Origin of the sequence: Pseudomonas syringae KCTC 12500 (assembly GCF_000507185.2) — a bacterium.
Taxonomy (GTDB): Bacteria; Pseudomonadota; Gammaproteobacteria; order Pseudomonadales; family Pseudomonadaceae; genus Aquipseudomonas; species Aquipseudomonas syringae.
This window is the reverse complement of record NZ_AYTM02000002.1, coordinates 2,821,999-2,879,669: the sequence shown is the minus strand read 5'-3', so window position 1 is coordinate 2,879,669 and position 57,671 is coordinate 2,821,999. Positions and strand designations below refer to the sequence as shown.

Here is a 57,671-nt window from a genome sequence, read left to right as displayed (position 1 = left end):
CGATTGCCTTCACTGTGGCCCGGCGTGTCGGGGTGTCGATTCTGATGGTCGGCCTGCCGATGGTCGCCGGTCTGTCGGTCGTGCATGCGCTGGTGCCGCCGCACCCTGCTGCGATGCTCGCCGTGCAGGCGTATCAGGCGTCGGTGGGGCAAACGCTGTTCTACGCCATCCTGATCGGCATCCCTACAGCGATCATCGCCGGCCCGGTGTATGCCAAATTCATTGCCCCGCGCATCCACTTGCCGGCTGAAAACCCGCTGGCCAAGCAGTTTCTCGACCGCGAACCACGCCAGACGCTGCCCAGCTTCGGCCTGACCATGGCCACGATTCTGCTGCCGGTGGTGCTGATGCTGCTGGGTGGCTGGGCCAACCTGATCAGTACACCGGGCAGCGCGTTCAACAGCTTTCTGCTGTTCATCGGCAACTCGGTGATTGCCCTGCTGCTGGCCACCCTGCTGAGTTTCTGGACGCTGGGCATCGCGCAGGGCTTCAACCGCGACTCGATCCTGAAATTCACCAACGAGTGCCTGGCACCGACCGCGAGCATTACATTGCTGGTAGGTGCCGGTGGCGGTTTGAACCGCATTCTGATCGACAGCGGCGTGACCAATGAGATCGTGGGTCTGGCGCAGGACTTTCATCTGTCGCCCCTGCTGATGGGCTGGTTGTTCGCGGCACTGATGCGGGTTGCGACGGGGTCGGCAACGGTGGCGATGACCACGGCATCGGGCATCGTCGCACCTGTCGCGCTGGGGCTGGGTTACCCGCACCCCGAACTGCTGGTGCTGGCGACGGGCGCAGGCTCGGTGATCTTTTCCCACGTCAACGACGGTGGTTTCTGGCTTATCAAGGAGTATTTCAACATGACCGTCGCGCAAACATTCAAGACCTGGACGGTATTGGAGACGCTGATTTCGGTCGTCGCTTTCGCCCTGACGCTGGGCCTGGCGCAGGTGATTTGAGTGGACATTCTGTACCAGATACGTGCCCGTCAGGATTCCCTCAGCGCGGGAGAAGGACGAATTGCCAGGCTGTTGCTCAGCGATATCGCCTTCGCGGCCAGTGCCAGTCTGGATGAGCTGGCCAGCCGCGCCGAAGTCAGCAGTGCGACGCTGTCACGCTTCGCGCGCAGTATCGGTTGCCGGGATCTGCGCGACTTGCGCCTGCAACTGGCCCAGGCCAGCGGCGTCGGCAGCCGCTTTCTGCATCCAGAACCGGCGCCGGAGCAGTCGGCGTTTTTCACCCGGATCGTCGACGATATCGAAGCCACCCTGCGCCAGCACCTGGCCGGCTTTGAAGCAACGCGCTTTGCCGCCGCCATCGCCTGTGTCGCCGATGCGCGCATGATTCACACATTCGGCACGGGCGGCTGCTCCAGCCTGTGCAGCGAGGAACTGCAAACCCGGCTGGTCCGCCTGGGTTACCCGGTGGCCGCCTGCCGCGACCCGGTGATGATGCGCATGGTCGCCGCCACGCTTGGTCCGCAACACAGCCTGATTGTCTGCTCGCTCAGCGGACGCACACCGGAACTGCTCGACGCCGTAACTCTGGCGCGCAGCTACGGTGCCCGCGTGCTGGCCATTACGCTGCCTGATTCACCACTGGCACAACTGGCCGAGGTCGTGCTGCCGTTACAAATTGCTGAAACCAATTTCATCTATAAACCCACCGCAGCGCGTTACGGCATGCTGCTAACCATCGATGTGCTGGCCACCGAACTGGCGTTGGCGAGCCCTGAAGACAATCAGGAGCGACTGCGCCGGATCAAGCTTGCGCTGGATGAATACCGTGGCGGCGAAGATGGCCTGCCGCTGGGAGACTGAACCATGCTTTATGACCTGATCATTCGCGACGCACTGGTCATCGACGGCAGTGACACACCGGGAGTGCGCGCCGATGTGGCAATCAGCGAAGGACGCATCCAGCGCATTGGCAGTCTGAGCGATGCCAGTGCTCGGGAAGAAGTCGATGCGGCCGGTCGCGTACTGGCCCCCGGGTTTATCGATGTGCACACCCACGACGATACGGTGGTCATCCGCAAACCCGAGATGCTGCCGAAAATCAGCCAGGGCGTGACGACCGTCATCGTCGGCAACTGCGGGATCAGCGCGTCGCCGGTTTCGCTAACGGGCAATCCTCCCGACCCCATGAACCTGCTGGGCGACGCGGCTGCGTTCGTCTATCCACGCTTCACCGACTACCGCGCCGCCGTCGACAACGCCCGGCCCGCCGTCAACGTGGCGGCCCTGATCGGCCATACCGCCTTGCGTAGCAACCACATGGATGACTTGTTACGCAGCGCCAGTCCGGAAGAAATTGCCGCCATGCGCGTGCAGTTGCGTGACAGCCTGGAAGCGGGCGCGCTGGGGTTATCGACCGGCCTTGCCTACGCCTCTGCGTTCTCGGCCGAAACCAGCGAGGTCAAACAACTGGCGGAAGAGCTCAGCGCGTTCGGCGCGATTTACACCACCCACCTGCGCAGCGAATTCGAGCCGGTGCTGGAGGCCATGGCGGAAGCATTCGATATAGGCCGCCATGCGCGCTCACCGGTCATCATCTCGCACATGAAATGCGCTGGTGCCGGCAACTGGGGACGCAGCCCGCAACTGCTGGCAGCCCTGGAAAAAGCCGCGCAGGACCATCCGGTAGGTTGCGACTGCTATCCCTATGCGGCCAGCTCTTCGACGCTGGACCTCAAACAAGTTACAGACGCGTTCCGCATCACCATCACCTGGTCTACGCCGCACCCGGATCAGGGCGGCAGGGATCTGCAGGAGATTGCCGCCGACTGGGGGCTGTCATTGCTGGACGCCGCACGCAAGTTGCAGCCTGCAGGCGCGGTGTACTACGGCATGGATGAGGGCGACGTCGAGCGCATCATGTCTCACCCGCTGGCGATGATCGGCTCCGATGGTCTTCCGGAAGACCCGTTTCCCCATCCGCGCCTGTGGGGCGCGTTCCCCAGAGTGCTCGGGCATTTCAGCCGCGACAAGGGTCTGTTTGCGTTGCACACCGCCGTACACAAAATGACCGGGCTGTCGGCCGCGCGCTTCGCCTTGCGTGAGCGCGGTCTTATTCGCGAGGGTTACTGGGCGGATCTGGTGCTGTTCAACCCGCAAACCGTACGCGACGTTGCAGATTTCAAAGACCCTCAGCGAGCGGCGCAAGGCATCGACGGTGTCTGGGTCAACGGCCGCTTGAGCTATGCCGACGGCAAACCGCATGGCGAGCGACAGGGCCGATTCCTGCCCCGCAGCGGTTCGCTGCGCGAAGGCTTTGCGGATGCGAAAGCGCCGACGTAGTCGTCGGCGCTGAAAAGGGAAGGATGACCCTGGTGCGTACAGGGTTACCAGAGGTAGGGAAACAGGAACTCGATCGAGTGCCGGGATAGGTTCAGGGCTACCGGCTTGCGGCCGTCCAACGTTATCAAGCCCTCTTTGGCCATCTGGCTCAACAGACTGCGTGTGGTGCGCTCGCCGACGCCCAAGCGGGCCTGAATATCAGCGCGCTGCTGATCGCCCTGGTAGAGCAACGCCTTATAGACATCTCGGGCCTCTATACGGAGCTCAGGAAGAGTCTCGCCCTTGCTGTCCGAAAGCGCGCGACGGCTGCGCATCTCGAAATAAACGTCGATCCGCTCGCCAAGCCTTTCCGGTTCAAGCTGCGCGCTGAAGTATTGCACCTGATCCAGGGCAGTCTCCGTGAAGAAACGGGTCCAGCGCAACAGGCCACTATCCGAAAGCTCACCCCGCCCGTCCAGCTCACCTTTGCGCGGGTGGTCGGCGGCGCCAAGCATCTCGTAGTAGGCGGTGACGTTGCGGGCAAATCCACGGCTCATGGACCACAGACCATACCCACCAAAGCCAGCTGCCTTGAGGTACTGATCCGTGAACAGGCGGCCGGTGCGACCGTTGCCATCCATAAATGGGTGAATCCACATCAGCCTGTGGTGCGACGCTGCAGCCGCAAAGAAGCCCGAAAGGCCGTGAATCCAGTCCAGGCGGTACATTCGCTCAAAATCGTTGAGGTATGTGGGCATCTGCTCGACGGTTGGAGGGATGTGCTTGCCGACGCGAACCCCCAGATGCCGGAATTCGCCGGGGACCATACGCACGGTATCGCCCTTCTCATTGAGTTGAATATCCAGCATATCTTCGGGCACGCCAACATAGAACTCGCGGTGCATGCGTGAGATAGCGCTCTTCGTGCACACGTCGACCTGATTGATAGGCTCATCGGTAAGTCGACGCTGGGCTTCAATGTGACGCTTGATCTCCTGCAGGTCCTTTGCACCCTTGAACTCCTGAGGCGCATCCTCGGCACGCAGAATGTCGGCGGGAATCGTGGAGTTACCCTCGATCTTGTTGCTGTAGTAAGAATTCACCACCCGAAGCAGATTCATCATCGGCAAGCGCAGCGGGCCCGGAATTTTCGCGTGGAGGGCCGCATCGAGCCGCATGATCTGGACGACCTGATCCTGCAACTCATCGGGCGCTTTGTCTTGGGGAATGTACGGTGTGAATGCCATTTGCCGGTTTTAAACCCCACCTAATGCCCCTACTTATAGGGGCTGGGTAATTTTTAACCGGCTATTTTTGCCGGCTTGCTTGCCGGCAATTTATCACTCCTTGTCCCTAAGAGCACTACCGTCGTCCGATGACCAGCGATCAGCCCTGAGAATCAGCAAGAGGAATAGTCTTTTCTATTTCCTCTCCCATAGGTTCAGCTCTCAAAAACCAACATCGTCAGCCCAGCAACTACTGGTGATACTGCGCCGACAACTCGTGTACCGCGTTGATGAACGCACCGGCATTGGCCGGGTCGACTTCAGGGGTGATGCCGTGGCCGAGGTTGAAGACGTGGCCGGTGCCACTGCCGTAGCTGGCAAGGATGCGCGCGACTTCCTGGCGGATGGCTTCCGGGCGCGCGTACAGCACGGTCGGGTCCATGTTCCCTTGCAGCGAAACCTTGCTGCCGACACGCTGACGCGCTTCGCCGATGTCGCAAGTCCAGTCCAGCCCGAGGGTGTCTGCACCGATGTCGGCAATGCTTTCCAGCCACAGGCCGCCGCCTTTGGTGAACACGATCACTGGCACCTTGCGCCCGTCGTTTTCGCGAATCAGGCCGTTGACGATCTTGCGCATGTAGGCCAGCGAGAACTCCTGATACGCCGCCGAAGACAGGCTGCCGCCCCAGCTGTCGAAGATCTGCACGGCCTGCGCACCGGCCAGGATCTGGCCATTGAGGTAGGACGTCACTGACTGCGCCAGCTTGTCGAGCAGCAGGTGCATGGCTTGCGGGTTGTCGTAAAGCATGGCCTTGGATTTGCGGAAGTCCTTCGACGAACCGCCCTCGACCATGTAGGTCGCCAACGTCCACGGGCTGCCAGCGAAACCGATCAGCGGTACACGACCGTTGAGTTCGCGGCGAATGGTGCTGACCGCATCCATCACGTAACCCAGATCCTGCTGTGCATCAGGGATCGGCAACGCTTCGATGTCGGCCAGCGTGCTGACGGTTTTCCTGAAGCGCGGACCTTCGCCGGTTTCAAAGTACAGCCCCTGGCCCATCGCATCGGGAATGGTCAGGATGTCGGAAAACAGAATCGCTGCGTCCAGCGGGTAGCGATCCAGCGGCTGCATGGTGACTTCACAGGCGAACTGCGGGTTCTTGCACAGGCTCATGAAGTCCCCGGCACTGGCGCGGCTGGCGCGGTACTCCGGCAGGTAACGACCTGCCTGACGCATCATCCATACCGGCGTGACGTCTACGGGTTGCTTGAGCAAAGCGCGAAGGAAACGGTCGTTCTTCAGGGCAGTCATGTCGGCATCCGCAATAAAAGTGCCGGCATTTTCTCAGAGCTCGACGCAAAAGGCACGGCGGGAGCCGTGCCTTTTGTCTATCGAGGCGATTTGCTGTCGTTATACAGGGTCATGCGCCTTCAGAACCGGCCGATTTCTCTCACATGTTCTTATGGTTGACGATATCGAAAGGCTCAAGCATGCCTTTTTCCACCCGCTTGAGCCCCAGACGCCAATCCCCTCTCCCAGTGCTATCGCCAATGGAAGTCAGGTCCAGGAAATAAAACTTTCCGTTTTTATCCAGTTTATTTTTTGCAGTGGGCTTCCATTTATGCAGGTGAGCAGCGCCATCAAGAACGTACTTCTCAACAGCATTCTTGACTGAGGCTTCCAGATCCTTGGCCTGTATATGCTCATACGCCGCTTTGAACTCGGCAGTGTCGAAAAAATCATTCATGTGTATTTTGTACCTGAGCTTTCCAGCGCTCTTGCCCGGCGTACCGGCACCGCCTGCTGATTCCATGGGCAGTTTGGTTATGCGGTGTCTGCCACCGCCGCGCAAACCGGTCGACGCATGCACCCAGACACCTTGATCGTCAAGCTGGATCGGCAGTTGGTAGTAAGCATCTGGCCGCCGCGAATCGATAACCCGCCACGCTGCCGAGTCGGAGTCATATGTGACGGCATAGGCTTTTTCCTGTTGCACGGCATAAAAGCGGCTCGGCACACCCTCTTGAGCTTTCTCATGGATGCCCCGGTAAATCCCGTCGTCACGCATTTTCAAACCGACAGGCGTTTTGGATACGGCTGTTTTCGGGTCGAGCACAGAGCGGCCTGTCTTTGCCGCAGAAGACGTCCTGACCCGCCGTCCTTTTGACAGCGTCAGTGCATCGGCCAACAACAGCGCCGCCTGAACGAAATACAACGGAGCGATACCCTGTTCGCTGGACTTCTTCCCAACGCCCTGCCAGATGGCGTAAAAACTGCGAAGGGCAGCGATCGGCAACTGCACTTTGAAAGGCGTGAAGATGAGGACGATGTCGCCAACGACTTTGGTGATTTCCCAGGCACTTTCCCAGTAGGTTTCCCAGTTGGTATTGGTCTGTTCATCGACGGCAGAAATCACCCGAGCGACTTCAGACTCATAGACCGCCTCGAGAAAATTCCCGGTACACGGCTGCAGATCCATGAACAGCGTGTCACGGCCAGCGGTCAGCACATGCCTGACATCGGCCTGGGCGGCCAAAGGTGCCTTGCCCACCAGATAGTCCAGAAAATCGGGCTCAAGCAGGATCCGCTGCCGAAACTCCTGCGAATTGCTCATCTCCCGAAAGCATATTCCGTCAGGAGCCTGCGGGGTAAAGACCATCAGCGTGGCGACGCTGGAGCGCGACTCTGTGCCGATCACCAATACACCACTCAATGAAACACCATTGATGAGTAACTGGCTGACCTGAATGCGATGCCCCTCCACCATTGCGCGATCATCACTGTCAGTTGGATGATCAAGCACCGCGGCAACCCATTTGTAGCCTCTGTTCGCCAGCTCGGGAGGAAGCCCGCCATCGCCCAGAAAGTCGCCCGCCATCTTCGCCTCGATCGCGTCGAGGCGCATTTGTGCGCGCATGACGCGTGCATAACGCTCACAGTGCCATTGTCCTGCCGCCGACGTGGACAGAACCGTGCTGAGGTATCTGGAGTAACTCTCACCAATGTTCAGATCACGAATCAGGCCAAACAGATAACCAGCGTTGAGGAAACGGACCAATTGCCCTTGATCGTCAAACGCGCGACTGGTGAGTAGAAAGTTGATATTGGTGAAGGCAATGTTTTCCAGCGACAGATCTGTAAGGCTGCGCTCTTGAGTTTCGTAATGCGGCTCCAGCTCGGAAGGGCCGACATATTCGTAATCGATATCAATGCCGACACCCGGATCAATCTCGACGCTGATGGTATGGACGGTGATAAGGTCAGGATCCACTGTCATACCGTGGTCGAGCAAAATTCGCTCTTGTAGCCTCGCCCGGGCGTAGTGACGCAACCGGTCCGGCTGTCCGTAAATGGAAGGATCCAGCAGGTCAGGTGCCTGGGCTTCGAGCAAGGCCTGACTGTAGTCCTGCACCGCCACTTGCCAGCGCTGTTTTTCGACATCGGTCGCGTTCGCGAACCAGTCAGGCAGACAATCGCTTTCGATTTCAGTGGGTTGCTCAGGGTCAAACCAACCGCGATTTTTCTCAATGGCACGCCGGGTCAGAACGTCGCGAATCCCTTTCACATCCTGCTCGAACTGCATGCCCAGCGCAGAACGCTCTTCGGTTTTCAATTGCGAACCGATCGCGAGATAGAAGCTGTCGGTACCCGGCTTGAATGAGACAAACTCACCGTTCTCGGCGTCCCGTGCACTGTAATTACCGTAGCCGTCATGCCGCAAAACGATACGGGTATCGTCAGGGTCTGCCGGGAAGGACTCGCTATCGCCGGGCTCGAAGATCAGCAACGCTCGCCCCGATTCAGCAGCCAGCAATTCGCTTGTGATCTTGCGGGCCAGCTCATCGGTGCAGGCGTTGAAGCTCCGTGTTCGCGACAGGCCGTCGATAGCCAGACTGCTGCTCCATTCCTGCACAGAAATGTTCAAGGCCTCGTCGAAAGAGTCTGGCAGACCACCATTATCCAGAAAGTCAGCGTCGTCCTGCACTGTCAGCGGCAACTGCTCCAGCAGCTCTTCAAGACGTCCGACGGGAACCTGTGGGTATAAAGCGCACAGTTCGCTCAGAGCAGCGGAAAGCAGAGTCTGCTGACGAATCCACAGGGGCAGGAAGGGATTTCGTGTGCGGGTATCCAGCTGAACCTTCGAGGCGCCCTCACCGGCCGCCACAAGTGCATCGAATAACAGCGGCCTCTGGTCATTTGCCAGCCCCGCTATTTGCTCGCGCAGGGTGACGATTCGTCCGCTATCACTGTGACTACCGGGAAAGTTGCCGCCCATTCCGACCTTGGAACCTACCGGCAACTGACTGAACACCCAACGCAGCAATGGCTCGTCATCGGCGACCGGAATATTATCCGGAACGATATAAGCATCAGCGTTCTGCATCAGGACAACACTGTTCTGAACGACGCTTTCATCGTTGCCTTTCAAAAAAATCGCGAGGACTTCGTCGTTCTCGTTGTGAATCCGGATCGACAGGTCTGCAGGCCATTCAGGCAACTGAACCAGTAAGGCAAACAAAGCCTCATCGCCGTCATCCGGGAAAAAGTCTTTCTCTGTGAAGCGCTCGACGAACTGGTCGATTATCCGGTCTGCCCGTTCCCGGTTGCGGTGTTCGCGGACGGCAACGCTACTGGGCGTGAACCTGTCCGGGCCGAGAGATTGCTGTTCAGTGGAGCGCGCAAGCTTGCCCATGGGTGCTGCGTTCAACATAGCTATTTCCTTATAGCAACATGGATGGAGGGAGTATCCAAGACGATGAGCTCCCGATGAGGATCAGGAGCGTAATCCTTTTCAGGCGTCGGTAAAGGGGGCGGAAAACAGCTGTAAACAATCACCTGTCACCTACACCGCAACAGGCTTTGATCGGCATTCAAAAGAGGGATTGAAACCTTGATACACCGCCTGTGGCAGGGCGGCGAAACTTAATGAAAAGCGCTTTTCAATACCGGGATCAGGTTATTTCAAAACGTCACGAAACCGTTTTCCCAGCCCCCCCAATCCAGGCCTGACCTTGGCCACGCTGGAATATGGAATCAATTATCCTGACTGATACCCGAATGCCCCGAAGCTGCAGATGCTGCAAGCGCCTGTTCAAGTGCGTAGGCATAGCTCAGCAAATCAGCTTCATCCCAGGCAGTGGAGAGAAAATATAACCCTCTTGGCAGGCCATTCTCTTCGAACCCGACGGGCACGGTTATTCCCGGATAACCCGCGATTGCGCCAACCGCTTTGAACGAAACCTCTGACCAGTCAATCAGCGCGTCAAGCGCGTGCTGTTGCAGGAGCCCATCGATCAATTGCCGATGGGCAGTGCGCAGACTGGTTGCAATGGACAGGTAATCCTCCTGATCGAGAGTCGCGCCCGAGGAGTCGATCATTAAATCCTGGTCATAGGCTTGCGCCCCATCCGACGCGGTGTTGAATGCGATGATGTCATCCAGCGTGCTGACACCCAGCCCGGTGCGTGTGCTCAAGTAAGCGTTAAGCTCACGCTTGAAGTCATGCAGCAGCACTCGATACTCCGGGGTGCTATCAATCGACGGAACGTCGACTGGAACCAGTATCGCCCCGGCGGAACTCAAACGACTCTTCACCTTTTGGAATTCAGGATCGTCGTCCATCAGCATGCCGTCATGGGTGCGGCTCGAATAGCCCAGGCGCTTGCCATTCAACGCGTCCGTTCTGAGCTGATCGACATAGTTCACGGTGTTAGCAGTGGCTTGGGCGGTGGCGTCGTCGAGAGGGTCGGTGCCGCTCATCGCCGTCAGCAGGATGGCGGTATCCGTGACCGTTCGCGCCATGGGCCCGGGGGTGTCCTGACGACTGGAGAGCGGAATCATGCCGGTACGGCTGAGCAGACCCAGCGTAGGCCTCAGCCCTATCACACCACTCGTGGCGGCAGGCTGGATGATCGACCCATTGGTCTCGGTGCCCACCGCCAAGGGTGAAAATCCAGCCGCAAGGCCCACTGCCGAACCGGAGCTGGAGCCGAGCGGATCAGCGTTCAAGTCATAGGGATGACGCGTCTGCCCGCCGCGACTACTCCAACCGCTCGGCACCTCGTACCCACGAAAATGCGCCCATTCGCTGAGATTGGCTTTGCCGATGATGATCGCGCCGGCCTCGCGAAGCCGCTGCACCACGAAAGCATCGTGGGGCGCAGGCGCCCCGACCATAGCGAGCGCACCCGCAGTCGTCTGCATCCTGTCGGCCGTATCGAGATTGTCTTTTATCACGATGGGGATGCCATGCAGCGGCCCACGTTGCTCCCCACGGGAACGCTCCCCGTCCAGTTGCGCGGCTATCTGCAGAGCGTCGGGGTTGATTTCAATGAGGGCGTTAAGCGCCGGGCCATTTTTGTTCAGCACTTCGATGCGCTGGAGCAGGTCTGTCACCAGCCCGGCAGAGGTCAGGCTGCCTGCGCTCATGCGTCGCTGGAGCTCGACACTGGACTCAAAGTAAACCGCCTTGTTTTCGATGATCGAACCGAAAACCGGTCCATCGAAGTTGGCGTACGCCTGGCTGGCAAATGTGCAGGGCGCTATCGAGAGCGCGAGACAGAAACCAAACTGATTGTTCATGATGTCCTTCCCTGGTTGATAAAACGCTCGTCTTGAGCGAGTTACACCAAGCTTAGGAAGGAGGGGGCAGAAGGGATGTCAGAGAAATCGGTAAATTACCCGTGATGGGTAGACGCTTGTTGCCAGAGCGCGCCTGAGTAGCGGCACGCTCTGGCAACACAAGGCTCAGACGCCCAGGTAATCCAGAATCCCTTCAGCCGCATTACGGCCTTCGAAGATAGCGGTCACCACCAGGTCGGAGCCGCGCACCATGTCGCCACCCGCGAAGATCTTCGGGTTGCTGGTCTGGTGCTTGTACTGCGCCTGTTCCGGGGCCACGACGCGGCCCTGGCTGTCGGTGCTGATGGTGAACTGCTCGAACCAGGGCGCCGGGCTTGGGCGGAAGCCGAAGGCGATGACCACGGCTTCTGCCGGGATGATCTCTTCGGAGCCCGGAATCGGTTCGGGACTGCGACGACCACGGGCATCCGGTTCGCCCAGGCGCGTCTCGACCACTTTCACGCCTTCAACCTTGCCCTCGCCAATGATGGCGATAGGCTGACGGTTGTAGAGGAACCTCACGCCTTCTTCCTTGGCGTTTTTCACTTCCTTGCGCGAGCCAGGCATGTTTTCTTCGTCGCGACGGTAGGCGCAGGTCACTGACTTGGCGCCCTGGCGGATCGAGGTGCGGTTGCAGTCCATCGCCGTGTCGCCACCGCCCAGAACCACGACCCGCTTGCCCTTCATGTCGACAAAGTCTTCCGGCGCCTTTTCAAAACCCAGGTTGCGATTGACGTTGGCGATCAGGAAGTCGAGCGCATCGTGCACGCCGGGCAGATCCTCACCGGGGAAGCCGCCTTTCATGTAGGTGTAGGTGCCCATGCCCATGAACACCGCATCGTACTCGGCGAGCAGTTGATCGATGGTGACATCCTTGCCGACTTCGGTGTTGAGACGGAATTCGATACCCATGCCGGTGAACACTTCACGGCGATGGCTCAGCACGGATTTCTCCAGCTTGAATTCCGGGATGCCGAAGGTCAGCAGACCGCCGATTTCCGGGTTCTTGTCGAACACCACCGGGGTCACGCCGCCGCGCACCAGCACGTCGGCACAGCCCAGGCCCGCAGGCCCCGCGCCGATGATCGCGACGCGCTTGCCGGTCGGCACGACCTTGGACATGTCCGGACGCCAGCCCATGGCAAAGGCAGTATCGGTGATGTACTTCTCGACCGAACCGATAGTTACCGCACCAAAACCGTCGTTCAGTGTGCAGGCACCTTCACACAGGCGATCCTGCGGGCACACACGGCCGCAGACTTCCGGCAGGGTGTTGGTCTGGTGCGACAATTCCGCAGCCGCGAGGATATTGCCCTCGGCGACCAGCTTGAGCCAGTTGGGAATGAAGTTGTGCACCGGGCACTTCCATTCGCAATACGGGTTGCCGCAGCCCAGGCAGCGGTGCGCTTGATCGGCAGACTGCTGGGGCTTGAAAGGCTCGTAGATTTCCACGAACTCTTTCTTGCGTTGACGCAGCAGTTTCTTCTTCGGGTCTTTACGTCCGACGTCGATGAACTGGAAGTCGTTACTGAGACGTTCAGCCATTCTCTGGAGCCTCTTTGCGGCAGCTTCAAGCGACAAGCTTCAAGCTGCAAGAAATCAATTCAGTTCAATTCACAGGGTGGCAAACTTGCGGCTTGAAGCTAACCGCTAGCAGCTGCTTTTACTGCGGATTCGCCCGAGTGCTGGACAGCAGCGATTTCAGGTTGGCAGCCTTGGGCTTGACCAGCCAGAAACGACGCAGGTAGTCGTCCAGGTTTTCCGCGATATTGCGGCCCCATTCGCTGTCGGTTTCCGCGACGTACTCATTCAGGACGCTTTGCAGGTGAGTGCGGTAAGCCTCCATCGATTCGCCGCTGATACGCTGTATCTCGACCAGTTCATGGTTAACGAGGTCAACGAAGGTGTTGTCCAGGTCGAGCACGTAGGCGAAACCGCCGGTCATGCCGGAACCGAAGTTGTAGCCGGTCTTGCCCAGTACGCAGACGAAACCACCCGTCATGTATTCGCAGCAATGATCGCCAGTGCCTTCAACGACAGTATGAGCACCGGAGTTACGCACGGCGAAACGCTCGCCTGCCGTACCTGCCGCAAACAGCTTGCCGCCGGTTGCGCCGTACAGGCAGGTGTTGCCGATAATCGCACTTTCGTTGGTCTTGAACGGGCTGCCCTTGGGCGGCACGATTACCAGCTTGCCAGCGGTCATGCCCTTGCCGACGTAGTCGTTGGCATCGCCTTCCAGATACATGTTCAGGCCACCGGCGTTCCACACCCCGAAGCTCTGACCGGCAGTGCCCTTGAAGCGGAAGGTGACAGGTGCCTTGTTCATGCCCTGATTGCCGTGCAGTCTGGCGATTTCGCCAGAGATGCGCGCGCCGATCGAACGGTCGCAGTTGCAGATATCCAGTTCGTAGTCGCCACCGCTGAGCGACTCGATGGCCGGCTTGGCCATCTCCACCATCTTCTCGGCCAGCAAGCCTTTGTCGAACGGCGGGTTGCGATCCACCTGGCTGAACTGAGGCTTGTCGGCCGGAATGTGGTCGCTGCCCAGCAACGGTGTCAGGTCCAGATGCTGCTGCTTCTCGGTTTCGCCCGGCAGGATGTCCAGCAGGTCGGTGCGGCCGATCAGCTCTTCCAGTGAGCGAACACCCAGCTTGGCCAGCCACTCGCGGGTTTCTTCCGCCACGTAGGTGAAGAAGTTGATCACCATGTCGACGGTGCCGATGTAATGGTCCTTGCGCAGCTTTTCGTTCTGGGTCGCTACGCCGGTGGCGCAGTTGTTCAGGTGGCAGATACGCAGGTATTTGCAGCCCAGCGCGATCATCGGCGCGGTGCCGAAGCCGAAGCTTTCGGCCCCGAGGATGGCAGCCTTGATCACGTCCAGGCCGGTTTTCAGACCACCGTCGGTTTGTACCCGAACCTTGCCGCGCAGGTCGTTGCCACGCAGGGTCTGGTGGGTTTCGGCCAGCCCAAGCTCCCACGGCGCACCGGCGTATTTGATCGAGGTCAGCGGCGATGCGCCGGTGCCACCGTCGTAACCGGAAATGGTGATCAGGTCGGCATAGGCCTTGGCGACACCGGCGGCAATGGTGCCGACGCCCGCTTCTGCCACCAGCTTTACCGAGACCAGCGCCGCCGGGTTGACCTGTTTCAGGTCAAAAATCAGCTGCGACAAGTCTTCGATGGAATAGATGTCGTGGTGTGGAGGCGGCGAAATCAGCGTCACGCCCGGTACTGCATAACGCAGCTTGGCGATCAGGCCATTGACCTTGCCGCCCGGCAGTTGCCCGCCCTCGCCCGGCTTGGCGCCCTGCGCGACCTTGATCTGCAGCACATCGGCATTGACCAGATACTCGGGCGTCACGCCAAAGCGGCCCGTCGCGATCTGCTTGATCTTGGAACTGCGGACCGTGCCGTAACGGGCCGGGTCTTCGCCACCCTCACCGGAGTTGGAGCGCGCGCCCAGACGGTTCATCGCCTCGGCCAACGCTTCGTGGGCCTCGGGCGACAAAGCGCCCAGAGAAATACCGGCCGAGTCGAAGCGCTTGAAGATTTCGCTCAGCGGCTCGATTTCGTCGATGTTCAGCGGCTGATCGATTGTCCTGACCTGCAGCAGGTCACGAATCATCGACACCGGACGCTGGTCCACCAGTGAGGTGTATTCCTTGAACTTGCTGTAGTCGCCCTGCTGCACGGCGGCCTGCAGGGTGCTGACCACGTCCGGGTTGTAGGCGTGGTACTCACCACCAAACACGAACTTGAGCAGGCCGCCTTGCTGGATCGGCTTGCGCGGGCTCCAGGCTTCGGCAGCCAGCGCCTTCTGTTCGGCTTCGATGTCGACGAAGCGCGCGCCCTTCAGGCGGCTCGGTACACCGCGGAAGCTGAGGTCGCAGACTTCCTCGGACAGGCCAATGGCTTCGAACAACTGCGCGCCACGGTAGGACGCAACGGTCGAGATGCCCATCTTCGAGAGGATCTTGAGCAGGCCCTTGGTGATGCCTTTGCGGTAGTTCTTGAAGACTTCGTACAGATCGCCCAGTACTTCGCCGGTACGGATCAGGTCGCCCAGCACTTCGTAGGCCAGGAACGGATAGACCGCCGAGGCGCCGAAGCCGATCAGCACGGCGAAATGGTGCGGGTCACGCGCCGTCGCGGTTTCGACCAGAATGTTGCTGTCGCAGCGCAGACCCCGCTCGGTCAGACGGTGGTGAACCGCGCCGACCGCCAGAGAGGCGTGCACCGGCAGCTTGCCCGGCGCAATGTGTCGGTCGCTCAGCACGATCAGCGTATGACCGGCACGCACGGCTTCTTCGGCCTGATCGGCAACGCTGCGCACAGCGGCTTCAAGGCCCAGGCTTTCATCGTAGTTCAGGTCAATGATATGGCGCTCGAACCCTGGACGCTCCAGGTTCATCAGCGAGCGCCATTTGGCTGGCGAAATGACCGGCGAGCTGAGGATCACGCGCGAGGCGTGCTCCGGCGACTCCTGGAAGATATTGCGCTCGGCACCAAGGCAGATCTCCAGCGACATGACAATGGCTTCACGCAGCGGGTCGATCGGCGGGTTGGTCACCTGCGCGAACTGCTGACGGAAGTAATCGTAAGGCGAACGCACACGACGCGACAGCACGGCCATTGGCGTGTCGTCACCCATCGAGCCTACGGCTTCCTGACCCTGCTCGCCCAGCGGACGCAGCACCTGATCACGCTCTTCGAACGTGACCTGATACATCTTCATGTACTGCTTGAGCTGCTCGCTGTCGTAAAAAGCCGAACCGTGGTCATTGTCTTCCATGGTCGCCTGAATGCGCAGGGCATTCTTGCGCAGCCATTGCTTGTACGGATGACGCGACTTGAGGCGGTTGTCGATAGCATCGGTGTCGAGGATCTGACCGGTTTCGGTGTCCACGGCAAAGATCTGCCCCGGACCGACACGGCCCTTGGCGATGACATCTTCGGGTTTGTAATCCCACACGCCGATTTCCGATGCGAGGGTGATGTAGCCGTTCTTGGTCGTGACCCAGCGCGCCGGGCGCAGGCCGTTGCGGTCGAGCAGGCAGACCGCATGACGACCTTCGGTCATGACCACGCCCGCAGGGCCGTCCCACGGCTCCATGTGCATGGAGTTGTACTCATAGAACGCCCGCAGGTCCGGGTCCATGGTCTCGACGTTCTGCCACGCAGGCGGAATGATCATGCGCACGCCACGGAACAGATCGATGCCGCCGGTGACCATCAGCTCAAGCATGTTGTCCATGCTCGACGAGTCAGAACCCACGCGGTTGACCAGCGGGCCCAGTTCGTCCAGATCCATCAGATCGTTGGTGAACTTGGTGCGCCGCGCCTGTGCCCAGTTGCGGTTGCCGGTAATGGTGTTGATCTCGCCGTTGTGGGCGAGGAAGCGGAACGGCTGCGCCAGCGGCCATTTCGGCAAGGTATTGGTGGAGAAGCGCTGGTGGAACACGCAGATAGCGGTCTGCAGACGCTCGTCGCTCAGGTCCGGGAAGAAGGCCGTGAGGTCGGCCGGCATCATCAGGCCTTTGTAAATGATGGTCTTGTGCGAAAAGCTGCAGATGTAGTGATCGGTATCTGCGGCGTTGGACACCGACGAGCGGCGACGCGCACTGAACAGTTTGATGGCGAATTCCTGATCGCTCAGGCCTTCACCACCAATGAATACTTGCTCGATTTTCGGCAGGCGCTCCAGCGCCAGGCGACCCAGAACGCTGGTATCGATCGGCACCTGACGCCAGCCCACCAGATCCAGGCCTTCGGCGAGGATTTCGCGGTTCATGTTTTCGCGCGCAGCGTCGGCCCTGGCGTCGTCCTGATTGAGGAACACCATGCCCACAGCATATTGGCGGGGCAGATCGACGTTGAAATGTTGCTTGGCGATCGCACGCAGGAAGCCATCGGGCTTCTGAATCAACAGACCGCAACCGTCGCCGGTCTTGCCGTCGGCGTTGATACCGCCACGGTGGGTCATGCAGGTCAGGGCCTGAACGGCCGTCTGCAACAGGTGATGACTGGGCTCGCCCTGCATATGAGCGATCAGGCCGAAGCCGCAGTTATCCTTGAATTCATCTGGTTGGTACAGACCTGCTTTCATAGACACTTTCTCACCAGGCTGCCTCTATGCGAGGCAAATTTCCTTTTAATTCAACCAATTACCTGTCACGCCGAACGTGCGCCAGCTTCGGACAGGCAAAACGGAGGTCATTGTACACAGCGACACAAGGGCTAACAAATTTAACGACGACTGGCTGATAATCAATGTCGCAATTATGAAAGTTTTAAAGCGGGTCGCTGTGCTAGTCAAAGTATTTCTTCGTGAATCTGACTGACGCGACGGGAGACTGCAGGGCGCTTGTAACGCAGACGCCGCAAGGCACGGGCCGATAGGCCGCGCGCGCAGGCGGGTTAAGTCAGGTAGGTCGGCGGCGGCCCGGGTAGGGCCGCTGCGACTTTAACGAGTGGCGCCGAGCTCTTGTTGGACGCTGGCGACAGTACGAGGCCAAGGTTTACCAGCCTGAACCTTGGCTGGCAATACCTTGATGGCTGCCAGGGCGGCAGCGCGGTCAGGAAAGTTGCCATACGTCACAACGTACAGCGGCTTGCCCTGCAGGGTTTTCTTGAAATAACGATACTCGCCACCCTGCTCTGCAACGTAGGCCTGGGCCGTCGCTTCGGAACTGGTGCCGAGAATCTGCACCACATAGTGGCCTGGTGCCTGGCTGCTGTACCAGCTACCGCCGGCAGCCGGTTTGGCCGCGGCCGCTGCCGGTTTTTCAGCCGGTTTGGCCGCAGGAGCCGGGGCTGGCTTGGCTGTGGCGACCTGAGTTTGCGCAGGTGCCGGCTTGGCAGCTGGCGCCGGGGTCGGTGCAGGGATGGACGAACGAGGCGTCTGCGCTGCGGCCTGACCTGCCGGAACACCGGCTGGCGGCGCAGTAGTGGTCACGGTCGGCGGCTGGGCAGGCGAACCTGTCGGCACGGCGTCTTCGTCGGAATCACTGGAACCGGCGGCTTCGGCCAGAGGACCGCGCATCACCGGCTGGTTGCCATTCATCGGCAACGGCATCGGCTGGGAATTGCCAGCGAATTCGATGGCCGGGCTGCCGTTGTTGGATTGTTGAGCAGTTGGCTTGCCTTCACCCAGCGGCAGTTGCGCCTGAGCGGAAGCCGGGGCATTGGCGGGTGTACCCGTCTTGTCGCCGCGACCCGGGATCAGCACGGCTGCTGCCACGGCCACTATGACAACGGCACCCAAGGCCAATACGTGTTTTTTCGGCATTTTGAACCCCACACTTGGACGCTTGACCGCGGAACGACTCGCGATCATCGCCTCGATCATTGAATCGCGGGCTACCTGGTTGATTGCGCCAGGCCAGCCATCGGACTGTTCATGAATATCGGTGATCTGGTCGGCGGTGAACAACGCGATTCCCTGCCCTGCACCCTCCAGACGCTGAGCCAGATACTCCCGGGTTTCCTCTTCCGTATAGGGTTGCAGCTCGATGACGTGAAAGCGTTCGCCTTCAACATCGCCCTGCAGGTCGGCACACATCTGATCGAGACGATCGAGCAGCGATGGCTCTCCGAACAGGAATACATGCGGACGCCCCTCAGGCGTTCCCGCAGCAAGACCCAGCAACGCTTCGAGCGCCGAATCGCCAAGTTGTTCCGCATCGTCAACCAGCAAGTAGACTTCCTGGCCGGTCAGCCCGAGTTGCACGACCTGCGACAGGATCGACTGCATTTCAGCCTGCGCGACGCTCAGCGCCTGCGCGACCTGCTGCAGCACGCCCGCGGCATCGCCGGCACCGCGCGCAGAAATCACGACACTTTGCACAGACTGCTTGTTGGTGCTTGCCACCAGTGCCTGGCGCAGCAGGGTCTTGCCGCTGCCCTGAGGCCCGGTTACCGCCAGCAGCAGCTGACTGTAGCGCGCCAGATGATGAAGCTGACCCAGCACAGGCTTGCGTTGGGCAGGAAAGAATTTGAAGCCAGGTACCCGCGCCGCAAAGGGGTCATGACTCAACTGATAATGGCCGAGGAAGGCCTCGTCGGCATGCAAACTAGTCATGGGGTTTCCGTTAACCTCTGAGCTGATCCACCAAGGCGCGATAATCCGCAACCAGGGTGGCCTGTAATACTTCTTTTGGATATTCGTCTGTGATAACCGCTTCACCCATCCGGCGCAACAGCACCAGACGCAGGCGACCGTCGATGACTTTCTTGTCGATCGCCATGTGTTCGAGGAAATTGTCTTCCGTCATGTCCTGCGGTGGCACGACCGGCAGCCCGGCACGCTGAAACAGGCGAATGCCGCGATCCCGTTCCTGTGTGCTGATCCAGCCCAGGCGCGAGGACATTTCCAGCGCCATGACTGTCCCGGCAGCAACCGCCTCGCCATGCAGCCAGACACCATAGCCCATATGCGTCTCGATGGCGTGCCCGAATGTGTGACCCAGGTTCAATGTCGCACGAACACCGGACTCGCGCTCATCGGCGCCGACCACCAGCGCCTTGGCGGCGCAGGAACGTTCGATGGCTACGGTCAGCGCCGCCTGGTCCAGCCCGCGCAGCGCATCGACGTGCTCTTCGAGCCAGGTCAGGAAGGGCTCGTCGCATATCAGGCCATATTTGATGACTTCCGCCAGCCCGGCGGACAGCTCACGCTCGGGCAGGGTATTGAGCGAGGTGGTATCGATCAGCACCACACTCGGCTGATAGAAGGCACCCACCATGTTCTTGCCCAGCGGATGGTTGATGCCGGTCTTGCCGCCAACCGACGAATCCACCTGAGACAGCAGTGTGGTCGGGATCTGGATGAAGTTCACGCCGCGCTGATAACAGGCGGCAGCGAACCCGGCCATGTCGCCGATCACCCCGCCACCCAGGGCGATGACCGTGGTGCGACGATCATGACGGGCGGTCAGCAAGCCATCGAAAATGGTCTGCAGGGTTTCCCAGTTCTTGAATGCTTCGCCATCGGGCAGAACAATCGGCAGAACGTTGTAACCGGCCAGGGTTTGCGTCAGGCGCTCCAGGTACAGCGGTGCCACTGTCGTATTGGAGACGATAGCCACCTGACGCCCGACGATATGCGGGGCCAGGAGCTCGGGCTGATCCAGCAGGCCTTCGCCAATATGGATCGGGTAGCTACGCTCACCAAGCTCGACCTTAAGTGTCTGCATGTGTCCCCACATTGATTACCGATTGGACGGTTTGTGCTTCAGCAGGTCATGACGCAAGGCCACGAACCGACGCTGTTTTGCTGGGCGACGAGAATAGCGCATTTTCGCCTGCGCTTTAACGGGGAGGAAGCTCTGCCAGTCGCGCCAGTATCTCGAGAACCACCATTCGGGGTGGCCGCTCATCGGTTTCAATCACGATATCGGCGATTTCCCGATAAAGCGGGTCGCGGATGGCCAGCAGTTCGCTCAGCACACGGGCAGGATCAGCGGTACGCAGCAAAGGACGATTGCGATCACGCGCGGTGCGCCCCACCTGCTGCTCGATCGAGGCGTGCAAGTAAACCACGCGCCCGCCGGCCCGCAGTGCCTGGCGATTTTCGCTGCGCATGACCGCGCCACCGCCGGTCGCCAGAACCACGCCATCGGCGTCGCACAGTTCGGCAATCATGGCCTGCTCGCGATCACGAAAACCCGGTTCGCCTTCCTTGTCGAAGATCCAGGGAATGTTGGCGCCCGTACGCAGCTCGATTTCCTTGTCGGAATCCTTGAACGGCAGTCGCAATTCTTTGGCAAGCAAGCGGCCGATGGTGCTCTTGCCAGCACCCATCGGCCCCACAAGTATTAAATTTCGCACAAAATCAACGACTCACAGAAATCGCCTGGTTGTTCATGATACGCGGAGTCAGAAATACCAACAGCTCGGATTTGGACTCAGATACCACATCGCGCCTGAAAAGCCGGCCAAGATACGGTACATCGCCAAGAAATGGCACTTTATCGACAACTTTACTTTGCGTATTCGAGAACACACCACCGATGACGATGGTCTCGCCGTCGGAAATCAGCACTTTGGCGTTGACCTCGTTCTTCTTGATCGGCGGCACACCCAGCACCGCATTCAGGTAGTCCGGCTCGTCCTTGGTGACCTTCACTTCCATGATGATGCGATTGTCCGGCGTGATCTGCGGCGTCACTTCAAGCGACAGGGAAGCCTCCTTGAAGCTCACGGTGGTCGCACCGCTGGAGCTGGATTCCTGATACGGGATCTCCGTACCCTTGAGGATCTTGGCGGTTTCCTTGTCGGAAGTGACCACCTTGGGCTGGGAGACGATTTCACCGTTGCCGGTTTTCTCCATGGCACTCAGTTCAAGGTCCAGCAACGTGTTGTTGGTCACGAAACCAAGGCCGATACCCGAGGTGGCGCCGGCTGCGCCCAGGTCCACGAACGGCACGTTGGAGGTCAGGTTGCCGCTGGTGTTACCGGCCTCGTCGCCATTATTGTCAAGCCCGTAGGTTGTCCATTTTCTGTTACCGCTGGTGTTCGTAGAGCCGCCCCAGCGAACCCCGAGCTGCTTGTTGTAATCGACGTTGGCCTCGACGATGCGCGCCTCGATCATCACCTGGCGTACCGGGATGTCCAGTTGCGAAACGATACGACGCAGCTCGTCGAGTCGTTCCTGGGTCTGGTAGGCAATGATGTTGTTGGTCCGGTCGTCCACCGTGATCGAGCCGCGCTCATCGGCCTTGGACTCGGCACTGGTCACGGACTGGAACAGCTTGGCGATGTCGGCAGCCTTGGCGTAATTGACCTGCAACAGCTCACGGCGCAGGGGCGCCAGCTCGGCGATCTGCTTGAGCGACTCCAGCTCCTGACGCTCGCGGGCGGCAATTTCATCGGCTGGCGCAACCAGCAGCACGTTGCCGACCTTGCGTTTGTCCAGGCCCTTGGTTTTCAGCACCAGGTCCAGCGCCTGATCCCACGGCACATTCTGCAGACGCAGAGTGATACCACCCTGGACCGTATCGCTGGCCACCAGATTGAGGTTGGTGAAGTCGGCAATCAGCTGCAGCACCGAACGCACGTCGATGTCCTGGAAGTTCAGCGACAGCTTTTCACCGGTGTACGCCGGTTTGTCAGCGGCGCGGCGGTCGACGTCCTCGTTGGTCAATGGACGCACGCTGATCGTCAGCTTGTTTTCGGTCTGAAACGCCGAGTAGTCGAAGGCGCCCGACGGCTCGATCAGAATGCTGGCCTTGTCACCCGACGCCGAAGCACTGACGAACTGCACCGGCGTGGCGAAGTCCTTGACGTCCAGGCGGACGCGCAGCGGTTCGGGCAGTTGGGTCTTGGCGAAGTCCACGCGGATCTTGCCGCCCTGCTCCTGAATATCCGGGGCAATGCTGGGGTTGCTCAGGTCGATGACCACATTGCCTTCACCCAGCTCGCCACGCTGGAAATCGACATTCCTGATGGCCTTGACGCCAGCGGGGATGAACGGCCTGGCGGATGCCGGCGTGGGCGGCGGCACCGCGACCCGTTGCGCGCCCATCGCAGTGGTCGGCTGGGAGGCTTGCGCGGCGCCGGCACCCTGGCCGATGACCACGAACAGGTTGTTGCCATCGACGCGGGAGCTGTAAGGCGAAAGCGTGGTCAGGTTGATGATCACCCGAGTGCGGTCCTGAGCCTGAACCACAACCACACTGCGCGCATTGCCGCTGCCCAGATCACGACTTTTGGTCGCCAGCTGGCTGGTAACACCCGGCAGATCCAGCGCAATGCGCGCCGGTTGCGACGTGGTGTAACCGCGCGGTGCAGGCACCGGGGCATCGAATGCCAGCTTCAGCTCGATGCGATCGCCCGGCAGGGCTGCGACATCCAGGGTCTTGAGGTTGGCAGCCTGGAGAACCGGCGACAGCATCGCGATGCATAACGACACGCCGATAATCGAGAGAATCCGGGTCATGATCAATTTCCGTTGAGCGCTACTGTGCATACTTGGCCTTGCCCACTTCATGAGCGTTCTTTGAGGGCGATCGTGCGCGGCCTTTCCAGCCACGCCCCCTCTCCATCAGGAACAATTTCGATAACATCAACCTGCGCGTCGCCGATCGACACTACCCGGCCGTTGTTACGCCCCAGGTAGTCGCCCACCTTGACGCGATGAACACCTCCGGCACCGCGCAGCAGGGCAAAGGTCCCTGACTCGTTGCCAATCGTGCCGACCATCTCGAACGACTCGATATTGAAGCCTTCAAGGAACTGCCTGACCCGGTGTTCGTCCGGCGCCACCAGGCGTGAACCCTTCTGCCGGTTGAGCAGGTCGATCTTGACCGGCGGTTGAAACGGACTGCGCAGCGTGGAGGCGTTATAGGTGAACGCCTCATACGGCCGAAACTTGGGGAGCGGCTCGACGTTGCCACTCGGGCGGGCTCTGGCCTGATCCATGAATTCAGACAGATCGGCAAAATCATTGTCATTACCGCAACCGGCGAGCCCTGCCAGAACCACACTGACGCACAGCAATCGCGCCGCCCTCATTTCTTCAGCCCTTCATCGTTGTAGCGGTAGGTCTTGGCCAGAATGCTCATGCGCAATTTGGTTGGCACTTTGGGATCGACCGGCTTGATCTCGAAATCATGCAGCGTGACGATGCGCGGCAGGCTGGCTACGCCGCTGACGAAGGTCGCCAGGTCGTGATAACCCCCGACCACAGTGATCTGTATCGGCAGCTCAATGTAGAACTGCTGGACCGCCTCGGGCAGCAGCTTGATTTCCTCGAACTCGAGCCCGCTTCCCAACCCGGTGCGCGTGATGTCCTCAAGCAGGCCGGGCACTTCGGTGTCGCTGGGCAATTGCCGCAGCAGCGCGCCGAAGGTGTTTTCCATTTCTTCCATCTGCTTCTTGTACGGCTCGAGGTTGGCCGCCTGGAAGGCCTTGTTGGAGAACTGCTCCTTGAGCGTCACCTCGCTGCTCTGGGCACTTTCCAGCTGGGTTTCCAGGTCCTGGATAAAGAAGAAATAGCCCAGTGCGAAAATCGTGACCGCAACCAGCAGCCCGGCAATGGCCTTGACCGCTGCGGGCCATGAGCCCAGGTTGTTCAGGTCCAGTTCGCTCAGATCGACCTTGCGCAGCCCTTCCAGCCATTCGGACATATTCATGGCTTGGCTCCTGCGGCAGGGACAGCGGCAACCGGGGGCTGAGTCTGACGTACGGTCAGCTGAAAGACGTTGGCTTGATCCACAGCACCGGCCGTAGTGGCCTTGACCTCGGTGAGGCTCGGCGCCTCCAGCCAGTCAGAGGCTTCAAGGTTACGCATCAGGTCGGAAACCCGGTTGTTCGACTCGGCAGCGCCACTGATGGCAATCAGCTTGTCGGTCATTTTGACCTGCGAGTAATAAACGCCGTCCGGCAGGGTCCGCGCCAGTTGATCGAAGACGCGTCCGGTGATCGGGCGGTTGCCTTGCAGGTCCTGAATGATCTTCATGCGCTCGAGCAGCTGTTTGCGACGGGCCTTGAGATCACTGATCTCCTTGATACGGATATCGAGCTGAGCAATCTGCGCCTGCAGAAAGGCATTGCGCGCCATCTGATGCTCGATGCCATTGCTGACGTAACGATCGATCAGAAACAGAATGCCGACTGACACCACCAGCACGCCGACCAGTGCGGTCAGGAAGCGTTTCTTTCGTTCTTCGCGAAGCTCTTCGCGCCACGGTAATAAGTTGATCCGCGCCATCAGTCGAAGCTCCTCAACGCCAGGCCGCACGCGATCATCAGCGCCGGCGCATCACTGGCCAGGGCGCCGGCATTGACCTTGGAGCTCAGTGCCATGTCGGCAAACGGGTTGGCGACCATGGTCGGCGTGCCGATGCGCCGCTGGATCAGATGCTCAAGCCCTGAAATCGAAGCCGTGCCGCCTGCCAGCATGATGTGATCCACTGAGTTGTATTGACCGGCCGCGAAGAAGAACTGCAGGGATCGGGAAACCTGCTGCACCAGCGCTTCCTTGAAGGGCTCGAGCACCTCGCTGACGTAATCGTCGGGCAAGCCGCCCTGCTTCTTGGCAAGCCCGGCTTCCTCCATGGAGAGCCCGTAGCGGCGCTGGATTTCGTCAGTCAACTGGCGCCCACCAAACAGCTGCTCGCGGGTATAGATGATCCGGCCATGATGCAGCACGCTCAGGGTGGTCATGGTGGCGCCGATATCGACCACGGCCACCGTCAGCTCGTCGTGGCCATTGCCCAGTTGCGCCGCCAGCAAACCGAACGAACGCTCAAGGGCGTAGGCCTCGACATCGACGACGCGTGCGGTCAGCCCGGCCAGTGCCAGCGCGGCCTCGCGTACTTCGACGTTTTCCTTGCGGCAGGCAGCCAGTAACACCTCGACGCGCTCGGGGTTGCGCACCGAATAGCCCTGCACTTCGAAATCGATGGCGACTTCTTCCAGCGGATAGGGGATGTACTGGTCAGCTTCAAGCTTGAGCTGGTTTTCCATGTCATCGTCGGAAAGCCCGGCGTCCATCTCGATGGTCTTGGTGATCACCGCCGAACCGGCCACGGCAACCGCCACGATCTTGACGCTGGTCTTGGCCTTGACGAGCACGCGTGACAACGCCTGCCCGACCCCTTCGAGTTCGGCAATGTTCTTTTCGACGACCGCGTTGGCCGGCAATGGCTCTACTGCGTAAGACTCGACCTTGTAACGGGTGCCGGAACGACTCAATTCCAGGAGTTTTACCGAGGTGGAGCTAATATCGATCCCTAGAAGGGTGTTGGCCTTCTTACTGAAGAGTTCGAACACAACCTGATTCCTATGAGTTTCCGTCACTTACGGAGTTATTTCGGGCCAACGTCACTGTCGACAGCCTTGACAGTAGCGCAAATCACGCTTGGGGACGAAAAATGCTTATAATGCCCAGCGTTTTTTTCATTTAACAAAGCTTCAAGGCATGTTCATTTGTAAATGCCTGCGCTTAACCCATTATTTTTTCTGGAAATCCAAAAGCCTTGATACGCCTGCTGAAGTTTTTCTGGTGGTCCCTCGTCGCGGTATTCTGCTCGCTGTTGCTTGGCCTGAGCGGCGCGTTTCTTTACCTGAGCCCGACCCTGCCATCCGTTGATGCGCTGCGAAGCATTCAACTGCAAATCCCCCTGCGCGTGTTCACCAGCGACGGCAAGCTGATTGCCGAGTTCGGTGAAATGCGCCGCACGCCGATTCGCTTCGCGGAAATCCCGCCCAATTTCATCAACGCACTGCTGTCGGCCGAAGACGACAACTTCGCCAACCACTATGGCGTCGACCCGGGCAGCCTGATGCGCGCCGCCACTCAGTTGGTCAAGAGCGGCCATATTCAGTCAGGCGGCAGTACCATCACCATGCAGGTCGCGAAAAACTTCTTCCTGACCAGCGAGCGCAGCTTTTCGCGCAAAACCACTGAGATTCTGTTGGCCTTGCAAATCGAGCGCCAACTTACCAAGGACGAGATTCTCGAGCTGTACGTCAACAAGATTTATCTGGGTAACCGCGCCTACGGGATCGAGGCGGCGGCGCAAGTCTACTATGGCAAATCGATTCGCGATGTAAGCCTTGCGCAAATGGCCATGATTGCCGGTCTGCCCAAGGCCCCGTCACGTTTCAACCCGTTGGCCAACCCGACCCGCGCCAAGGAACGTCGCGACTGGATCCTCGGCCGCATGTATCGCTTGGGCAAGATCGACCAGACCGCTTACCAGGCCGCTTTGAGTGAGCCGCTCAACGCCAGCTATCACGTGCCCACGCCGGAAGTGAATGCACCGTACATCGCTGAGATGGCGCGGGCAGAAATGGTCGGCCGTTATGGCAGCGAGGCCTATACAGAAGGCTTCCGCGTCACCACGACGGTACCTAGTGACCTTCAGGAACACGCCAACAAGTCCATCCAGCAGGGCTTGATCGATTACGACCAGCGCCACGGTTACCGTGGTCCGGAAAGCCGCTTCCCGGGCATGACCCGAGTCAACTGGGTACAGGAACTGACCAAACAGCGCACGATCAACGGCCTTGAGCCCGGCATCGTGACGCAGGTCGACAAGACCGGTCTGCGTGTTCTGACCCACAACGGCGAGAAGGAAGAAACCGTCGACTGGGCCACTATGAAGTGGGCACGGCCTTACCTGAATACCAACAGCCTGGGCGCCAATCCGAAGCAGCCGGGTGATGTTGCAAAGGTTGGCGACCTCGTCCGTCTGCTGCGCCAGGACGATGGCTCGCTGAAATTTAGTCAAATTCCCGTCGCGCAAAGCGCGCTGGTATCGCTTGATCCGCAGAACGGTGCCATTCGCTCGCTGGTCGGCGGCTTCGCGTTCGAGCAGAGCAACTACAACCGCGCCATGCAGGCCAAACGCCAACCGGGCTCGAGCTTCAAGCCGTTCATCTATAGTGCCGCACTCGATAATGGTTACACCGCTTCCAGCCTGGTGAACGACGCGCCTATCGTGTTCGTCGACGAATATCTGGACAAGGTATGGCGTCCGAAAAATGACACCAACACCTTCCTTGGGCCGATCCGCCTGCGCGAAGCGCTGTACAAGTCTCGCAACCTGGTATCGATCCGCCTGCTCCAGGCCCTCGGCATCGACAGCACCATCGACTACATTACCCGCTTCGGCTTCTCCAAGCAGGACTTGCCGCGCAACCTGTCGCTGGCACTGGGTACGGCGACGTTGACCCCGATGGAAATCGCCACCGGCTGGGCGACCTTCGCCAACGGTGGTTACAAGGTCAGCCCTTATCTGATCCAGACCATCGAGAACCGTGACGGCCAGACCCTGTTTGTCGCCAACCCGCCAAGCGTTCCGGCCAACGACGTCAACACCGCGCCCAACACGTCGACCTTTGCGGTCCATGACAGCCCGAGCGTGACCACCGGTGCGCCAGGAGCACCCGCTCAGCCTCAGGCGCCTGCCGTTGCCGAGCGCATTGTCGATGGCCGCACCACGTACATCCTGAACAGCATGCTGCAGGACGTGATCAAGCGCGGCACCGGACGCCGCGCGCTGTCCATGAACAGACCGGACATCGCGGGCAAGACCGGTACCACCAACGATTCCAAGGATGCCTGGTTCTCCGGGTATAACGCGGACTACGTGACGACGGTGTGGAGTGGTTTCGATCAGCCTGAAAGCCTTGGCCGTCACGAATTCGGGGGGACGGTCTCGCTGCCGATCTGGATGGACTACATGAGCGCCGCGCTCAAGGACAAGCCACCGCATCAGCAGGCCGAACCGCCAGGCATTCTCAGCCTGCGCGTCGACCCATTGAGTGGCCGCGCCGCCACGCCAAGCACGCCGAACGCATTCTTCGAGTTGTTCAAAAGCGAAGACACACCGCCAAGCGTCAACGAACTGGGCGGCAGCAGCGCACCGGGCAGCCCGTTGCCGGCAGATGAGTCAGCGCCGATCGATTTGTTCTGATAGCACAGACTTGATGGATCAGTAGATTTTCAGAGGCTGCACAGGCCTCTTCGTGAGCAAGCTCACTCCCACGGACTCGGGGACTTTCAGGATAATCCGGGGCTATGTGGGAGCGAGCTTGCTCGCGAAGAGGCCAGTTCAATCCCTGAAAATGCCCCACAAGTGCAGGGTATCCAAGGCATAAAAAAACCCCTGCATCGCTGCAGGGGTTTTTTTATTGGGTCAGGGATCAACCCTTGAACACGTCATCCACGCTGGTCAGCGGGTAGTGCTTCGGATACGGCAGGGTGGCAACGCCGGTCTCGATGGCGGCCTTGGCCACTGCATCGGAGATCAGGCCCAGCAGGCGGGTATCCATTGGCTTCGGAATGATGTACTCACGACCGAATTCCAGTTTGATACCGCCGTAGGCGTCGCTGACTTCCTGTGGCACAGGCAGCTTGGCCAGTTCGCGCAGGGCGTTGGCCGCGGCGATTTTCATTTCTTCGTTGATGCGCTTGGCGCGAACGTCCAGAGCACCACGGAAAATGAACGGGAAGCCGAGCACGTTGTTGACCTGGTTCGGGTAGTCCGAACGACCAGTGGCCATGATCACGTCGCTGCGGGTGGCGTGAGCCAGTTCCGGGGAGATTTCCGGATCAGGGTTCGAGCAGGCGAACACGATCGGATCCTTGGCCATCAGCTTGAGGTTTTCAGCGCTCAGCAGGTTAGGACCGGACAGGCCTACAAATACGTCAGCGCCATCCAGCGCGTCAGTCAGCGAGCGCTTCTCGGTCGCGTGAGCGAATGCAGCCTTGTACTGGTTCAGGTCGGTACGGCCGGAGTGGACAACGCCGGTACGGTCGACCATGAAGATGTTTTCGATCTTCGCGCCCATGCTCACCAGCAGCTTCATGCAGGAGATGGCCGCAGCGCCAGCGCCCAGGCAGACGATCTTCGCTGAATCGAGGGTCTTGCCGACGATTTCCAGTGCGTTGATCATGCCGGCCGCCGTCACGATAGCGGTGCCGTGCTGGTCATCGTGGAACACCGGGATGTCGCACTGTTCGATCAGCGCCTTCTCGATTTCAAAGCACTCAGGCGCCTTGATGTCTTCCAGGTTGATGCCACCGAAGGTGATGGAGATACGCTTGACGGTGTCGATGAACGCCTGTGGACTTTCGGAATCGACTTCGATATCGAAAACGTCGATACCGGCGAAGCGCTTGAACAGAACCCCTTTACCTTCCATGACCGGCTTGGAAGCCAATGGACCCAGATCGCCGAGGCCGAGAATCGCGGTGCCATCGGAAATAACTGCTACCAGGTTGCCTTTGCCGGTGTACTTGTAAGCCAGCTCGGGGTCACGGGCAATTTCACGCACGGGTTCAGCAACGCCAGGGCTGTAGGCCAGAGCCAGGTCACGAGCGGTTGCAGTCGGCTTGGTGAGTTCGACGCTCAGCTTCCCCGGACGAGGATTGGCATGGTATTCGAGCGCGGCAGTTTTCAGATCTGACATGTATTGGATTCCGCTTTTTTTACTGTGGGACAGACGGACCGCCGAGGATACGCAAGATGCATAGTCCTAACAAGACTGACCAGTCACTGCTGTCAATAGGCTCGGGCTTAGACTTTACGCTTAGAGGGCTGAAACGTGAACACTCGGTCACGCTCGTCAGATCACCGGTTTGAAGGCCGCTTCTAGGCTCTGTACGAAAAGTCGGCGAGCGAAGGTCAGGCGAGGCAAAAACAGGCGAGGAACGGCCGGGGTCGCGTTCGACTCTACGTGTTGTAAATGAGCATTCCGATTGGATTCGCATCCGAGCCTGTTTTTAACGAAGCATCACCGAGCGCAGCCACTTTTCGTACAGAGCCTAACGGCGTGAAAGGTCCAGCATTGCGGGATGAGTCAGTGACAGCTGCCAGCGGGACTGCCCCTTTTTCAGGCCCCCACGCCGGGAGCGATCGACCACCCAGCCACGCGCTTCGACCTGCCGTCCTTCGAGGCGCTGGAGCATCGCCGTATCGAAGGCTCTCAGGTGGGCAGGCGCGATACGCAGGACCAGCGAGCCCTGCAATTCGATCCACATACCACCGCGGTTGCGCTGCACACGCCTGACCTGACCGGACACAATCGCGAAACCGCTTTTGCTCAGTCGGGCCGAGGACTGCACCGGCGAATTGCGCCACACACCCAGCCGCGCCTCACGTGCCTGACGCTCCGCGACCTGCTGGCAATCGACCAGAGTCACATTAGGCGCAACGGCCACCAAGTAACCCAGCCCTTCGCTGAGCAACTGCGCCTCAAGGTTGGCGCCTCTACGGTCATAGACGTTGGCCAGCGTGCGGCCGTAATGATCCTTGCCCTGCAGGCCGATACGCAGCCTGACCTTGCCGCCGCTTTCATTGACCAGCGTCTGCAAGCGTTTTTTGGCCGACTCGGCAAACGGTTCGGCAGACCGGCCTTTCCTGCCGGTTTCAGGCGTATTGAGCCCGATCATCCGCACATTGCGGCCATCGGTCAGCTTCAAGGTGTCGCCGTCGACCACACGCTGTACCTGCGCGACCGGCAACGAGGCAGGTGCCGGGCAGAAGGCCTGCGCGCCGGACACCCAAATCGCGGGCATAAAAAAGACGCCCACAAGGAGCGCCTTTTCAAGCAGCCTGGAGATGCCCATCGGGCAGCCAGTCTTACTTCGCTTTGGTAGCGCCGAACGCACCGAAACGGGATTTGAACTTGTCGACACGGCCGCCAACGTCAAGCGTCTTCTGCTTGCCGGTGTAGAACGGGTGGCACTCGTTACACACGTCCAGGCTCAGAGGAGCGGCCAGGGTGGAACGGGTCTTGATGACATTGCCGCAGCTGCAGGTAGCGTCAATGGCTTCGTAAACTGGATGGATATCAGCTTTCATCGGTACTTCCTCGGTCTAACGCGCCGCCACTCAACACTATTGTTGAATACCGCACGGAAATAGGCTGCGGATAGTACCAGACAATCGCAACGACGCAAGCGAACCTTCACACCGGTCGTCTGCTAAGATCGCGCCTCCGTCATCACTTATCACCACAGGGAAACACCGCGTGCCCGACGCCATCCTGCGCCTTGCCCTGCCCTCGCCGCTTCGCCGCCTGTTCGACTACCGCGCACCAGCGGGCGTGTCGCGCAGCGCCTTGCAGCCGGGCATGCGTCTGCGAGTGCCGTTCGGACGCCGGGAAATGATCGGCATTCTGGTGGAAGTGGTCGATCACAGCGAAGTGCCCGCCGACAAGCTCAAGCCGGCGATCGCCCTGCTCGACAGCGAAGCGCCGCTGCCACCTGCGCTGTTCAAGCTGTGCCTGTGGACCTCGCAGTACTACCAGCACAGCCTCGGAGACACACTGAGCTGGGCCTTGCCGGTGCTGTTGCGTCAGGGCGAACTGGCCGAAAGTCGCCAGGAACGCTTCTGGCATGTGGCCCCGGGCGCCAGCGTCGACGATCCGCGCATCGCCCGCGCACCCAAACAGCGCGAAGCCCTGACCACTCTTGCCCAGCACCCGCACGGGGTGGCGCATCAACTGCTTAGCAAGCTGATGCTTAACAAGGACAGCCTCAACCTGTTGCTGGCCAAGGAGCTGGTGTACGTCGAGGTCCGCAGCCATGCGCCCAGCGCACGCCATGAACACTGGCTGGCCCAGCCTGAATTGCCGCTCAACACCGAACAACGCGCCGCTTACGAAGCGATCCGCGCCGGGTTCGACAGCTTTCATGCGTTTCTGCTGGCCGGCGTCACCGGCAGCGGCAAGACTGAAGTCTATCTGCAACTGATCCGCGAAACCCTCGAAGCCGGCAAGCAGGCGCTGGTGCTGATCCCGGAAATCAACCTCGGCCCGCAGACCCTGGCGCGCTTCGAGCAACGCTTCAATGCGCGCATTGCGCTGGTCCACTCGGCGGTCAACGACCGCGAACGGCTGGATGCCTGGCTGGCAGCTCGCGATGGCGAGGCGGACATCATCATCGGCACGCGTTCGGCGCTGTTCACGCCGATGAAAACCCCCGGCCTGATCATCATCGACGAAGAACACGACGGCTCCTATAAACAGCAGGAAGGTCTGCGCTATCACGCCCGCGATCTGGCCTTGGTGCGGGCGCGTCAGGAAAACATTCCGATTGTCCTTGGCTCGGCCACACCGTCCTTGGAAAGCCTGCACAACGCTTACACCGGCCGCTACGGTCTGCTGCGCCTGAATGAGCGCGCGGGCGGCGCACAGCAGCCGCGCTTCATGCGCCTGGACGTCAAAAGCCGACCTCTGGATAGCGGCATCTCCGGCCCCATGCAGCAAGCCATCGGCCAGACGCTCGCGGCAGGCCAGCAGGTCCTGGTGTTTCTCAACCGTCGCGGCTTTGCGCCAACCTTGCTATGCCACGACTGCGGCTGGATGTCCGGCTGCCAACGCTGCGATGCACGCATGACCGTGCACCAGCGCTCGGGCGAGCTGCGCTGCCATCACTGCGGGTATGTCGAACGCGTACCGCGTCAGTGCCCATCGTGCGGCAAGGTGGATTTGCGCCCGGTAGGCGCCGGCACCGAGCGCGCCGAAGAGCGCCTGGCGATTCTGTTTCCGGACTACCCCGTACTGCGTGTCGACCGCGACAGCACGTCGCGCAAGGACGCCATGAACCAGCTGTTCACGACGATTCAGCGCGGTCAGCCGTGCATTCTGGTCGGCACGCAAATGCTCGCCAAGGGCCATCACTTTCCCCGGGTCACGCTGGTATCGATTCTGGACGCCGACGGCGGGCTGTTTTCCGGCGACTTCCGCGCCAGCGAGCGCATGGCGCAATTGATCGTGCAGGTGGCAGGTCGTGCCGGGCGCGCCGAAGAGCCTGGCAAGGTGATCATCCAGACCCACCTGGCCGACCACCCACTGCTGATCCAGCTGACCGAGCAGGGTTATTTCGCCTTTGCCGAACAGGCCTTGAGCGAGCGCCGTTCGGCGGGGCTGCCACCGTTTTCACACCTCGCACTGCTGCGCGCTGAAGCGCACAAGCCGGGACAGGCCGAGGCCTTTCTCGATCAGGCCTGCAGCGATGCGGAGCAACTAGTCGCGCAGATGGCGCTGGGCGGCATCGAGCTGCTGGGCCCGGTTCCGGCACCGATGGAACGCCGCGCCGGGCGTTATCGCGCGCAACTGCTGGTGCAGTCCAGCGCCCGCGCGCCCTTGCATAAATTGCTCGCCACCTGGCTGCTCGCGCTGGAGCAAATGCCCAGCGGTCGGCAGGTCAGATGGTCGCTGGATGTGGATCCTGTGGATCTTTATTAAGTCACGCCGTTGGCAAGCAGGCTTGAGCAACGGATAATGCGGAGTTTTTCCACCCGCGCATCGAAGCGCCACCGCGCTTGCGGTCGAAGAGAGCACCATGAAAGACACGATTCGCCAGCTGATTCAACAAGCCCTGACCCGTCTCGTCACCGAGGGCGTCTTGCCAGAAGGGCTGACGCCGGCGATTCAGGTGGAAAACGCCCGCGACAAGACGCACGGCGACTTCGCCAGCAATATCGCGATGATGCTCGCCAAGCCTGCCGGCATGAAACCGCGCGACCTGGCTGAAAAGCTGATCGCCGCGCTGCCGGCCGACGAGCAGGTCAGCAAGGTCGAGATCGCCGGGCCGGGCTTCCTGAACTTCTTCCAGAACACTGCCGCGCTGGCCGCACGCCTCGACGCTGCACTGGCCGACGCGCACCTGTCGGTGCGCAAGGCGGGCGCTGCACAGCGCGTGGTCGTCGATCTGTCGGCACCGAACCTGGCCAAGGAAATGCACGTTGGCCATTTGCGCTCGACCATTATTGGCGACGGCGTGGCGAACGTCCTGACGTTTCTCGGTGACACGGTCATTCGTCAGAACCACGTCGGCGACTGGGGCACCCAGTTCGGCATGCTGCTGGCCTATCTGCAGGAAAAGCCGGCGACCAGCGACGAGCTGTCCGACCTGGAAAACTTCTACCGCGCCGCCAAGCAGCGCTTTGACGAGTCCGAAGAGTTCGCCGAGCGTGCTCGTGGTCTGGTGGTCAAGCTGCAGGCCGGCGATGCCGAGTGCCTGGCGCTGTGGACGCGCTTCAAGGACATCTCGCTGTCGCACTGCCAGGAAACCTACGAGCGCCTCAACGTCAAGCTGACCCCGGCCGACGTGATGGGCGAAAGCGCCTATAACGATGACCTGGCCAATGTGGTCAACGACCTGAAAGCCACGGGCCTGCTGGTCGAGAGCAATGGCGCACAATGCGTGTTCCTCGAAGAATTCCGCACCGCCGATGACACACCGTTGCCGGTCATCGTGCAGAAGGCCGGTGGCGGTTATCTGTATGCCACCACAGACCTGGCAGCGATCCGCTATCGCAGCAAGGTGCTCAAGGCCGACCGCGTGCTGTATTTCGTCGACCAGCGTCAGGCCCTGCACTTCCAGCAGGTGTTCGAAGTGGCGCGCCGCGCAGGTTTCGTGCATGACGGCATGCAACTGGAACACATGGGCTTCGGCACCATGAACGGCGCCGATGGCCGCCCGTTCAAGACCCGCGATGGCGGCACGGTCAAGCTCATCGACCTGCTCGATGAAGCCGAAGAGCGCGCCTACACGCTGGTCAAGGAAAAGAACCCGGAAGTCGCCGAAGCGGAATTGCGCAGCATCGCCAAGGCCGTGGGCATCAGTGCGGTGAAATACGCCGACCTGTCCAAGCACCGCGCCAGCGATTACAGCTTCAACTTCGATCAGATGCTCAGTTTCGAAGGCAACACCGCGCCCTATCTGCTGTACGCCTACACCCGTGTGGCCGGCGTGTTCCGCAAGCTGGGCAGCGCGTTTGACGCCAGCAAGGGCCAGATTGTCCTCGCAGCGCCGCAGGAACAGGAACTGGCCGCACGTCTGGCGCAGTTCACCGAAACACTGAACAACGTCGCAGAAAAAGGCACGCCGCACGTACTTTGTGCTTACCTGTATGACCTTGCGGGTCTGTTTTCGAGCTTTTACGAAAACTGCCCGATCCTTGGTGCGGAAAACCCCGATCAGCAACAGAGCCGTCTGCGGCTGGCTGCACTGACCGGCCGCACCCTCAAGCAAGGCCTGGACCTGTTGGGTCTGGAAACTCTGGAGCGTATGTAAGTTGGCAGTTGCGAAGAAGAAACCGGCACCCAAGCGGGGCGCCAGCCGTTATCAGGCACCCGCGAAGAAGCCTATTCCAGGATGGTTGTGGCTGGCGATTGGCTTGACCGTGGGCGCGTTCGTGGTCTTTTTGATGAAGCTCGAACCCGGTGGTGATGACGTCAAGCGGGTCAGGGCAGACGCCAAGGCTGCAAAGATCGCCGAAGCTAACAAGACACCGCCAAGCCCTACGGCGCCGGTCAAACCCAAGTACGACTTCTACACATTGCTGCCGGAGTCGGAAGTGATCGTGCCGAACGAAGCCGTGCCGGAGAAGACCCCGCCGCCCGTGGCACCGACAGCACCGGTCTCGCCGGAACAGGCCGCCAAGATCGACACGGCACGCGCTCAGGCAGCCCTCAGCGGCCTGACGCCTCCGCCAGCGCCCGCAGTTGCGACGACCAAGCCGGCAGCGGTGACGACGTTCTTCCTGCAGGCGGGCTCGTTCCGCAAACAGGCTGACGCCGAGAAAGTCCGCGCGCAAATCATCCTGCTGGGCCAGACCTCTACCGTCGAGTCGGGCACCGTCAAGGATGAAACCTGGTACCGCGTACTGGTCGGCCCGTTCAGCAACCGCGAACAGCTGACCACCGCCCAGAAACAACTGGCAAGCGGCGGATTTAGTAACCTGTTGTTGCAACAGCGTCAGAGCCGCTAGCCAAAGCGCTGCTGTTTCCGTGCTCATCGCGTGTTTTCGATGAGTACGGAGAACGGAGCTTCTGCCCGAAGGGCGTAGGAGCGGACTTGTCCGCGATCTGCCGGGAACCGGCAGCAAAACCAGCCGCATCGGTGTATCAGACCCAGCCGAGGCAGCCTGTTTGGGGGCCGCTTCGCAGCCCATCGCGGACAAGTCCGCTCCTACGCCCGTTGGGCAGAATCAAAACGGCCTTCTGTCCGCTACAAAAACCGGGAGATCGCGGACAAACGAAGCGTCGCCCGGTCCGCTTAAAGAGTTGGGACAAGAATCATACGGTCATTCCCCCCGATTCATCCCCAAGGTTGAAATACTCACCCACACCCCCATATGAGTTTGCATCAGGGCATTTTCGCCCCGCAGTGTGGAGACTCTCCCTTGACCACCATCGTTTCAGTGCGCCGCCACGGTAAAGTCGTCATGGCTGGCGACGGCCAGGTTTCTCTGGGCAACACCGTCATGAAAGGCAACGCCAAAAAGGTACGCCGCCTGTATCACGGTGAAGTGATCGCCGGATTCGCTGGCGCGACCGCCGATGCATTCACGCTGTTCGAACGCTTCGAGGCCCAACTGGAAAAACACCAGGGGCATCTGGTTCGTGCAGCCGTCGAACTGGCCAAGGACTGGCGTACCGATCGCTCGCTGAGTCGTCTCGAAGCCATGCTGGCCGTCGCCAACAAGGACGCCTCGCTGATCATTACCGGCAACGGTGACGTGGTCGAGCCCGAGGACGGCCTGATCGCCATGGGCTCCGGCGGCGCATTCGCTCAGGCCGCAGCACGCGCCCTGCTACTCAAGACCGACCTGTCGGCCCGCGAAATTGCCGAGACTTCCCTGCATATCGCCGGCGACATCTGCGTGTTCACCAACCACAACATCACCATTGAGGAGCAGGACCTCGCTGGCTAAGCCGCTGCCGGGCCGCACACCCTGCGGCCCCATCGACTTGCCCGCAACAGAGGACCGTGAATAACCATGTCAATGACTCCCCGCGAAATCGTCCATGAACTCAATCGCCATATCATCGGCCAGGACGATGCCAAGCGCGCCGTGGCCATTGCCCTGCGCAATCGCTGGCGCCGCATGCAGTTGCCTGAAGAACTGCGTGTCGAAGTAACCCCCAAGAACATTCTGATGATCGGCCCGACCGGTGTCGGCAAGACCGAAATCGCCCGTCGTCTGGCCAAGCTCGCCAACGCACCGTTCATCAAGGTCGAAGCCACCAAATTCACCGAAGTGGGTTATGTAGGTCGCGATGTAGAGTCGATCATCCGTGATCTGGCCGATGCCGCGATCAAGCTGCTGCGTGAACAGGAAATCGTCAAGGTGCGTCATCGTGCCGAAGATGCCGCCGAAGAGCGCATCCTCGATGCCCTGTTGCCACCGGCCCGGGTCGGCTTCAACGAAGATCCGGCGCAGAGCAGCGATTCCAATACCCGTCAGCTGTTCCGCAAGCGCCTGCGCGAAGGCCAGCTGGATGACAAGGAAATCGAGATCGAGATCAACGAAGCGGTTGGTGTCGATATCTCCGCGCCGCCTGGCATGGAAGAGATGACCAATCAGTTGCAGAGCCTGTTTGCCAACATGGGCAAGGGCAAGACCAAGAGCCGCAAGCTCAAGGTCAAGGAAGCGCTCAAGCTGGTACGCGAAGAAGAAGCGGGCCGTCTGGTCAATGAAGAAGAGCTGAAAGCCAAGGCCCTGGAAGCGGTCGAGCAACATGGCATCGTGTTCATCGACGAGATCGACAAAGTTGCCAAACGCGGTAATTCGGGCGGTGTCGACGTGTCCCGTGAAGGCGTGCAGCGCGACCTGCTGCCGCTGATCGAAGGTTGCACCGTGAACACCAAACTGGGCATGGTCAAGACCGACCACATCCTGTTTATCGCCTCGGGTGCGTTCCATTTGAGCAAACCCAGCGATCTGGTCCCCGAGCTGCAAGGCCGTCTGCCGATCCGCGTTGAACTCAAGGCGCTGTCGCCCCAGGACTTCGAGCGCATCCTCAGCGAGCCGCATGCGTCGTTGACCGAACAGTACCGCGAGCTGCTCAAGACCGAAGGTCTGAAGATCGAGTTCAAGCCTGAAGGCATCAAGCGCTTGGCCGAGATTGCCTGGCAGGTCAACGAGAAGACCGAGAACATCGGTGCCCGCCGCCTGCACACGCTGCTTGAGCGCCTGCTTGAGGAAGTCTCGTTCAGCGCCGGTGACCTGGCCATCAGCCCTGACGCAGCGCCGATCGAGATCGACGCGGAATACGTCAACAGCCACCTCGGTGATCTGGCAGAAAACGAAGACCTGTCACGTTATATTCTCTGAAGCTGCAAGCTATTAGCTGCAAGCTGCAAGCTGCAAGCTGCAAGCGGTTGTCCACGCTTGCAGCTTTTTTGCTTCTGCTTGAAGCTTGCAGCTTAAAACTTGAGGCTGTTCTCAATGCTCCCAACCGCCATCCAACTGCATAAAGCCTCCAAAACCCTGACGCTGAAATACGCGCCGGATGAGGAATACCATTTGCCCGCCGAATTTCTGCGGGTGCATTCCCCTTCTGCCGAGGTTCAGGGCCACGGCCGGCCGATCCTGCAATTCGGCAAACTGGGAGTCGGCCTGACCAAGGTCGAGCCCGCCGGGCAATATGCGCTGAAACTGACCTTCGATGACGGCCATGACAGCGGCCTGTTTACCTGGGAATACCTGTACGAACTGGCCACACGCCAGGCGTCGCTGTGGGAAGACTACTTGCAGGAACTCGAAAAAGCCGGCAAGTCCCGCGACCCTTCCGAACACGTCATCAAACTGATGCTCTGATCCGTCTTGCAGGTGTCCGCAAGAACACCATCGTGCCCATGCTTTGGTATGACCCCCGAAGGTTGGACGATTATTTCTACGCTGCCTGAGCGGCCTGCATTCTGAACTCCACAGGGCTCAGGCCGTTAAGTTTCAGTTTGATGCGTGACTGATTGTAATACTCAATGTACTCGTCGATGCCCGCATGAAGCTCATCCAGATTGTTAAATTTGTTCAGATAGAAAAACTCGGACTTCAGCGTGCCAAAAAAACTTTCCATAGCCGCGTTGTCGTAGCAGTTGCCCTTGCGCGACATGCTGCATGTGATCGAATGCTCATTGAGTAATCGTTGGTAAACAGGCATCCGATATTGCCAGCCCTGGTCTGAGTGCAAAATAGGCTTTTCATGCGGCTCAAGCTTCTTGAACGCTCCTTCAAGCATTTCGTCCACCATGGAGTACAGCGGGCGCCTGGCGATTGCATAGGAAATGATTTCGCCGTTGTACAGATCCATGATGGGCGACAGATAGAGCTTCTGGCCTCCCACTTTGAACTCGGTGACGTCCGTGGCCCATTTTTCATTAAGGTGCTGGGCCTTGAAATCACGCTTGAGAATGTTGGGCGCAGCCTTGCCTACTTCGCCCTTGTAAGAGCGGTATTTCTTCACTCGCACCAGGCTCTTCAGGCCAAGCTGCCCCATCAGTTTCTGCACCGTCTTGTGGTTCACAAGATGGCCTGCGCGCCGCAACGCCGCCGTGATACGACGATAGCCATACCGGCCTTTATGATCGTAGAAAACTGTCTGAATCAGGTCTTTCAGCCCGGCGTACTTATCGCCCGCTTGCAGTACCTTTTGTTGATAGTAAAAAGTGCTGCGCGCCAGACCGGCAAGCTTCAGCAGGCCACCCAGAGAATGCCCCAGTCTCAGTTCGGTTACGATTTGCGCTTTTTCTGTTGCGCTATTCGTTGCTTCTTCTGAGCCAAGGCATCGAGCTTTTTTAGATAGTCGACCTCCATCCGCAGTTGCTTCACCTCGGCAAGCAACTCGTCACGCGAGCGCGATTCATCGTCGATTGAGGGGGCGTTCACAGGCGGAAGTGCAGTCGTCATCTTTCTTGGGCGTCCGGCTTTTGTGGGTGGCTTGGAGGAGGCATCAAAGGCCCCTTCTTCATAATGGCGCTGCCATAGACCGATGATGCCGAACTGACGGATATCGAACAAGGCCGCTGTCTGGCGCAGAGATAAACGCTCATCATGCATGCGCTTCAAAACAGTCAGCTTGAACTCGTCACTGTAGCGCTGGCGTTTTTTCTCTTGCAGGCCCGCTACGCCATGAATCTGATAGGCCGCAACCCACTGCCTAAGGCAGGAAAAATCCACATCGTGGCGATGCGCAACATCCCTCAAACCTGCCTTGCCAGCACAATACTCTTTCACGGCTGCGAGTTTTGCCTGCTCTGTATATTTACCCATGACGCCTCCAAAGGTTGCATCCAACCTTCGGGGGTCACACCATTTTGGCGTGGGCACCGGTGCCGCGTGGCGACTGCTGCGCGAGCGCATCCCGGCCTATGACGAAGACCGCTGGCTGGCTCCGGACATCGCCAGCAGCGCGGCCCTGATCAAAGACGAAGCGTCGCTGGAAAGGGTTTTCCAGCACTGCCGTAACAACGCGGCAGGCCTATAAAAACAGCGTATGGCCACAAGCCGTCGCTGACATTCATCAAGGAGTAGCAGCATCGTGACCACCTTATCTGCCAAGACGCTGAACCTGATCCCCGGCCAACTGACCCTGGCGCAACTGCGCGATATTTATCTGCAGCCGGTCAGCCTGACGCTGGACAGCAGCGCAGACCAGCAGATCGACGACAGCGTCGCCTGTGTCGAGCGCATTCTGGCCGAGAACCGCACCGCCTACGGCATCAACACCGGCTTCGGCCTGCTGGCCTCGACGCGGATTGCCAGCGAAGACCTGGAAAACCTGCAGCGTTCGCTGGTGCTGTCGCATGCGGCCGGTGTCGGTCAGCCGATCAGCGATGAGCTGGTGCGTCTGATCATGGTGCTCAAGGTCAACAGCCTGAGCCGCGGCTTCTCGGGCATTCGGCGCGTGGTCATCGACGCCCTGATTGCGCTGATCAATGCCGAGGTCTACCCGCATATTCCGCTCAAGGGCTCGGTCGGCGCTTCCGGTGACCTGGCACCACTGGCGCACATGTCCCTGGTGCTGCTGGGCGAAGGCAAGGCGCGCTACAAGGGCGAATGGCTCAACGGCGTCAATGCACTGGCGGCTGCCGGGCTGCAACCGCTGACCCTGGCGGCCAAGGAAGGGCTGGCACTGCTCAACGGCACGCAAGTGTCTAGCGCCTACGCATTGCGCGGCCTGTTCGAAGGCGAAGACCTGTTCGCGGCAGCCCTGACCTGCGGCTCGCTGACGGTTGAAGCGGTACTGGGTTCGCGCTCGCCCTTCGACGCGCGCATTCATGCCGCACGCGGACAGCGCGGACAGATCGACGCGGCGGCCTGCTACCGAGACCTGCTGGGCGAAAGCAGTGGCGTATCCGAGTCGCACCGCAACTGCGACAAGGTTCAGGACCCTTACTCGTTGCGCTGCCAGCCACAGGTCATGGGCGCATGCCTGACCCAACTGCGTCAGGCCGCCGAGGTGCTGGAAATCGAAGCCAACGCGGTGTCCGACAACCCGCTGGTGTTCGCCGCCGAGAACGACGTCATATCCGGTGGCAATTTTCACGCCGAGCCGGTCGCCATGGCGGCGGACAACCTCGCGCTGGCCATCGCCGAGATCGGCTCGCTCAGCGAACGGCGCATTTCGCTGATGATGGACAAGCACATGTCGCAGTTGCCGCCTTTTCTGGTGGCCAACGGCGGCGTCAATTCCGGGTTCATGATCGCGCAGGTGACCGCCGCCGCACTGGCCAGTGAAAACAAGGCATTGGCCCACCCGCACAGTGTCGACAGCCTGCCGACCTCGGCCAATCAGGAAGACCATGTGTCGATGGCCCCGGCCGCCGGCAAGCGTTTATGGGAAATGGCAGAAAACGTTCGCGGGATTCTTGCCGTAGAATGGTTGGCTGCCTGCCAGGGTCTGGACTTGCGTGAGGGCCTGAAAACCTCTCCGAAGCTAGAGCAAGCCCGCAGCCTGTTGCGCAGCAAGGTCCCGTTCTATGAAAAGGACCGCTTTTTTGCACCGGACATCGAAGCTGCCAGTCAGCTGTTGTCCTCCACTTGCCTGAACCCGTTGGTTCCTGCACGTCTGCTACCCAGTCTGTGATGCACCGCGAGCCTGGCAGGGCTCGCTTTGGTCATCGCTGCGGGATGCCGGATGCAGGCGTTCTCGCAGCTATTGCCATACCTGTAATGAAATGGACCTGAAATGACGTCACAAGATGGTTTGAAACGCGGGTTATCCGCCCGCCACATCCGCTTCATGGCCCTGGGCTCTGCCATCGGTACAGGGTTGTTCTACGGCTCGGCCTCGGCGATTCAACAGGCCGGGCCTGCCGTACTGCTGGCTTACCTGATCGGCGGCGCGGCGGTGTACATGGTGATGCGCGCGCTCGGCGAAATGGCGGTCCACGACCCGGTGTCCGGTTCGTTCAGCCATTACGCCACCCGCTATATGGGCCCGCTGGCCGGCTTCGTGCTCGGCTGGACCTACGCGTTCGAGATGATCATCGTCTGCCTGGCCGACGTGACCGCATTCGGCATCTACATGGGCTTCTGGTTTCCGGAAGTACCCCGCTGGATCTGGGTGCTGGGCATCGTCTTTCTGATCGGCGCGCTCAACCTGTGCAACGTGAAAGTCTTCGGTGAAACCGAGTTCTGGCTGTCGATCCTCAAGGTCAGCGCCATCGTGGCGATGATCGTCGCAGGCTTCGGCATCATGATCTTCGGTATCGGCAGCTCGGCCAGCGGCAGCGAAATCGGCATCAGCAACCTGTGGGCGCATGGCGGCTTCATGCCCAACGGCGTCACCGGTCTGATCGCCTCGTTCGCGGTGGTGATGTTTGCCTTCGGCGGCATCGAAATCATCGGCATTACCGCAGGCGAAGCGAAGGACCCGCAACGCAGCCTGCCGCAGGCGATCAATGCCGTGCCGCTGCGCATTCTGCTGTTCTACGTGCTGACACTGTTCGTGCTGATGTGCATCTACCCGTGGCCGCAGATCGGCACGCAGGGCAGCCCGTTCGTGCAGATTTTCGACAACCTGGGTATCGCTTCGGCAGCGACCATCCTCAACATCGTGGTGATCTCGGCGGCCGTGTCGGCGATCAACAGCGACATCTTCGGCGCAGGCCGCATGATGTATGGCCTGGCCCGTGAAGGTCAGGCGCCCGCCAGTTTTGCCCGCGTGTCGCGCCATGGCGTGCCGTGGATGACCGTGCTGGTCATGGGTATCGCGTTGCTGGGCGGCGTGCTGCTCAACTACCTGATCCCCAAGGATGTGTTTCTGCTGATCGCTTCGCTGGCCACCTTCGCCACCGTGTGGGTCTGGCTGATGATTCTGCTGACGCAGGTCGCCATGCGCCGCTCGATGAACCGCGAGGAAGCGGCACAGCTGAAATTCGCCGTGCCGTTCTGGCCTTACGGGCCTGCGGCCGCCATCGCCTTCATGCTGTTCATCTTCGGCGTGCTGGGCTACTTCCCGGACAACCGTGCAGCCTTGATCGTCGGCGCAATCTGGATCGTGCTGCTGCTCATCGCCTACGCTGTGTGGGTCAAGCCCAAGGCGCTCAACAACACTCATTGATCAACGAGGCCTGGAATGAAAACGCTCTGGAAAAACTGTCACATCGCAAGCATGGCGCACGGCAAATACTCGATCATCGAGCATGCCGCCATCGTGACCTCCGGAGCGCTCATCGAGTGGATCGGGCCTCAGGCCGAGCTGGCCGAGCCGGAACATGACAACTGCATCGATCTGGGCGGTGCATGGGTCACGCCCGGCCTGATCGATTGTCACACCCATACGGTGTTCGGCGGCAACCGCAGCGGCGAGTTCGAACAGCGTTTACAGGGTGTGAGCTACGCCGAGATCGCCGCAGCGGGTGGTGGTATTGCCAGCACGGTGCGTGCGACGCGCGCCGCCAGTGAGGATGAGCTGTACGCCAGTGCCGAGCGCCGTCTGCGGCATCTGCTGAAAGACGGCGTCACGACCGTCGAGATGAAGTCGGGCTACGGGCTGGACCTGGAAAACGAGCGCAATATCCTGCGAGTGATCCGGCGTCTGGGCAACACCCAGCCAGTCACCATTCGCGCCACGTGCTTGGCCGCCCATGCGCTGCCACCGGAGTACGCCGACCGCGCCGACGATTACATCAATCACATCTGCAACGACATGCTCCCTGCGCTGGCAGCCGAAGGGCTGGTCGATGCGGTGGATGCTTTCTGTGAATACCTGGCGTTTTCGCCTGCGCAGGTCGAGCAGGTGTTCATTACCGCGGGGCAGTTGGCGCTGCCGGTCAAACTGCATGCCGAGCAGCTGTCGTCATTGGGCGGATCGAGCCTGGCCGCGCGCTACAAGGCGCTGTCGGCGGATCATCTGGAGTTCATGACCGAAGACGACGCCATCGCCATGGCCGCTGCCGGAACCGTCGCGGTGCTGCTGCCGGGCGCGTTTTACTTCCTGCGGGAAACACAACTGCCGCCGATGGACGCGCTGCGCAAGCACGGCGTACCGATTGCGATTGCCACCGACCTCAACCCTGGCACGTCGCCGGGCCTGTCATTGCGCCTGATGCTGAACATGGCCTGCACGCTGTTTCGCATGACGCCCGAAGAAGCACTGGCGGGGGTGACGTTCAATGCGGCCAAAGCGTTGGGCATGAGCGCGACGCATGGCTCGCTGGAGGTTGGCAAGGTCGCGGATTTCGTCGCCTGGAACATCGAACGACCGGCTGATCTGGCCTACTGGCTGGGCGGCGATCTGGACAAACGTATCGTGCGCCACGGCGTCGAATCATCGATCTGAAGGAGAGCCCTGTGGATAACGTTCTGACATTCAAGCGTGGCCGCATTCCGCTGCTGATCAGCATGCCGCATGCCGGTCTGAAACTGACCCCGGTGGTCGAAGCCGCGCTGGTGGACGAAGCCTTGAGCCTGCCGGACACCGACTGGCACATTCCGCGTCTGTATGACTTCGCCGCCGAATTGGGCGCCAGCACCCTGGCTGCCGAATACTCGCGGTTTGTCATCGACCTCAATAGGCCCTCTGACGACAAGCCCATGTACGCAGGTGCGACCACCGGCCTGTTTCCGTCGATCCTGTTCGACGGCGTGCCACTGTTCAAGGACGGCCAGACACCCAGCGTCGAAGAGCGGGCGCGCTATCTACAGCAGATATGGACACCGTATCACCAGATGCTGGAGCAGGAACTGCAGCGCATGCGTGACGAGTTCGGTTATGCGCTGCTGTTCGACGCCCACTCGATTCGCGGCCATATTCCGCACCTGTTCGATGGCTGCCTGCCGGACTTCAACCTGGGCACCTTCAATGGCGCCAGCTGTGACCCGGAGCTGGCCAGCCGAATGGAGCAGGTCTGCGCAGCGGCCAAGGACTACAGCCATGTGTTGAACGGACGCTTCAAGGGCGGCCACATCACCCGCCACTATGGCAACCCGGCCAACAACATCCACGCGGTACAGCTGGAGCTGGCGCAAAGCACCTACATGGACGAATTCGTGCCCTTCCACTACCGCCCGGACCTGGCCGAGCCGACCCGCGCCGTGCTCAAGCCACTGCTGGAAACCTTCATTGCCTGGGGACAAGAGCGCTTCGGCTGACAACGTCGGACGCAGAGCGTGGAGCGATAGCCGGTGGCCACGATTATCGTTCCCATGCTCCGCATGGGAATGCCGTTCCGGACGCTCCGCGTCCGCCTTTCAAGATTCCCGCATGATCACTTCTTGAGCAAGCGCAAGCCGTTGAACACCACCAGCAAGCTCACGCCCATGTCGGCAAACACCGCCATCCACATGGTCGCCAGGCCAGCGAAGGTGATGCCGATGAACAGCACCTTGGTCACAATGGCCAACACAATGTTCTGTTTCAGCACCGCCGATGTCCGGCGTGAAAGCGCAATGAACGTTGGTATCTTGCGCAGATCATCGTCCATCAGGGCGACATCTGCCGTCTCGATAGCTGTATCGGTGCCTGCAGCGGCCATTGCGAAACCAATCTCCGCACGGGCCAGCGCAGGGGCATCATTGATACCGTCGCCCACCATGCCTACCCGGTGATTGCGGCTGTAAAGCGCCTCGATCGCACTGAGCTTGTCGGCAGGCAGCAGATTACCCTGCGCTTCATCGATGCCGACCTGATCGGCAATCGCCTTGGCCGTGTGCGGGTTATCACCGGTCAGCATGACCGTCTTGATGCCCAGCTCGTGCAACTGGGCGATGGCTTCACGGCTGGTCTCCTTCACCGTATCGGCGACGGCAAACAGCGCAATCGGACCCGAGGCATCGAGCAACAGCACCACGGTCTTGCCCTGCATCTCCAGCGCATCGAGCCTGGCTTCCAGCTCCGGCGAACACAGGCCCAGTTCTTCCACCAAGCGATGGTTGCCCAGGTGATACATCTGGCCATTGATCTCGCCTTTCACACCGCGCCCACCCAACGCCTCGAACGCGCTGACTTCATGCAGCGTCAGGCTGCCATCGGCGGCCTTGGCAATCGCCTGGGAAACCGGGTGATCCGAACGACCGGCGAGACTCGCGGCAATCCCCGGCGCGCTATCGGAGACAGCAGGGTTCAAAGGCACATAATCAGTCTGCACCGGCTTGCCGTGAGTCAGCGTGCCGGTTTTATCAAGCGCCAGGTAATCGAGCTTTTCGCCCATTTCCAGATAAACGCCACCCTTGATCAAAATACCCTTGCGCGCCGCCGCTGCCAGACCGCTGACGATGGTTACCGGCGTGGAAATCACCAGCGCACATGGGCAGGCCACCACCAGCAGCACCAGCGCCCGATAGATCCAGTCATACCATTCGCCACCGAAGAACAGCGGCGCGACCAACGCCAATGCCAACGCAACGACGAACACCACAGGCGTATAGATACGGGAAAAGCTGTCGACAAAGCGCTGGGTCGGCGCACGCGAACCTTGCGCCGCTTCTACCGCATGAATGATGCGCGCCAGCGTCGAGTTGTTTGCGGCGGCGGTGACGCGGTACTCCAGCGAACCGGCCTGGTTGATGGTGCCCGCGAAAACCTTGTCGCCAACAGTCTTCTCCACCGGCAGGCTTTCACCGGTGATCGATGCCTGGTCAATCGTCGAGCTCCCGGACACCACTTCACCATCAAGCCCGACACGCTCGCCTGGCTTGATCCGGACGATAGCCTCCAGTTCGACGTTTTTGGCTTCGACTTCCTGCCAGCTGCCATCCGCCTGCTTGACGGTGGCAAGCTCAGGCGTCAGTTGCATCAGGCCACTGATCGCATTGCGCGCGCGATCCAGGGACTTGGCTTCGATCAACTCGGCAATGGTAAACAGAAACATCACCATCGCCGCTTCCGGCCACTGACCGATCAGAATCGCGCCGGTGACCGCGATGCTCATCAGTGCATTGATGTTCAGGTTGAAGTTCTTGAGTGCGATCCAGCCCTTCTTGTAGGTCGTCAGCCCGCAACTGAAGATCGACACCAGTGCCAACAAGGCAACCACCCAGGTCGGGCCGAGCGAAGCAAAATGGACCACCTCTGCACCCAGTGCCGCAACGCCGGACAACGCCAGCGGCCACCAGTGTTTCTTCACCACCGGCGTCGGTTCGGCAGACGCTGCACCTTCCTCGACCGGCTCGGCCTGCATGCCCAACGAGCTGATAGCCTCACGAATCGGGTCGGTGGACGGCAGGTCATGCCAGACGCCCAACATGCGGTTGATCAGGTTGAATTCCAGCTTCTGCACACCGGCCAGCTTGCCCAGCTTGTTCTGGATCAGCGTCTGCTCGGTGGGGCAATCCATCGCCTCGATACGGAAGCTGCTCAGACGACCACCCGCTGCAGACGCTTCGCCAAAGGTCACTACAGCGGGCTGTGCATCGCTGGAGCAGCACGAATGGGCATGCTCCACGGGCTTTTGCTCGTGCGCGTGCTCGTCGTGATCATGGTCATGATCGTGGTCATGTGCGGGGGAATTCTTGATCGTCGTGCCCATTCGTTGTGGCTCCAGGATTCTGCTTGTTGCCAAGTGAACACCCTGTAGCCACTATAGGGTCAAGCACTCAAACGAGATGAGTCGAAATGAAAATCGGCGAACTGGCAAAACTGACCGACACCCAGGTCGAAACCATCCGCTATTACGAACGCGAAGGCCTGCTGCCCGCCCCTGCCCGCAGTGACGGCAATTACCGGCTGTATACCCAGGCGCACATGGAGCGCCTGTCGTTCATCCGCAATTGCCGCAGCCTGGACATGACCCTCGAGGAAATCCGCAACCTGCTCAACCTGCGCGACAGTCCGCAGGACCAGTGCGAAAACGTCAACGCCCTGATCGACGAACACATCGAACACGTCAACGCCCGCATCACCACCCTGCAAGCGCTCCAGGAGCAACTGCTCGACCTGCGCCGCCGCTGCAGCGATGGCACGACAGAACATTGCGCGATACTGGAAAGGCTGGAAGTGACGGGGGCTGTGGCAGCGCCAGAGGGCGAGCCTTCACATGTGGGGAGGAGTCATGGGCATTGAGACGGGTTTGAGACCTCTGGTTCAGCGCTGCGCGGCCTGCACCACCGCCACAAGCTCAGTGATCGCCTTGACGAGCTGATCCTTGGCAGCTTTCTCTTTCGCTGTCTCTTCACCCACCCGCTCAGAATCAACGCGTTTGAACGCTTCGCGTACCTCCTCGCTGAAGATGCTGATCGAGACGATATTTTCCTGCCGAAAACCAATAGGCCTGAGCGGTGTATCACTTGGGTAATCGGTCGTGTACACCACTTTCAGGGTGTCCTTGTCCCGATAGCCACTGACGGTCGGGATAAGCAAAATTTCCTGATTCACACCCGTCACTTCGGTAGGGGCTCCGACGTCCATGATGTAACCGACGTAGACCTTTCGATCCGCCATCGTGATCATCACTTCTTCCTTGTCGACAAATGCATCGAAAAGCGTCGAGCAGATAGGGCTGTGATCTACAGACTGACCCAGCAGATAGACCGCAATTTCTTCTTTTTTACCCGCGCCCAGTTGCCACTTGAGAATCCTGACAGTAAGAAAAGCTCCGAGACTTGGCATCGCCAAGGTCAGTAAACCCGACAGGGCAAGGAACACGCCCACCTGGCTAAAATTCCTGCCAGTGATGTCGAAGTCCTGCCCCATTTGACCTAAAGCGCCCATGAAATCGGTGTTCACGGCAAAACAGACTGGCGAGGTCGCGTCCGTCGTTTGGGCCCATTTTGGGCAAAACACACCCCAATCATGCGAGAACAGGCCTGCAAGGGCTGCGGTAACAAACATGGCCGCTAAAAAACAGTAGATACCATACCGCCCCACCAGCAAGTAAAGCATCTGGCCTTCATAGCGATGCAGCCTGCAATAAACGGTGGGATCCTTCAGGCACACCAAAAAGCCGCTGACGAGTAGTGGCAGCAGAAGTAAAAAAGCCATTTATCAGGATTCGGCTTGCGGAGTGACCAGTTTTTTAGCCTTATCGCGGGAGGAGCGAACCAAACCTTCGATTTCTTTGGCGTCCATGGACATGCGACCACCCCTTACAACAAGAGTGTCGATGCTCTTGATTGCCTGCATGAGGGCCGCGTCTTCAGCCTTCTTCGTATCACTACGATGTCCAATCCGATTGAAAAACATAGTCGATTCCGTTGAACAGGGTCAGGGGATTTACGCCAAAACTATAGCACAACGCTCAATTCGCTCTCGTACGGACTCAAACCGCCATCGGCGCCGTCATTGCCGGGTGATGCTGGTAGCCTTCCAGGGTGAAGTCGGATGGCTCGATCAGCTCCAGCCATTCAGGCTGGTACACACCGGTCTTGGCAAACTCGGGCACGCGGTCGGAGATCACCAGTTTCGGCATCGGGTACGGCTCGCGGGTCATCTGTTCGTTGAGCATGTCCAGGTGGTTTTCGTACACGTGGGCGTCGCCGATGAAGTAGGTGAACCAGCGCGGCGTGTAGCCGGTCAGGCGGCCGATGAGGCTCAGCAGCGCGGCGCCTTCGGTCAGGTTGAACGGCGTGCCGAGGCCCAGATCGTTGGAGCGGATGTACAGCGTCAGCGAGATTTCGCGGGTTTGCGGGTTCGGGTGCAGCTGGTACAGCAGGTGGCACGGCGGCAGGGCCATTTCATCGAGCTGTGCGCAGTTCCAGCCGTGGAACAGGATCCGCCGGCTGCCTGGGTCGTTGATGATGGTGTCGATGCACTGGCGAATCTGGTCGATGGCCTTGTACAGGACCACGAAAGACTGGCCGTCTTCTTCGGACTCGGCAATCTGACGATACCCCTGGCCCAGCGCCAGTTCGATGGCCGCGACATTGCCGGCATCGATACGCTTGTAGGCTGGCCACTTGCGCCATTGCACGCCATAGATTTCGCCCAGATCGTCCTCGCCCTTGCGGAACGGGTTGTTCAGCCACTGAGCGTTTTCGTTGGCGTTCTGATCCCAGACCTTGCAGCCCAGTTCGCGGAATTCGGCGGCGTTGTTTACGCCACGCAGAAAGCCGACCATCTCGCCGATGGCCGATTTGAAGGCCATGCGCCGTGTAGTGATCGCCGGAAAACCTTCCTGCAAGTCATAACGCAGCATCGCACCCGGAAAGCTGATGGTGTTCACGCCGGTACGGTTGGCTTGCAAGGTCCCGTGCTTGATCACATGAGCGACCAGTTCCAGATATTGCTTCATAAATCACCTGCATTGTTGAACGCGCCGGGCGTCTTCACCCGGCGTTTCGGTATTAAACCGCTGCTTTGCTGGCGGACGGGTCGCGCTTGTAGGCCAGCCAGATCAGGAACAGGCCGGCGATGATCATCGGCAGGCTGAGGATCTGACCCATGGTCACCCAGCCCCACGCCAGGTAACCCAACTGGGCGTCAGGGACGCGGACGAACTCGACCACAAAGCGGAAGATCCCGTAGAACAGCGCGAACATGCCGGAAACGGCCATGGTCGGACGCGGCTTGCGGGCGTAGAGATTGAGGATGATGAACAGCGCAACGCCTTCCAGCGCGAACTGATACAGCTGCGAGGGATGACGCGCCAGTTGTGCAGGGTCGCTAAACGGCGGGAAGACCATGGCCCACGGCACATCGGTCGGCTTGCCCCACAACTCGGCATTGATGAAGTTGCCGATACGCCCGGCACCCAGGCCGATCGGCACCAGCGGGGCGACGAAGTCCATCAGCTGGAAGAAGCTTTTTCCGTTGCGCTTGCCAAACCACCAGGCCGCGATCATTACGCCGACAAAGCCGCCGTGGAACGCCATGCCACCCTTCCAGACCTCGAAGATCAGCAGCGGATTGGCGATGTAGGCCGACAGGTCATAGAACAGCACGTAGCCCAGCCGCCCACCGACAATCACGCCCATGGCCAGCCAGAAAATCAGGTCGGAGAGTTTTTCCTTAGTCCAGGTCGGGTCGAACGTGTTCAGACGACGCGACGCAAGCAGCCAGGCGCCGCCGATACCGACCAGGTACATCAAACCGTACCAGTGAATTTGCAGCGGGCCGATAGCGACGGCTACCGGGTCAATCTGCGGGTAAGGCAGCATTGCGACTCCTCAATTGGAACGCCCTTGCGAGCGACTGAATCAGGCGCGCATGTTACCGGAGCCCGGCAGGATGCTCTAGCGGCGACCGATGGAAGCCGCCTGAACGAAGTGAAAAAAGATGTGCCTGGTGTGTCTAGCCGTATGGTTATCGCTTCCACGCGCAGCGTTATATACAGGTCTTGGAGAGCACTGAATACGTGCCTTTCAGGCTTCTGCCCGCAGGACGTAGGAGCGCACCGGGCGACGCCTGGCTTGTTCGCGAAGACGGTGTTTCAGACGATACGTTTTCGGCGATCATGCCGGCCTCTTCGCGAACAAGTTCGCTCCTACGAGGGTAATGTGTACTCCCTGTGGGAATGAGAGGGCGTAGGAGCGCACCGGGCGACGCCTGGCTTGTTCGCGAAGACGGTGTTTCAGACGATACGTTTTCGGCGATCATGCCGGCCTCTTCGCGAACAAGTTCGCTCCTACAGGGGCAATGTGTACTCCCTGTGGGAATGAGAGGACGTAGGAGCGCAACGGGCGACGCCTGGCTTGTTCGCGAAGACGGTGTTTCAGACGGTACGTTTTCGGCGATCATGCCGGCCTCTTCGCGAACAAGTTCGCTCCTACAGGGGCAATGTGTACCACCGTGGGAGTGAGCTTGCTCACGAAAGCATTAGTAGCGCTTAGTGCCCTTTGACCGAGCTCGGGTTGATCATCCGCGACAGGCCGAGGTTTTTCAGTGCCAGTTGCAGGGAGCTGCTGATGACTTGCGGGTTGTCGTTGGTCATCAGTTGCGCAAGCAGTTCCTTGGCCTTGCTGAGGTTGATCTGACGCAGCATCCACTTCACTTTCGGCAGGTTGGTGGCGTTCATCGACAGGCTGTCGAAGCCCATCGCCATCAACAGCACCGCTGCTGCCGGGTCACCCGCCATTTCGCCGCAGATGCTTACCGGCTTGCCCTCGGCATGCGCGTCACGCACAACGCTTTGCAGCGCCTGAAGCACTGCCGGGTGCAGGTAATCATAGAGATCGGCCACACGCGGGTTGTTGCGGTCGACCGCGAGCAGGTACTGGGTCAGGTCGTTGGAGCCGACCGAGAGGAAGTCCACCTGACGCGCCAGGTCGCGGGTCTGGTAGACCGCCGCCGGCACTTCGATCATGACGCCCACCGGCGGCATCGGTACGTCAGTGCCTTCGTCGCGCACCTCGCCCCAGGCGCGGTGGATCAGGTGCAGCGCTTCTTCCACTTCGTGGGTGCTGGAGATCATCGGCAACAGAATGCGCAGGTTGTTCAGGCCCTCGCTGGCCTTGAGCATCGCGCGGGTCTGGACCAGGAAGATTTCCGGGTGGTCGAGGGTGACGCGAATACCGCGCCAGCCGAGGAAAGGGTTGTCTTCCTTGATCGGGAAGTAGGACAGCGACTTGTCGCCACCGATGTCCAGGCTGCGCATGGTCACCGGCAGTGGGTGGAAGGCGGCCAGTTGCTCACGGTAGATCGCCAGCTGTTCCTTTTCACTCGGGAAGCGCTGGTTGATCATGAACGGCACTTCGGTGCGGTACAGGCCCACCCCTTCGGCGCCACGCTGTTGCGCCCGCGCCACGTCGGCCAGCAGGCCGGTGTTGACCCACAGCGGCATGCGATGCCCGTCGAGGGTGACGCAAGGCAATTCGCGCAGGGCATCCAGGCCCTGAGAGAGCTGACGCTCCTCCTCCACCACCTTGCCGAACTGCTTGCGCATGATTTCGCTAGGGTTGGTAAAGACTTCGCCATGATAGCCGTCGACCACCAGATTGATGCCATCGACCTTGGAGTATGGGAAGTCCACCAGGCCCATGACCGTGGGAATGCCCATGGCCCGCGCCAGAATTGCAACGTGGGAGTTGCCGGAACCCTGAACCGATACAAGGCCGACCAGTTTGCCTTCCGGCACCTCGCCGAGCATGGCCGGGGTCAGCTCTTCACTCACCAGAATCGTGTTGTCGGGATAGACCAGCGCCTGTTGCCGCGCTTCCTGGAGATAGGCCAGCAGACGGCGGCCCAGGTCCTTGACGTCCGACGCCCGCTCGCGCAGGTAGGCATCGTCCATCAGTTCGAAACGTTTGACGTGCTCACTGACCACCGAGCGCAAGGCGCCCTGTGCCCATTGGCCGGTCTTGATGACGTCGGTCACTTCGCTGCCCAGCGAGGCGTCGTCGAGCATCATCAGGTAGACATCGAACAGCGCCCGCTCTTCGGGACGCAACTGGGTGGCCAGCTTGGCTGACAGGGTGCGCATGTCACCGCGTACGCCTTCCAGCGCGTTCTGGAACAACGCCAGTTCGGCGGCGATGTCAGTGACGGTCTTGTCGGGGACCACTTCCAGATCGGCAGGCGGCAGCATGACCACGGCGACACCGACCGCAGCACCCGGCGAACCGGCGACACCGACGAACTTGGCTTCCTGAATGCCCTTGCCCTGACGACCCAGACCGCGGATCGAGCCGGTCGCTTCGGCATGCGCGATAACGCCCGCCAGTTGCGCGCTCATGGTGACCAGGAAGGCTTCTTCGCCCTCGTCGAACTGACGGCGCTCCTTTTGCTGGATGACCAATACGCCGACCACGCGCCGGTGGTGGATGATCGGCGCGCCCAGGAACGAGGCGTAGCGTTCTTCACCGGTTTCGGCGAAATAGCGATAACGAGGGTGATCTGCGGCGTTTTCGAGATTCAGTGGTTCTTCGCGCGTACCGACCAGACCGACCAGGCCTTCATTCGGCGCCATGCTGACTTTGCCGATGGAGCGTTTGTTGAGGCCTTCGGAGGCCATCAGGACAAAGCGGTTGACCTCGGCATCGAGCAGGTAGACCGAGCAGACCTGGCTGCCCATGGCCTCCTTGACGCGCAACACAATAATGCCCAACGCCGCCTTGAGATCCTTGGCGGAGTTAACTTCCTGGACGATCTTGCGCAGCGTATTGAGCATGGCTCGGGGTCGAACTCCGTGTCAGTCGCGCGATAAGAGGCGCGGGGCAAGCTCTTTGAGTGCGCGTCGATACACCTCGCGCTTGAATGTCACCACCTGGCCTAACGGATACCAATAGCTGACCCAGCGCCAGCCATCGAACTCCGGTTTACCGGTCAAATCCATCCGCACCCGCTGCTCGTTGGAGATCAGGCGCAGGAGAAACCATTTTTGCTTCTGACCGATACACAGCGGCTGGCTGTGACTACGGACCAGTCTTTGCGGCAGACGATAGCGCAACCAGCCCCGAGTGCAGGCAAGTATTTGCACATCATGTCGTTCCAGACCGACTTCTTCATTCAATTCGCGATAAAGCGCGTCTTCCGGCGTCTCCTGCGGGTTGATACCCCCTTGAGGAAACTGCCAGGCATCCTGGTTAATACGCCGAGCCCATAGGACCTGACCAGCATCGTTTGTCAGAATAATCCCGACATTAGGACGGAAACCATCGGGGTCGATCACGGCAACAACCTCGCAAACGCATGTCGCCGCATTGTTCCACAAAGGCGATCAAACCAGCAACGAGGCTTATCACCTTATGTGAAGACTTGTGAAAACCTCGTATTCTGGGGCTCTTTTTTCAACTATTTCAGCGAGTAACCCTATGCGCCTGGCTTTATTCGACCTCGACAACACCCTTCTGGGCGGCGACAGCGATCACGCCTGGGGCGATTACCTGTGCCGGCGCGGGATCCTTGATGCCGCGACCTACAAAACCCGCAACGACGAGTTCTATCAGGATTACCTGGCCGGCACGCTGAACATGACCGACTACCTGAATTTTACTCTGGAGATTCTGGGTAACACTGACATGGCGCAGCTCGAGCAGTGGCATCGCGAGTTCATGCGTGACTGCATCGAACCGATGATGCTGCCCAAGGCGCTGGAATTGATCGCCAAACACCGCGAGGCCGGCGACAAGCTGGTGGTGATCACCGCCACCAACCGCTTTGTGACGGCACCTATCGTGGCGCAACTGGGGATCGATACCCTGCTGGCGACCGAATGCGAGATGGCTGACGGCCGCTATACCGGCCGCACCACAGGTGTGCCCTGCTTCCGTGAAGGCAAGGTGACACGCCTCAATCAGTGGCTGGAAGACAACGCGTTCGGCCTCGAAGACAGCTATTTCTACAGTGACTCGATGAACGACCTGCCTCTTCTGGAGCAGGTGGCCAATCCGGTTGCAGTAGACCCGGACGATAAATTACGTGCCGAAGCCGAGCGCCGCGGCTGGCCGGTGATCACCCTGCGTCACTGATTGCTGGCAATACTCAGGCCGGTTTGAAGCCCGTCAGACCGGCCATAGCCACGAAACACACGACGCTGATCACCGTCAGCGCCAGGGTAAAGCCGCGCTTGCCACCTTTGGCACCAAGACGCAACCGATTGAGCCTGGCCACCAGCCAGACCCAACTGCACAGCCCCAGGGTGTAAAGCACGCTGCTGCCCAGCACCCAGGTCTGTCCCAGTGACAGGCCTTTCAAATGCACCAGCCACCAGCCACTGAACGGCAGCGTCGCCAGACACACGGCCATCAACACCCAGAAAAACAGCAACGGCCGCTTGAGCAGGCGATTCTGCACGGTCGTGTCGCCTTCAAGACGCACCTTGACCACCCCGCTGGCCAACACCAGCGCGCTGATCAACAACAACGCGGTGGCGACGATGTGCAAGGTATTGAGGGTGGTGATGGGTTCCATGACGCGGTGTTCCTCTGGAATCGGGCTTGGGTGAGTTTAGCAGTGTGAACACCAGGTTCGCGCCCTAAGCGCTATCGTGCCCATGCTCCGGTGGGTACGCCGGTCTGGACGCTCTGCGTCCTCTTGTGACGCGGAGCGTGAGGAACGAGAAATATCCACGGCCTCAGCCCAGAAACAGCCTGTACGCCGGGTTCTCGCTTTCGTCCCAATACCGGTAACCAATCTCATCCAGCGCAGCGCCGACCAGATGCCGCTCATCCTCCGGCACGACCAGCCCGGCAACCACCCGGCCATCGGCTGCGCCGTGGTTGCGGTAGTGGAACATCGAGATGGTCCAGCGACCGCCCAGGCGGTTTAGGAAGTTGAACAGCGCGCCCGGTCGTTCCGGGAACTCGAAGCGCAGCACCACTTCATCATTGACCCGCTCGGCATGCCCGCCAACCATGTGGCGAATGTGCAGTTTGGCCAGTTCGTTGTCGGTCAGGTCCAGCACCGGGAAGCCTTGCCCGGTCAGGCTGGCGATCAGGGCACTGCGTGGGTCATTCTCCGGATGAGTCTGCACGCCGACGAAGATGTGCGCCTCGCGGTCGGTGTGGTAGCGGTAGTTGAATTCGGTGATCTGCCGCTTGCCGATAGCCTCGCAGAATGCCTTGAAGCTGCCCGGTTGCTCGGGGATGGTCACGGCAATGATCGCCTCGCGACCCTCACCCAGTTCGGCGCGCTCGGCCACGTGACGCAAGCGGTCGAAGTTGACGTTGGCCCCCGAATCAATCGCCACCAGCGTCTGGCCGCTGACGCCGCGTTGCTCGACATATTTCTTGATCCCGGCCACGCCCAGCGCGCCGGAGGGCTCGGTGATCGAGCGGGTGTCGTCGTAGATGTCCTTGATCGCCGCGCAGATTTCGTCGGTGCTGACGGTAATCACTTCATCGACATAATGCCGGCACACTTCAAAGGTGTGGTGGCCGATCTGCGCGACCGCCACGCCATCGGCAAACAGCCCGACCTGGCTCAGCACCACGCGTTCCCCGGCGGCCATCGCCGCCTGCAGGC

At 60.1% G+C, this 57,671-nt stretch carries 43 protein-coding genes and 1 pseudogene (2 of these 44 only partly in view); 17 read left to right on the top strand and 27 right to left on the bottom strand.

Features of this window, described 5'->3' with window-relative positions; genetic code table 11:
• The 3 genes in view from V476_RS13130 to V476_RS13120 are tightly spaced (at most 3 nt apart) and all read left to right on the top strand, a layout consistent with a single transcriptional unit that may run on beyond the window.
• Positions 1-962: the 3' portion of a GntT/GntP/DsdX family permease gene (locus V476_RS13130; protein ID WP_024959597.1), read on the top strand. It extends 388 nt beyond the left edge of the window; the window shows 962 of its 1,350 coding nt (coding positions 389-1,350); the start codon falls outside the window, past its left edge; it ends in the stop codon at positions 960-962.
• Positions 963-1,823 carry a MurR/RpiR family transcriptional regulator gene (locus tag V476_RS13125; protein ID WP_024959596.1) on the top strand — a complete coding sequence of 287 codons (861 nt, stop codon included), beginning with the start codon at positions 963-965 and terminating at the stop codon, positions 1,821-1,823.
• A gap of 3 nt (positions 1,824-1,826) precedes the next feature.
• On the top strand, positions 1,827-3,302 hold the full coding sequence (locus V476_RS13120) for an N-acyl-D-amino-acid deacylase family protein (RefSeq protein ID WP_024959595.1): 1,476 nt from the start codon (positions 1,827-1,829) through the stop codon (positions 3,300-3,302).
• Between the two features lie 44 nt (positions 3,303-3,346).
• Here the strand turns inward: V476_RS13120 and V476_RS13115 are convergent, their stop codons facing one another.
• The 14 genes from V476_RS13115 to V476_RS13050 form a co-directional block, all read right to left on the bottom strand.
• Positions 3,347-4,528, bottom strand: a complete 1,182-nt coding sequence (locus tag V476_RS13115) for a Fic family protein (protein ID WP_003341370.1) — start codon at positions 4,526-4,528, stop codon at positions 3,347-3,349.
• 229 nt (positions 4,529-4,757) lie between these two features.
• Positions 4,758-5,822: a uroporphyrinogen decarboxylase gene (gene hemE / locus V476_RS13110; protein WP_003392301.1), complete on the bottom strand. Its 1,065-nt coding sequence runs from the start codon at positions 5,820-5,822 to the stop codon at positions 4,758-4,760.
• 139 nt (positions 5,823-5,961) lie between these two features.
• Positions 5,962-9,222: a dermonecrotic toxin domain-containing protein gene (locus V476_RS13105; protein WP_024959594.1), complete on the bottom strand. Its 3,261-nt coding sequence runs from the start codon at positions 9,220-9,222 to the stop codon at positions 5,962-5,964.
• A 323-nt stretch (positions 9,223-9,545) separates the two neighbouring features.
• Positions 9,546-11,093 (bottom strand): amidase family protein, encoded by a 1,548-nt coding sequence (locus V476_RS13100; protein ID WP_024959593.1) that lies wholly within the window; start codon positions 11,091-11,093, stop codon positions 9,546-9,548.
• 165 nt (positions 11,094-11,258) lie between these two features.
• Positions 11,259-12,677, bottom strand: a complete 1,419-nt coding sequence (locus tag V476_RS13095) for an FAD-dependent oxidoreductase (RefSeq protein ID WP_003422526.1) — start codon at positions 12,675-12,677, stop codon at positions 11,259-11,261.
• Between the two features lie 118 nt (positions 12,678-12,795).
• The gene (gene gltB, locus V476_RS13090) at positions 12,796-17,241 is read right to left on the bottom strand and encodes a glutamate synthase large subunit (RefSeq protein WP_024665235.1); all 4,446 of its coding nucleotides are present in this window, start codon (positions 17,239-17,241) and stop codon (positions 12,796-12,798) included.
• Between the two features lie 357 nt (positions 17,242-17,598).
• The gene (locus tag V476_RS13085) at positions 17,599-19,215 is read right to left on the bottom strand and encodes an SPOR domain-containing protein (protein WP_003316656.1); all 1,617 of its coding nucleotides are present in this window, start codon (positions 19,213-19,215) and stop codon (positions 17,599-17,601) included.
• Between the two features lie 10 nt (positions 19,216-19,225).
• Complete coding sequence (gene aroB, locus V476_RS13080) at positions 19,226-20,329, bottom strand: 3-dehydroquinate synthase (protein ID WP_003422530.1); 1,104 nt, start codon at positions 20,327-20,329, stop codon at positions 19,226-19,228.
• Positions 20,330-20,444: 115 nt separating this feature from the next.
• Positions 20,445-20,963, bottom strand: a complete 519-nt coding sequence (gene aroK, locus V476_RS13075) for a shikimate kinase AroK (RefSeq protein ID WP_003341387.1) — start codon at positions 20,961-20,963, stop codon at positions 20,445-20,447.
• A gap of 4 nt (positions 20,964-20,967) precedes the next feature.
• Entirely contained in the window at positions 20,968-23,073 is a 2,106-nt protein-coding gene (locus tag V476_RS13070) for a type IV pilus secretin PilQ (RefSeq protein WP_024959592.1), read from the bottom strand.
• 47 nt (positions 23,074-23,120) lie between these two features.
• Positions 23,121-23,648 (bottom strand): type 4a pilus biogenesis lipoprotein PilP, encoded by a 528-nt coding sequence (gene pilP / locus V476_RS13065; RefSeq protein ID WP_003316653.1) that lies wholly within the window; start codon positions 23,646-23,648, stop codon positions 23,121-23,123.
• Entirely contained in the window at positions 23,645-24,268 is a 624-nt protein-coding gene (pilO, locus tag V476_RS13060) for a type 4a pilus biogenesis protein PilO (RefSeq protein WP_003316652.1), read from the bottom strand. The genes pilP and pilO overlap by 4 nt, the downstream gene beginning before the upstream one ends.
• On the bottom strand, positions 24,265-24,846 hold the full coding sequence (locus tag V476_RS13055) for a PilN domain-containing protein (protein ID WP_024959591.1): 582 nt from the start codon (positions 24,844-24,846) through the stop codon (positions 24,265-24,267). Before V476_RS13055 ends, pilO begins: the two co-directional genes overlap by 4 nt.
• Positions 24,846-25,910, bottom strand: coding sequence for a pilus assembly protein PilM (locus V476_RS13050; RefSeq protein ID WP_003341394.1), 1,065 nt, complete (start codon positions 25,908-25,910; stop codon positions 24,846-24,848). The genes V476_RS13055 and V476_RS13050 overlap by 1 nt, the downstream gene beginning before the upstream one ends.
• A 209-nt stretch (positions 25,911-26,119) precedes the next feature.
• On the opposite strand from V476_RS13050, the gene V476_RS13045 reads away from it, so the two are divergent.
• Positions 26,120-28,561: a penicillin-binding protein 1A gene (locus V476_RS13045; protein ID WP_373365899.1), complete on the top strand. Its 2,442-nt coding sequence runs from the start codon at positions 26,120-26,122 to the stop codon at positions 28,559-28,561.
• Positions 28,562-28,790: 229 nt separating this feature from the next.
• On the opposite strand, the gene V476_RS13040 is transcribed toward V476_RS13045, so the two are convergent.
• The 3 genes from V476_RS13040 to rpmE form a co-directional block, all read right to left on the bottom strand.
• The gene (locus V476_RS13040; RefSeq protein WP_003316648.1) at positions 28,791-30,059 is read right to left on the bottom strand and encodes a malic enzyme-like NAD(P)-binding protein; all 1,269 of its coding nucleotides are present in this window, start codon (positions 30,057-30,059) and stop codon (positions 28,791-28,793) included.
• A gap of 355 nt (positions 30,060-30,414) precedes the next feature.
• Positions 30,415-31,218: a thermonuclease family protein gene (locus V476_RS13035; RefSeq protein ID WP_024959589.1), complete on the bottom strand. Its 804-nt coding sequence runs from the start codon at positions 31,216-31,218 to the stop codon at positions 30,415-30,417.
• Between the two features lie 13 nt (positions 31,219-31,231).
• A complete protein-coding gene (gene rpmE / locus V476_RS13030; protein ID WP_002551648.1) occupies positions 31,232-31,453 on the bottom strand; it encodes a 50S ribosomal protein L31 in 222 nt (73 codons plus the stop codon).
• A gap of 169 nt (positions 31,454-31,622) precedes the next feature.
• On the opposite strand from rpmE, the gene V476_RS13025 reads away from it, so the two are divergent.
• The 6 genes from V476_RS13025 to V476_RS13000 all read left to right on the top strand — a co-directional run bounded on the left by V476_RS13025 (position 31,623) and on the right by V476_RS13000 (position 39,208).
• Positions 31,623-33,842, top strand: coding sequence for a primosomal protein N' (locus V476_RS13025; RefSeq protein WP_024959588.1), 2,220 nt, complete (start codon positions 31,623-31,625; stop codon positions 33,840-33,842).
• 97 nt (positions 33,843-33,939) lie between these two features.
• Positions 33,940-35,676, top strand: coding sequence for an arginine--tRNA ligase (gene argS, locus V476_RS13020; protein ID WP_003432149.1), 1,737 nt, complete (start codon positions 33,940-33,942; stop codon positions 35,674-35,676).
• Position 35,677: 1 nt separating this feature from the next.
• A complete protein-coding gene (locus V476_RS13015) occupies positions 35,678-36,373 on the top strand; it encodes an SPOR domain-containing protein (RefSeq protein ID WP_004414617.1) in 696 nt (231 codons plus the stop codon).
• A gap of 414 nt (positions 36,374-36,787) precedes the next feature.
• The gene (gene hslV, locus V476_RS13010) at positions 36,788-37,318 is read left to right on the top strand and encodes an ATP-dependent protease subunit HslV (protein WP_003392345.1); all 531 of its coding nucleotides are present in this window, start codon (positions 36,788-36,790) and stop codon (positions 37,316-37,318) included.
• Between the two features lie 66 nt (positions 37,319-37,384).
• Entirely contained in the window at positions 37,385-38,722 is a 1,338-nt protein-coding gene (gene hslU, locus V476_RS13005; protein ID WP_003316641.1) for an ATP-dependent protease ATPase subunit HslU, read from the top strand.
• 114 nt (positions 38,723-38,836) lie between these two features.
• On the top strand, positions 38,837-39,208 hold the full coding sequence (locus tag V476_RS13000; RefSeq protein ID WP_003392349.1) for a gamma-butyrobetaine hydroxylase family protein: 372 nt from the start codon (positions 38,837-38,839) through the stop codon (positions 39,206-39,208).
• A gap of 76 nt (positions 39,209-39,284) precedes the next feature.
• Here the strand turns inward: V476_RS13000 and V476_RS27170 are convergent.
• Positions 39,285-40,660, bottom strand: a protein-coding gene (locus V476_RS27170) for an IS3 family transposase (protein WP_103715870.1) whose coding sequence is annotated in 2 segments (ribosomal slippage) — positions 39,285-40,189 and positions 40,189-40,660 — 1,377 coding nt in all. Because the reading frame shifts where the segments join, the coding sequence is not laid out codon by codon here.
• A gap of 34 nt (positions 40,661-40,694) precedes the next feature.
• Here V476_RS27170 and V476_RS27165 point away from each other — a divergent pair.
• The 5 genes and pseudogenes from V476_RS27165 to hutG all read left to right on the top strand — a co-directional run.
• Positions 40,695-40,874 (top strand): annotated as a pseudogene (locus tag V476_RS27165) (histidine ammonia-lyase); the annotation flags it as partial.
• 54 nt (positions 40,875-40,928) lie between these two features.
• Positions 40,929-42,476: a histidine ammonia-lyase gene (gene hutH / locus V476_RS12985; protein WP_024959054.1), complete on the top strand. Its 1,548-nt coding sequence runs from the start codon at positions 40,929-40,931 to the stop codon at positions 42,474-42,476.
• 102 nt (positions 42,477-42,578) lie between these two features.
• The gene (locus tag V476_RS12980; RefSeq protein WP_003426903.1) at positions 42,579-43,955 is read left to right on the top strand and encodes an amino acid permease; all 1,377 of its coding nucleotides are present in this window, start codon (positions 42,579-42,581) and stop codon (positions 43,953-43,955) included.
• 15 nt (positions 43,956-43,970) lie between these two features.
• A complete protein-coding gene (gene hutI, locus V476_RS12975) occupies positions 43,971-45,176 on the top strand; it encodes an imidazolonepropionase (RefSeq protein ID WP_024959055.1) in 1,206 nt (401 codons plus the stop codon).
• An 11-nt stretch (positions 45,177-45,187) separates the two neighbouring features.
• Positions 45,188-45,988, top strand: coding sequence for an N-formylglutamate deformylase (gene hutG, locus V476_RS12970; RefSeq protein ID WP_024959056.1), 801 nt, complete (start codon positions 45,188-45,190; stop codon positions 45,986-45,988).
• A 116-nt stretch (positions 45,989-46,104) separates the two neighbouring features.
• Here the strand turns inward: hutG and V476_RS12965 are convergent, their stop codons facing one another.
• Positions 46,105-48,363, bottom strand: a complete 2,259-nt coding sequence (locus V476_RS12965) for a heavy metal translocating P-type ATPase (protein WP_024959057.1) — start codon at positions 48,361-48,363, stop codon at positions 46,105-46,107.
• Positions 48,364-48,449: 86 nt separating this feature from the next.
• Between V476_RS12965 and cadR the strand changes: the two genes are divergently transcribed.
• Positions 48,450-48,896: a Cd(II)/Pb(II)-responsive transcriptional regulator gene (gene cadR / locus V476_RS12960; RefSeq protein WP_024959058.1), complete on the top strand. Its 447-nt coding sequence runs from the start codon at positions 48,450-48,452 to the stop codon at positions 48,894-48,896.
• A 21-nt stretch (positions 48,897-48,917) separates the two neighbouring features.
• On the opposite strand, the gene V476_RS28465 is transcribed toward cadR, so the two are convergent.
• The 6 genes from V476_RS28465 to V476_RS12930 all read right to left on the bottom strand — a co-directional run bounded on the left by V476_RS28465 (position 48,918) and on the right by V476_RS12930 (position 55,377).
• Positions 48,918-49,814 (bottom strand): hypothetical protein, encoded by an 897-nt coding sequence (locus V476_RS28465; RefSeq protein ID WP_024959059.1) that lies wholly within the window; start codon positions 49,812-49,814, stop codon positions 48,918-48,920.
• Between the two features lie 3 nt (positions 49,815-49,817).
• Positions 49,818-50,015 carry a hypothetical protein gene (locus V476_RS12950; RefSeq protein ID WP_003343866.1) on the bottom strand — a complete coding sequence of 66 codons (198 nt, stop codon included), beginning with the start codon at positions 50,013-50,015 and terminating at the stop codon, positions 49,818-49,820.
• A 76-nt stretch (positions 50,016-50,091) separates the two neighbouring features.
• A complete protein-coding gene (locus tag V476_RS12945; protein WP_024959060.1) occupies positions 50,092-51,063 on the bottom strand; it encodes a thymidylate synthase in 972 nt (323 codons plus the stop codon).
• 52 nt (positions 51,064-51,115) lie between these two features.
• A complete protein-coding gene (lgt, locus tag V476_RS12940; RefSeq protein WP_024959061.1) occupies positions 51,116-51,928 on the bottom strand; it encodes a prolipoprotein diacylglyceryl transferase in 813 nt (270 codons plus the stop codon).
• 668 nt (positions 51,929-52,596) lie between these two features.
• On the bottom strand, positions 52,597-54,876 hold the full coding sequence (ptsP, locus tag V476_RS12935; protein ID WP_003427436.1) for a phosphoenolpyruvate--protein phosphotransferase: 2,280 nt from the start codon (positions 54,874-54,876) through the stop codon (positions 52,597-52,599).
• A 21-nt stretch (positions 54,877-54,897) separates the two neighbouring features.
• Positions 54,898-55,377, bottom strand: a complete 480-nt coding sequence (locus V476_RS12930) for an RNA pyrophosphohydrolase (protein WP_024959062.1) — start codon at positions 55,375-55,377, stop codon at positions 54,898-54,900.
• 142 nt (positions 55,378-55,519) lie between these two features.
• On the opposite strand from V476_RS12930, the gene V476_RS12925 reads away from it, so the two are divergent.
• Positions 55,520-56,176, top strand: a complete 657-nt coding sequence (locus V476_RS12925) for a histidinol-phosphatase (protein ID WP_024959063.1) — start codon at positions 55,520-55,522, stop codon at positions 56,174-56,176.
• A gap of 13 nt (positions 56,177-56,189) precedes the next feature.
• Here V476_RS12925 and V476_RS12920 read toward each other — a convergent pair whose 3' ends face one another.
• Both V476_RS12920 and ilvA read right to left on the bottom strand, forming a co-directional pair.
• Positions 56,190-56,618, bottom strand: coding sequence for a DUF2269 family protein (locus V476_RS12920; RefSeq protein WP_016569245.1), 429 nt, complete (start codon positions 56,616-56,618; stop codon positions 56,190-56,192).
• 163 nt (positions 56,619-56,781) lie between these two features.
• Positions 56,782-57,671, bottom strand: the 3' portion of a protein-coding gene (gene ilvA, locus V476_RS12915) for a threonine ammonia-lyase, biosynthetic (protein ID WP_004415491.1). Its footprint extends 625 nt past the window's final position; 890 of the gene's 1,515 nt are visible here — the last part of the coding sequence; its start codon lies beyond the right edge, outside the window — the gene reads right to left on this strand; its stop codon occupies positions 56,782-56,784.

Bases quoted from the DNA above. Each gene is read 5' to 3' on its own strand.
- V476_RS13035 (WP_024959589.1), bottom strand. From the start codon at position 31,218: ATGGGCATCTCCAGGCTGCTTGAAAAGGCGCTCCTTGTGGGCGTCTTT.
- V476_RS12920 (WP_016569245.1), bottom strand. From the start codon at position 56,618: ATGGAACCCATCACCACCCTCAATACCTTGCACATCGTCGCCACCGCG.
- gltB (WP_024665235.1), bottom strand. From the start codon at position 17,241: ATGAAAGCAGGTCTGTACCAACCAGATGAATTCAAGGATAACTGCGGC.
- pilO (WP_003316652.1), bottom strand. From the start codon at position 24,268: ATGAATATGTCCGAATGGCTGGAAGGGCTGCGCAAGGTCGATCTGAGC.
- V476_RS28465 (WP_024959059.1), bottom strand. From the start codon at position 49,814: ATGGCTTTTTTACTTCTGCTGCCACTACTCGTCAGCGGCTTTTTGGTG.
- V476_RS13100 (WP_024959593.1), bottom strand. From the start codon at position 11,093: ATGAACAATCAGTTTGGTTTCTGTCTCGCGCTCTCGATAGCGCCCTGC.
- hutI (WP_024959055.1), top strand. From the start codon at position 43,971: ATGAAAACGCTCTGGAAAAACTGTCACATCGCAAGCATGGCGCACGGC.
- V476_RS13000 (WP_003392349.1), top strand. From the start codon at position 38,837: ATGCTCCCAACCGCCATCCAACTGCATAAAGCCTCCAAAACCCTGACG.
- hslU (WP_003316641.1), top strand. From the start codon at position 37,385: ATGTCAATGACTCCCCGCGAAATCGTCCATGAACTCAATCGCCATATC.
- V476_RS12945 (WP_024959060.1), bottom strand. From the start codon at position 51,063: ATGAAGCAATATCTGGAACTGGTCGCTCATGTGATCAAGCACGGGACC.
- hemE (WP_003392301.1), bottom strand. From the start codon at position 5,822: ATGACTGCCCTGAAGAACGACCGTTTCCTTCGCGCTTTGCTCAAGCAA.
- pilP (WP_003316653.1), bottom strand. From the start codon at position 23,648: ATGAGGGCGGCGCGATTGCTGTGCGTCAGTGTGGTTCTGGCAGGGCTC.
- lgt (WP_024959061.1), bottom strand. From the start codon at position 51,928: ATGCTGCCTTACCCGCAGATTGACCCGGTAGCCGTCGCTATCGGCCCG.
- argS (WP_003432149.1), top strand. From the start codon at position 33,940: ATGAAAGACACGATTCGCCAGCTGATTCAACAAGCCCTGACCCGTCTC.
- V476_RS13040 (WP_003316648.1), bottom strand. From the start codon at position 30,059: ATGTCAGATCTGAAAACTGCCGCGCTCGAATACCATGCCAATCCTCGT.
- V476_RS12965 (WP_024959057.1), bottom strand. From the start codon at position 48,363: ATGGGCACGACGATCAAGAATTCCCCCGCACATGACCACGATCATGAC.
- ptsP (WP_003427436.1), bottom strand. From the start codon at position 54,876: ATGCTCAATACGCTGCGCAAGATCGTCCAGGAAGTTAACTCCGCCAAG.
- rpmE (WP_002551648.1), bottom strand. From the start codon at position 31,453: ATGAAAGCTGATATCCATCCAGTTTACGAAGCCATTGACGCTACCTGC.
- V476_RS13055 (WP_024959591.1), bottom strand. From the start codon at position 24,846: ATGGCGCGGATCAACTTATTACCGTGGCGCGAAGAGCTTCGCGAAGAA.
- V476_RS12950 (WP_003343866.1), bottom strand. From the start codon at position 50,015: ATGTTTTTCAATCGGATTGGACATCGTAGTGATACGAAGAAGGCTGAA.
- cadR (WP_024959058.1), top strand. From the start codon at position 48,450: ATGAAAATCGGCGAACTGGCAAAACTGACCGACACCCAGGTCGAAACC.
- V476_RS13085 (WP_003316656.1), bottom strand. From the start codon at position 19,215: ATGACTAGTTTGCATGCCGACGAGGCCTTCCTCGGCCATTATCAGTTG.
- V476_RS13070 (WP_024959592.1), bottom strand. From the start codon at position 23,073: ATGACCCGGATTCTCTCGATTATCGGCGTGTCGTTATGCATCGCGATG.
- aroB (WP_003422530.1), bottom strand. From the start codon at position 20,329: ATGCAGACACTTAAGGTCGAGCTTGGTGAGCGTAGCTACCCGATCCAT.
- V476_RS13115 (WP_003341370.1), bottom strand. From the start codon at position 4,528: ATGGCATTCACACCGTACATTCCCCAAGACAAAGCGCCCGATGAGTTG.
- V476_RS12925 (WP_024959063.1), top strand. From the start codon at position 55,520: ATGCGCCTGGCTTTATTCGACCTCGACAACACCCTTCTGGGCGGCGAC.
- V476_RS12980 (WP_003426903.1), top strand. From the start codon at position 42,579: ATGACGTCACAAGATGGTTTGAAACGCGGGTTATCCGCCCGCCACATC.
- V476_RS13120 (WP_024959595.1), top strand. From the start codon at position 1,827: ATGCTTTATGACCTGATCATTCGCGACGCACTGGTCATCGACGGCAGT.
- V476_RS13095 (WP_003422526.1), bottom strand. From the start codon at position 12,677: ATGGCTGAACGTCTCAGTAACGACTTCCAGTTCATCGACGTCGGACGT.
- V476_RS13105 (WP_024959594.1), bottom strand. From the start codon at position 9,222: ATGTTGAACGCAGCACCCATGGGCAAGCTTGCGCGCTCCACTGAACAG.